58 protein-coding genes (1 of these 58 running past the window's edge) are annotated in these 56819 nt (G+C 67.3%); 25 read left to right on the top strand and 33 right to left on the bottom strand.

The features are described 5' to 3' along the window. Nucleotides 1-718, top strand: the 3' end of a protein-coding gene (locus AB0B25_RS13395) for a GNAT family N-acetyltransferase (RefSeq protein WP_357177961.1). It extends 1952 nt beyond the left edge of the window; 718 of the gene's 2670 nt are visible here — the last part of the coding sequence; the start codon falls outside the window, past its left edge; the stop codon is at nucleotides 716-718. A 434-nt stretch (nucleotides 719-1152) separates the two neighbouring features. Here the strand turns inward: AB0B25_RS13395 and AB0B25_RS13390 are convergent, their stop codons facing one another. The 3 genes from AB0B25_RS13390 to AB0B25_RS13380 form a co-directional block, all read right to left on the bottom strand. Further along, the gene (locus AB0B25_RS13390) at nucleotides 1153-2121 is read right to left on the bottom strand and encodes a sigma-70 family RNA polymerase sigma factor (RefSeq protein ID WP_357177958.1); all 969 of its coding nucleotides are present in this window, start codon (nucleotides 2119-2121) and stop codon (nucleotides 1153-1155) included. Between the two features lie 196 nt (nucleotides 2122-2317). Continuing rightward, nucleotides 2318-3838 carry a methyltransferase gene (locus AB0B25_RS13385; protein WP_357177955.1) on the bottom strand — a complete coding sequence of 507 codons (1521 nt, stop codon included), beginning with the start codon at nucleotides 3836-3838 and terminating at the stop codon, nucleotides 2318-2320. Nucleotides 3839-3980: 142 nt separating this feature from the next. Beyond that, a complete protein-coding gene (locus tag AB0B25_RS13380; RefSeq protein ID WP_357177952.1) occupies nucleotides 3981-4721 on the bottom strand; it encodes a VOC family protein in 741 nt (246 codons plus the stop codon). Between the two features lie 153 nt (nucleotides 4722-4874). Between AB0B25_RS13380 and AB0B25_RS13375 the strand changes: the two genes are divergently transcribed. Then, a complete protein-coding gene (locus tag AB0B25_RS13375; protein WP_357177949.1) occupies nucleotides 4875-6170 on the top strand; it encodes an MFS transporter in 1296 nt (431 codons plus the stop codon). Between the two features lie 32 nt (nucleotides 6171-6202). Here AB0B25_RS13375 and AB0B25_RS13370 read toward each other — a convergent pair whose 3' ends face one another. Next, nucleotides 6203-6556, bottom strand: coding sequence for a DUF3099 domain-containing protein (locus AB0B25_RS13370; RefSeq protein ID WP_357178190.1), 354 nt, complete (start codon nucleotides 6554-6556; stop codon nucleotides 6203-6205). 148 nt (nucleotides 6557-6704) lie between these two features. Here AB0B25_RS13370 and AB0B25_RS13365 point away from each other — a divergent pair, with 148 nt between their 5' ends. Continuing rightward, complete coding sequence (locus AB0B25_RS13365) at nucleotides 6705-6941, top strand: DUF3039 domain-containing protein (RefSeq protein WP_357177946.1); 237 nt, start codon at nucleotides 6705-6707, stop codon at nucleotides 6939-6941. Nucleotides 6942-7051: 110 nt separating this feature from the next. Here the strand turns inward: AB0B25_RS13365 and AB0B25_RS13360 are convergent, their stop codons facing one another. Then, nucleotides 7052-8074: a YihY/virulence factor BrkB family protein gene (locus tag AB0B25_RS13360; protein WP_357178188.1), complete on the bottom strand. Its 1023-nt coding sequence runs from the start codon at nucleotides 8072-8074 to the stop codon at nucleotides 7052-7054. Nucleotides 8075-8423: 349 nt separating this feature from the next. On the opposite strand from AB0B25_RS13360, the gene AB0B25_RS13355 reads away from it, so the two are divergent. Continuing rightward, nucleotides 8424-10133: a DEAD/DEAH box helicase gene (locus AB0B25_RS13355; protein ID WP_357178184.1), complete on the top strand. Its 1710-nt coding sequence runs from the start codon at nucleotides 8424-8426 to the stop codon at nucleotides 10131-10133. A 52-nt stretch (nucleotides 10134-10185) separates the two neighbouring features. Here AB0B25_RS13355 and AB0B25_RS13350 read toward each other — a convergent pair whose 3' ends face one another. Then, the gene (locus tag AB0B25_RS13350; RefSeq protein WP_357177943.1) at nucleotides 10186-10788 is read right to left on the bottom strand and encodes a TetR/AcrR family transcriptional regulator; all 603 of its coding nucleotides are present in this window, start codon (nucleotides 10786-10788) and stop codon (nucleotides 10186-10188) included. A gap of 106 nt (nucleotides 10789-10894) precedes the next feature. On the opposite strand from AB0B25_RS13350, the gene AB0B25_RS13345 reads away from it, so the two are divergent. Then, a complete protein-coding gene (locus AB0B25_RS13345; protein WP_357177941.1) occupies nucleotides 10895-11635 on the top strand; it encodes an SDR family oxidoreductase in 741 nt (246 codons plus the stop codon). A gap of 27 nt (nucleotides 11636-11662) precedes the next feature. Here AB0B25_RS13345 and AB0B25_RS13340 read toward each other — a convergent pair whose 3' ends face one another. Next, a complete protein-coding gene (locus tag AB0B25_RS13340) occupies nucleotides 11663-12253 on the bottom strand; it encodes a hypothetical protein (RefSeq protein WP_357177938.1) in 591 nt (196 codons plus the stop codon). 1 nt (nucleotide 12254) lies between these two features. Continuing rightward, entirely contained in the window at nucleotides 12255-14030 is a 1776-nt protein-coding gene (locus AB0B25_RS13335) for a DEAD/DEAH box helicase (RefSeq protein ID WP_357177935.1), read from the bottom strand. A 158-nt stretch (nucleotides 14031-14188) separates the two neighbouring features. Between AB0B25_RS13335 and AB0B25_RS13330 the strand changes: the two genes are divergently transcribed. Then, the gene (locus AB0B25_RS13330) at nucleotides 14189-14902 is read left to right on the top strand and encodes a TetR/AcrR family transcriptional regulator (RefSeq protein ID WP_357178181.1); all 714 of its coding nucleotides are present in this window, start codon (nucleotides 14189-14191) and stop codon (nucleotides 14900-14902) included. A 105-nt stretch (nucleotides 14903-15007) separates the two neighbouring features. Here the strand turns inward: AB0B25_RS13330 and AB0B25_RS13325 are convergent, their stop codons facing one another. Continuing rightward, on the bottom strand, nucleotides 15008-15202 hold the full coding sequence (locus AB0B25_RS13325) for a hypothetical protein (protein WP_029903635.1): 195 nt from the start codon (nucleotides 15200-15202) through the stop codon (nucleotides 15008-15010). A gap of 277 nt (nucleotides 15203-15479) precedes the next feature. Between AB0B25_RS13325 and AB0B25_RS13320 the strand changes: the two genes are divergently transcribed. Continuing rightward, on the top strand, nucleotides 15480-15839 hold the full coding sequence (locus tag AB0B25_RS13320; protein ID WP_357177932.1) for a DUF952 domain-containing protein: 360 nt from the start codon (nucleotides 15480-15482) through the stop codon (nucleotides 15837-15839). A gap of 1 nt (nucleotide 15840) precedes the next feature. Here AB0B25_RS13320 and AB0B25_RS13315 read toward each other — a convergent pair whose 3' ends face one another. Continuing rightward, nucleotides 15841-16488, bottom strand: coding sequence for a response regulator transcription factor (locus AB0B25_RS13315; RefSeq protein ID WP_357177929.1), 648 nt, complete (start codon nucleotides 16486-16488; stop codon nucleotides 15841-15843). Further along, nucleotides 16485-17666 carry a histidine kinase gene (locus AB0B25_RS13310; protein WP_357177926.1) on the bottom strand — a complete coding sequence of 394 codons (1182 nt, stop codon included), beginning with the start codon at nucleotides 17664-17666 and terminating at the stop codon, nucleotides 16485-16487. The genes AB0B25_RS13315 and AB0B25_RS13310 overlap by 4 nt, the downstream gene beginning before the upstream one ends. Nucleotides 17667-17760: 94 nt before the next feature. Here AB0B25_RS13310 and AB0B25_RS13305 point away from each other — a divergent pair, with 94 nt between their 5' ends. Further along, nucleotides 17761-18243, top strand: a complete 483-nt coding sequence (locus AB0B25_RS13305; protein ID WP_357178178.1) for a cation:proton antiporter regulatory subunit — start codon at nucleotides 17761-17763, stop codon at nucleotides 18241-18243. 3 nt (nucleotides 18244-18246) lie between these two features. After that, nucleotides 18247-19431, top strand: a complete 1185-nt coding sequence (locus AB0B25_RS13300) for a cation:proton antiporter (protein ID WP_357177923.1) — start codon at nucleotides 18247-18249, stop codon at nucleotides 19429-19431. Here AB0B25_RS13300 and AB0B25_RS13295 read toward each other — a convergent pair whose 3' ends face one another. Together AB0B25_RS13295 and AB0B25_RS13290 are read right to left on the bottom strand one after the other, a co-directional pair. Then, entirely contained in the window at nucleotides 19432-20199 is a 768-nt protein-coding gene (locus tag AB0B25_RS13295; protein WP_357177920.1) for a rhomboid-like protein, read from the bottom strand. A gap of 154 nt (nucleotides 20200-20353) precedes the next feature. Next, on the bottom strand, nucleotides 20354-21109 hold the full coding sequence (locus AB0B25_RS13290; RefSeq protein WP_357177917.1) for an SDR family NAD(P)-dependent oxidoreductase: 756 nt from the start codon (nucleotides 21107-21109) through the stop codon (nucleotides 20354-20356). 104 nt (nucleotides 21110-21213) lie between these two features. On the opposite strand from AB0B25_RS13290, the gene AB0B25_RS13285 reads away from it, so the two are divergent. From AB0B25_RS13285 to AB0B25_RS13275, 3 genes are all read left to right on the top strand, one after another. Next, entirely contained in the window at nucleotides 21214-21795 is a 582-nt protein-coding gene (locus AB0B25_RS13285) for a TetR family transcriptional regulator (protein WP_357177914.1), read from the top strand. A gap of 556 nt (nucleotides 21796-22351) precedes the next feature. Next, nucleotides 22352-23218: an alpha/beta hydrolase gene (locus tag AB0B25_RS13280; RefSeq protein ID WP_357178175.1), complete on the top strand. Its 867-nt coding sequence runs from the start codon at nucleotides 22352-22354 to the stop codon at nucleotides 23216-23218. Nucleotides 23219-23276: 58 nt separating this feature from the next. Next, a complete protein-coding gene (locus AB0B25_RS13275) occupies nucleotides 23277-25049 on the top strand; it encodes an MOSC and FAD-binding oxidoreductase domain-containing protein (RefSeq protein WP_357178173.1) in 1773 nt (590 codons plus the stop codon). 339 nt (nucleotides 25050-25388) lie between these two features. On the opposite strand, the gene AB0B25_RS13270 is transcribed toward AB0B25_RS13275, so the two are convergent. From AB0B25_RS13270 to ppgK, 6 genes are all read right to left on the bottom strand, one after another. Next, complete coding sequence (locus AB0B25_RS13270; protein WP_357177912.1) at nucleotides 25389-26639, bottom strand: RNA polymerase sigma factor; 1251 nt, start codon at nucleotides 26637-26639, stop codon at nucleotides 25389-25391. Between the two features lie 13 nt (nucleotides 26640-26652). Beyond that, complete coding sequence (locus AB0B25_RS13265) at nucleotides 26653-27069, bottom strand: YciI family protein (protein ID WP_357177909.1); 417 nt, start codon at nucleotides 27067-27069, stop codon at nucleotides 26653-26655. A 25-nt stretch (nucleotides 27070-27094) separates the two neighbouring features. Continuing rightward, nucleotides 27095-27439, bottom strand: coding sequence for a DUF1801 domain-containing protein (locus AB0B25_RS13260; RefSeq protein WP_357177906.1), 345 nt, complete (start codon nucleotides 27437-27439; stop codon nucleotides 27095-27097). A gap of 10 nt (nucleotides 27440-27449) precedes the next feature. After that, nucleotides 27450-27998 (bottom strand): dihydrofolate reductase family protein, encoded by a 549-nt coding sequence (locus tag AB0B25_RS13255; protein WP_357177903.1) that lies wholly within the window; start codon nucleotides 27996-27998, stop codon nucleotides 27450-27452. Between the two features lie 342 nt (nucleotides 27999-28340). Next, nucleotides 28341-29714, bottom strand: a complete 1374-nt coding sequence (locus AB0B25_RS13250) for an RNA polymerase sigma factor (protein ID WP_357177900.1) — start codon at nucleotides 29712-29714, stop codon at nucleotides 28341-28343. Between the two features lie 194 nt (nucleotides 29715-29908). Beyond that, nucleotides 29909-30667, bottom strand: coding sequence for a polyphosphate--glucose phosphotransferase (gene ppgK, locus AB0B25_RS13245; RefSeq protein ID WP_357178171.1), 759 nt, complete (start codon nucleotides 30665-30667; stop codon nucleotides 29909-29911). A 200-nt stretch (nucleotides 30668-30867) separates the two neighbouring features. On the opposite strand from ppgK, the gene AB0B25_RS13240 reads away from it, so the two are divergent. Next, a complete protein-coding gene (locus AB0B25_RS13240; RefSeq protein WP_357177897.1) occupies nucleotides 30868-31770 on the top strand; it encodes an inositol monophosphatase family protein in 903 nt (300 codons plus the stop codon). On the opposite strand, the gene cei is transcribed toward AB0B25_RS13240, so the two are convergent. Continuing rightward, nucleotides 31771-32448: an envelope integrity protein Cei gene (gene cei, locus AB0B25_RS13235; RefSeq protein WP_357177895.1), complete on the bottom strand. Its 678-nt coding sequence runs from the start codon at nucleotides 32446-32448 to the stop codon at nucleotides 31771-31773. Between the two features lie 379 nt (nucleotides 32449-32827). Here cei and AB0B25_RS13230 point away from each other — a divergent pair, with 379 nt between their 5' ends. Then, on the top strand, nucleotides 32828-33130 hold the full coding sequence (locus tag AB0B25_RS13230) for a DUF4193 domain-containing protein (RefSeq protein WP_174186817.1): 303 nt from the start codon (nucleotides 32828-32830) through the stop codon (nucleotides 33128-33130). Between the two features lie 27 nt (nucleotides 33131-33157). Here the strand turns inward: AB0B25_RS13230 and AB0B25_RS13225 are convergent, their stop codons facing one another. Further along, nucleotides 33158-33643, bottom strand: coding sequence for a DUF3093 domain-containing protein (locus AB0B25_RS13225; protein ID WP_357178168.1), 486 nt, complete (start codon nucleotides 33641-33643; stop codon nucleotides 33158-33160). Nucleotides 33644-33722: 79 nt separating this feature from the next. Here AB0B25_RS13225 and dut point away from each other — a divergent pair, with 79 nt between their 5' ends. Together dut and AB0B25_RS13215 are read left to right on the top strand one after the other, a co-directional pair. Next, nucleotides 33723-34223: a dUTP diphosphatase gene (gene dut / locus AB0B25_RS13220; protein ID WP_357177892.1), complete on the top strand. Its 501-nt coding sequence runs from the start codon at nucleotides 33723-33725 to the stop codon at nucleotides 34221-34223. 5 nt (nucleotides 34224-34228) lie between these two features. Then, entirely contained in the window at nucleotides 34229-35152 is a 924-nt protein-coding gene (locus AB0B25_RS13215) for a DUF3710 domain-containing protein (RefSeq protein WP_357177889.1), read from the top strand. 33 nt (nucleotides 35153-35185) lie between these two features. Here AB0B25_RS13215 and AB0B25_RS13210 read toward each other — a convergent pair whose 3' ends face one another. Beyond that, complete coding sequence (locus AB0B25_RS13210; RefSeq protein WP_357177886.1) at nucleotides 35186-35881, bottom strand: alpha/beta hydrolase; 696 nt, start codon at nucleotides 35879-35881, stop codon at nucleotides 35186-35188. Nucleotides 35882-36011: 130 nt separating this feature from the next. Here AB0B25_RS13210 and AB0B25_RS13205 point away from each other — a divergent pair, with 130 nt between their 5' ends. The 3 genes from AB0B25_RS13205 (at nucleotide 36012) to AB0B25_RS13195 (ending at nucleotide 37885) form a co-directional block, all read left to right on the top strand. Next, nucleotides 36012-36386 (top strand): OB-fold nucleic acid binding domain-containing protein, encoded by a 375-nt coding sequence (locus tag AB0B25_RS13205; protein ID WP_357067478.1) that lies wholly within the window; start codon nucleotides 36012-36014, stop codon nucleotides 36384-36386. A gap of 3 nt (nucleotides 36387-36389) precedes the next feature. Beyond that, nucleotides 36390-37088 carry a DUF3159 domain-containing protein gene (locus AB0B25_RS13200; RefSeq protein WP_357177883.1) on the top strand — a complete coding sequence of 233 codons (699 nt, stop codon included), beginning with the start codon at nucleotides 36390-36392 and terminating at the stop codon, nucleotides 37086-37088. Nucleotides 37089-37258: 170 nt separating this feature from the next. Further along, the gene (locus tag AB0B25_RS13195) at nucleotides 37259-37885 is read left to right on the top strand and encodes a sigma-70 family RNA polymerase sigma factor (RefSeq protein ID WP_357177880.1); all 627 of its coding nucleotides are present in this window, start codon (nucleotides 37259-37261) and stop codon (nucleotides 37883-37885) included. Nucleotides 37886-37934: 49 nt separating this feature from the next. On the opposite strand, the gene AB0B25_RS13190 is transcribed toward AB0B25_RS13195, so the two are convergent. Beyond that, nucleotides 37935-38606: a TrkA family potassium uptake protein gene (locus tag AB0B25_RS13190; RefSeq protein WP_357177877.1), complete on the bottom strand. Its 672-nt coding sequence runs from the start codon at nucleotides 38604-38606 to the stop codon at nucleotides 37935-37937. Between the two features lie 2 nt (nucleotides 38607-38608). Beyond that, nucleotides 38609-39274 (bottom strand): TrkA family potassium uptake protein, encoded by a 666-nt coding sequence (locus AB0B25_RS13185; protein ID WP_357177875.1) that lies wholly within the window; start codon nucleotides 39272-39274, stop codon nucleotides 38609-38611. 161 nt (nucleotides 39275-39435) lie between these two features. Here AB0B25_RS13185 and AB0B25_RS13180 point away from each other — a divergent pair, with 161 nt between their 5' ends. Together AB0B25_RS13180 and AB0B25_RS13175 are read left to right on the top strand one after the other, a co-directional pair. After that, on the top strand, nucleotides 39436-41427 hold the full coding sequence (locus AB0B25_RS13180; protein ID WP_357177872.1) for an APC family permease: 1992 nt from the start codon (nucleotides 39436-39438) through the stop codon (nucleotides 41425-41427). Nucleotides 41428-41446: 19 nt separating this feature from the next. Continuing rightward, the gene (locus AB0B25_RS13175) at nucleotides 41447-42955 is read left to right on the top strand and encodes a TRAM domain-containing protein (protein WP_357177869.1); all 1509 of its coding nucleotides are present in this window, start codon (nucleotides 41447-41449) and stop codon (nucleotides 42953-42955) included. Nucleotides 42956-42959: 4 nt separating this feature from the next. On the opposite strand, the gene AB0B25_RS13170 is transcribed toward AB0B25_RS13175, so the two are convergent. Both AB0B25_RS13170 and AB0B25_RS13165 read right to left on the bottom strand, forming a co-directional pair. Beyond that, entirely contained in the window at nucleotides 42960-43763 is an 804-nt protein-coding gene (locus tag AB0B25_RS13170) for an enoyl-CoA hydratase (RefSeq protein WP_357177866.1), read from the bottom strand. A 264-nt stretch (nucleotides 43764-44027) separates the two neighbouring features. Continuing rightward, nucleotides 44028-44702: an SIMPL domain-containing protein gene (locus AB0B25_RS13165; RefSeq protein WP_357177863.1), complete on the bottom strand. Its 675-nt coding sequence runs from the start codon at nucleotides 44700-44702 to the stop codon at nucleotides 44028-44030. A gap of 410 nt (nucleotides 44703-45112) precedes the next feature. On the opposite strand from AB0B25_RS13165, the gene dxs reads away from it, so the two are divergent. After that, the gene (dxs, locus tag AB0B25_RS13160; protein ID WP_357177860.1) at nucleotides 45113-47011 is read left to right on the top strand and encodes a 1-deoxy-D-xylulose-5-phosphate synthase; all 1899 of its coding nucleotides are present in this window, start codon (nucleotides 45113-45115) and stop codon (nucleotides 47009-47011) included. Nucleotides 47012-47182: 171 nt separating this feature from the next. Here dxs and AB0B25_RS13155 read toward each other — a convergent pair whose 3' ends face one another. The 4 genes from AB0B25_RS13155 to AB0B25_RS13140 form a co-directional block, all read right to left on the bottom strand. After that, entirely contained in the window at nucleotides 47183-47608 is a 426-nt protein-coding gene (locus AB0B25_RS13155) for a hypothetical protein (protein ID WP_357177857.1), read from the bottom strand. A gap of 41 nt (nucleotides 47609-47649) precedes the next feature. Further along, nucleotides 47650-48489: a DUF6782 family putative metallopeptidase gene (locus AB0B25_RS13150; RefSeq protein WP_357177854.1), complete on the bottom strand. Its 840-nt coding sequence runs from the start codon at nucleotides 48487-48489 to the stop codon at nucleotides 47650-47652. A gap of 651 nt (nucleotides 48490-49140) precedes the next feature. Continuing rightward, complete coding sequence (locus AB0B25_RS13145) at nucleotides 49141-50397, bottom strand: ribonuclease D (RefSeq protein WP_357177852.1); 1257 nt, start codon at nucleotides 50395-50397, stop codon at nucleotides 49141-49143. 136 nt (nucleotides 50398-50533) lie between these two features. Beyond that, nucleotides 50534-51172, bottom strand: a complete 639-nt coding sequence (locus tag AB0B25_RS13140) for a DUF3000 domain-containing protein (RefSeq protein ID WP_357177849.1) — start codon at nucleotides 51170-51172, stop codon at nucleotides 50534-50536. Nucleotides 51173-51376: 204 nt separating this feature from the next. Here AB0B25_RS13140 and hemE point away from each other — a divergent pair, with 204 nt between their 5' ends. The 3 genes from hemE (at nucleotide 51377) to hemQ (ending at nucleotide 54631) form a co-directional block, all read left to right on the top strand. After that, nucleotides 51377-52441: a uroporphyrinogen decarboxylase gene (hemE, locus tag AB0B25_RS13135; RefSeq protein ID WP_357178165.1), complete on the top strand. Its 1065-nt coding sequence runs from the start codon at nucleotides 51377-51379 to the stop codon at nucleotides 52439-52441. An 84-nt stretch (nucleotides 52442-52525) separates the two neighbouring features. Next, nucleotides 52526-53887, top strand: a complete 1362-nt coding sequence (locus AB0B25_RS13130; RefSeq protein ID WP_357177846.1) for a protoporphyrinogen oxidase — start codon at nucleotides 52526-52528, stop codon at nucleotides 53885-53887. A gap of 48 nt (nucleotides 53888-53935) precedes the next feature. Next, nucleotides 53936-54631, top strand: a complete 696-nt coding sequence (hemQ, locus tag AB0B25_RS13125) for a hydrogen peroxide-dependent heme synthase (RefSeq protein ID WP_357177844.1) — start codon at nucleotides 53936-53938, stop codon at nucleotides 54629-54631. Nucleotides 54632-54744: 113 nt separating this feature from the next. Here the strand turns inward: hemQ and msrB are convergent, their stop codons facing one another. From msrB to AB0B25_RS13110, 3 genes are all read right to left on the bottom strand, one after another. Continuing rightward, nucleotides 54745-55191 (bottom strand): peptide-methionine (R)-S-oxide reductase MsrB, encoded by a 447-nt coding sequence (msrB, locus tag AB0B25_RS13120; RefSeq protein ID WP_357177841.1) that lies wholly within the window; start codon nucleotides 55189-55191, stop codon nucleotides 54745-54747. Next, nucleotides 55191-56534, bottom strand: a complete 1344-nt coding sequence (locus tag AB0B25_RS13115) for a glycosyltransferase family 87 protein (RefSeq protein ID WP_357177838.1) — start codon at nucleotides 56532-56534, stop codon at nucleotides 55191-55193. The genes msrB and AB0B25_RS13115 overlap by 1 nt, the downstream gene beginning before the upstream one ends. Before the next feature lie 84 nt (nucleotides 56535-56618). Next, nucleotides 56619-56819: alpha/beta hydrolase (locus AB0B25_RS13110; RefSeq protein WP_357177835.1), on the bottom strand; the 201-nt coding region annotated here is incomplete at its 5' end.

Genomic DNA, 56819 nt, shown 5'->3' with positions numbered 1-56819 from the left:
CGACCGGGCCCGCGCGCTGGTGACGGAATGGATGGCGGCGACGGGCGGCCGTCGGCTCACCGATCTGCAAATCGTGGAACTGCTTGCTTGCTATGGCATTTCGGTCGTGGACTTTCGCGAGGTGCGCACCGCCGACGAAGCGATCGCGGCCGCAGAAGAACTCGGCTACCCGGTGGCGGTCAAGGCGACCGGTGAATTGTGGCGGCGCAGGCCGGATCTCACCGGTGTCCGGCTCGACTTGTGGCGCCCGGAAGCGGTTCGGCAGGCGTACGCCGATCTGGCCGAGTTGTGCGGCGACCCGGTGCTCCATATCCAGAAGATGGCAACGAAGGGTGTCGGCTGCATCCTGCGTGTGCAGGACGATCCGTCCTTCGGTTCGGTGATCGAGTTCGGACTATCCGGTCTGATCATCGAGCTTCTCGGCGATCGCGCCTACCGGGCGCTTCCGCTGACCGCTGACGAGGCAGCAGCTCTGATCGACGCACCGCGCGCCGCCCCGCTGTTGTCCGGTACCTCGGTGAGCCCTCGGGTCGACAAGGCCGCACTCGCCGAGCTGGCCCAGCGCATCTCGGTCCTTGTCGACGACCTGCCGGAGATGCGCGAACTGTCGTTCGACCCGGTGCTGGCATCGCCGACCTCGGCCGCGATTCTCTATGCTCGCGGCCGGATCGGGCCGGAGCCAAGTCGTTTCGACATCGGTCCCCGCCGGCTCGGCTGACGTTCGTGCACGCTGAACACTGAGGGATCGCAGCTGAGGTGCGCGGGCGCGGTTGCTGTCGCTGCCCGGCCGTCGCGTACCCGCAGTGTGACTCGGTGGGGATAGACATCCCGAGGGGAGATGAGTCGATCTGGACGAGTTCGTCGAGATTCGCTCGCCAGAGGAAGCGGGAGGGAATCGCGAGCGAATGCCCAGCGCCGGCGCGGGCGTGATCGTGACGGTCGACTCCGGCCGGATAGTGGCACCGCGGACCACGTCATCGAGATGAGTCAGAACTGAGCAAAGTCGACCGCACCGAGATTCCGCCGACCGGCTACACGACACCCAGAGGGGACGGGTATCCGCAATCACCGGCCGGCGGCTGGACGGTGACCTCGGTGGAAAGCCGTCGAGCGTACGCCGAACTGTCTCGAAAGACTCGGCTACGGCGATGATCAGCTGGCGTAGGCTCGGAGCCGATCGGCCCGCTCGCCCTTGCGCAGTTTCGACATGACTTCACGCTCGATCTGGCGCACCCGCTCGCGGGAAAGGCCGAAGAGCTTGCCGATCTGATCCAGAGTGCGCGGCTGTCCGTCGTCAAGACCGAAGCGCAGCCTGATGACCTGCTGCTCCCGCTCGTCCAGCGTAGCGAGCACACTGCGTACGTCGTGATGCAGCAAACCGGCGATCACCGCGGACTCGGCCGAGGTGGCCTCGGAATCCTCGATGAAATCGCCCAGTGGAGCCTCTTCGTCGTTGCCGACCGGCATGTCCAGGCTGACCGGGTCTCGGCTGTGGTCCAGCAGATCCGAGATCTTGTCCACAGGGATGCCGGACTCCTTGGCGAGTTCCTGGTCGGTGGCCTCGCGGCCCAGTTGCTGATGCAGTTCACGCTTGATTCGTGCCAGCTTGTTCACCTGCTCCACCAGGTGAACCGGCAGCCGGATGGTGCGGCTCTGGTCGGCCATACCGCGGGTGATCGCCTGCCGGATCCACCACGTGGCGTAGGTGGAGAACTTGAAGCCCTTGGCGTAGTCGAACTTCTCCATGGCGCGGATCAGGCCCAGATTGCCCTCTTGGATGAGGTCGAGCAGTGGCATGCCGCGACCGGTATAGCGCTTGGCGAGTGAGACAACGAGGCGCAGGTTGGCTTCGAGCAGGTGCGAGCGGGCCGCCTGGCCTTCTCGCACGATAATGGCTAGATCGCGCTTGCGGGTTGCCGACAGTCGCTTGCCGGTTTCCAGAAGATGCTGCGCGTACAGGCCCGCCTCGATGCACTTGGCCAGCTCGACCTCGTCGGCAGCCGTGAGCAGCGCGGTACGGCCGATCCCATTCAGGTACACACGTACCAGATCGGCGGCGGGGCTCTGGGCGTCGAGGTCCGAATCGCTGGCGCGCACTCGAGTGGTGGCGGGGCTTGTCATGACTTGCCTCCTGTCGGTGGTGTCTCATTCCGATCAACGGACCCGACATAGAGAAAGTTCCCCGCGATGCCTTTCATAAACCGCTCTGAACTGCGGTTTTTCTCACTCTCGTCTGAGAAGTTCCTGAGAAGCACCCGGTGAGGGAACGGTCCCTGCGACGGGTTCCGCACCGACGTTGCGCGCGGTCGTCGTGGGGTTACACGGGCCGCACCAATCCGTGCCGCACCAATCCGGCAACCACGGACAACGCATCGGCGGCGAACTCGGCGGTCACCGCGTCGGATCCGTGGGCGAGCGCCAGCAGTTCGATCAGTTCGTACAACGGGAGCCCGTCGGCCCGCATTCCCGCCAGGAGCGAGACGGTGGTCTCGTCCACCTCGTGTTGCCAGCGGGGGCCGTCGCCGCGGTGCACGCGCACCACCGCGGGTGCCCAGCCTTCGGGCCCTGGCAGGGCGACGCGCTCCAGCGCGGTCGCCGGGTCGACGACGAAACGGGACGACCAGGCGAGATTCTCGTCGGCGGCGACAGCGCGCAGCCACGCCGAGCGCTCGAAGTAGCGGAGAGCCTCCTCGCCGAGCGGGTCGTCGAAGCCGTGGGTGAGATCCTCGGCGAGCAGTTCGGTCGGGCCGTCGGTGGCGCGCAGGTAGACGAAGCCGAAGCCGATGCCTTCCACGTCCGCCGCGGTGAAGGCGTCGAGCCACTCGTCGGCGCGTGCCTGGGCGCTCGCGTCGCGGGGATCGAGGCCTGCGTCGCGCAACCAGGTGCCGACGTAAAGGGCGGGGTCCGCGACGTCGCGTTGCACCACCCAGGCGTCGACGCCGTGCGCGGGCAGCCACGACGAGACCCGCCCGCGCCAGTCTTCACCGTCGACGTGCACCCACGCCGCCAACATTGCGGCGGTGCCTCCCGGTGCGAGCAGATCCGCTGCCTGCGAGATCACCAATTCGCTTGCGCCGTCCAGGGCGAGGCCGGAATCGCGGTAGGTGTGTTCGACACGGGCCGGGCCGACCACGAATGGAGGGTTGGCCACGATTTGGTCGAAGCGCCTGCCCTGGACCGGGTCGAACCACGAGCCCTCGACCAGTTCGATGTCGAGATCGTTGAGGGCGGCGGTGGCCTCGGCCAGCCACAGTGCGCGGGCGTTGACATCGGTGGCGGTGATGTGGTCGGCATAGGCCGCGGCGTGCACGGCCTGCACTCCGCAGCCGGTGCCGAGGTCGAGCACCGTCCCGACCGGGCGGGTGGGCGTAGCGCGCAGCAGCGAGAGGGAGGCATGGCCGACACCGAGCACGTGGTCCTCGGCCAGGGTGCGCCTCCGCATCGAGTCGTCGAGGTCGGACAGGATCCATCGGGTGCCCGCGCCCGCGTCCAGCGGACGCAGGTCCAGCGCCGCACGGACCGCGTCGCCGTCGCGGTCGAGCAGTCCCACGGCGACCGCACGGTCGATCTCCACCGGCGCGAGCGCGGCGGCCACCTCCCGCACCGGCAGGGCATCTCCGAGCAGCAGCAGACGGATGAGGGTGCCCAGCTCGCCGGCATCGCGTGCGGCGCGTCGCACCGGAACCGGCTCCGAGCGGCTCAGTGCCGCATGTGCGCCTGCGCCGAGCACGTCCAACAGGGTGTCGGCGTCGTAGCCGACCTTGGTCAGCGCGGTCCGCAGGTCCGGGCAGAGCGCAGCGAGGGGCGAGCCGGTGATGGTCGATCGGTTCGGGGGCACATCGGTACTCTGCCATCGCACCCGGTCCGGCAGATCAGGTGTCCACCGCGGCGCACCGCGCTCCGTGGCGACCGAGGGGCCTCGGGCAGCTCGGCCCACCGTGCCACCGTGGCGCAGCGCATGCTGCCGCTGGTGCCTGAAATCAGATGCCGTTCGGGTCGCGGGCGATGACGCAGTACCGCGCGTCACCCGGATCACTCAGCACGATCGAGTGTTCGTGACGCCGCACCAGGGTCGCGCCGAGCGATTGGTGCCAGGCGGCAGTGGCGTCGATGTCGCCCGCGGACACGTCGACGTGCGCGCTGGCCGGGCGGTCCTCGCCGAGGCGTCGCAGCGACAGGTGCACGGGTAACTGCTCCGCGGGACGCAGCCAGGCGAATTCTGGCGATCTCCCGTGTCGGAACTCCCAGCCGGTCAACGACTTCCAGAAGCCGGCCTCGGCGTCGTAGTCGGTGGGGCCGATGTCGAGGCACACCCGGTCCAGGCGTGACATCCTGCCATCAGGAGCTCGCACGGCGGGGGCAGGCGTGCCTTTGGGGCGGCCACTCGGGGTCAAGCAGAACATTTGGCCGCCGGGGGAGCGCAGCACCGCGTAGTCCGGGTGGTTCGCGACCAGCTCGGCGTCCAGATCGAGCGCGGCGCGCACAGCGGCCGGGATGTCGTCGACGTCCAAGTCGAGGTGCACACCGCCGAGTCCGGTCACCGCTTGCATCTTGACGCCCGCCTCGGCGAACAGTGCGGGCTCGGGCATGAGGGTGAGGAATTCATCGTTCGCGCCTCGCCGAGCGGAGAGCTGGGTGGCGGTGACCGTGGACCAGAACGTCGCGCAATCGTCGAAGCGCTGGGCCGGGCGATCCAGGAAGGCCCAGATCCACCGAATCATGTTCACTCCTGTCGTGTTTTTCCCCGCCACACCGTAGGGACGCTTTTCCGCCTTGTCGAGGAGAGCGGCGGTGCGCCGCGATTGGCATGAATTTGATGCGATATGGCATTTCGGCCACTCGCTGCCCCGGCGATGTTCCGGCAGGCTCAGCGGGTGACCGAACTGAAGACACTGTCTACCCCCGCTTCCGTCGACTCCGCTCCTCGGGCGCGTATCCACCCGGCGTGGCTGGTCGCGGGCGTCGGCTTCATCACCCTGCTGGGCGCCGCGGGCTTCCGATCGGTGCCTAGTGTGCTGATGGACCCGCTGCACGAGGAGTTCGGCTGGTCGCACGGCACCATCGGCGCGGCCGTCTCACTGAATCTGCTGCTGTACGGACTGATCTCGCCGTTCGCGGCGGCGTTGATGGACCGGTTCGGCATCCGCAGGGTAGTGGCCTGTGCTCTGATCGCGGTCGCCGCGGGCAGCGGGTTGACGGTGTACATGTCCCAGCCTTGGCATCTGATCCTGACCTGGGGTCTGTTGGTCGGCGTCGGGGTCGGGTCGATGTCGATGCCGTTCGTCGCGACCATCACCGGCCGCTGGTTCGTGCGGCAGCGCGGTCTGGTGACCGGCGTCCTCACCGCGGCAGGTGCGACCGGACAGCTGATCTTCCTTCCGCTGGTGTCGGCGGTGGCGCACGCGCACGGCTGGCGACTGCCGTCGTTGATCGTGGCCGGTGCGGCGCTGGCGGTCGTGCCGTTGGTGCTGTTGTTCATCCGGGATTACCCGAGCGATGTCGGTGCGACCGCCTACGGCGCCGAGCCCGACAGCCTTGTCGGTGTGCGCGTGCAGGCGCCCTTCGGTGCATTGCGTGCGCTGACGGTGCTCGGCACGATCGCGCGCAGGCCCGGATTCTGGCTGCTTGCCGGGGGGTTCGCGGTCTGTGGCGCGTCGACCAACGGCCTGGTCGGTACCCATTTCGTCAGCGCGGCCCACGATCACGGGATGCCGCCGACCGCCGCTGCGAGCCTGCTGGCGGTGATCGGGATCTTCGACGTCGCGGGAACCATCGCCTCGGGCTGGCTGACCGACCGAGTCGACCCGCGCTATCTGCTGATCGGCTACTACACCCTCCGCGGCCTGTCGCTGCTGATTCTGCCCGCGCTGCTCGGCCCGGATACGCGGCCGAGCTTGTGGATGTTCATCATCTTCTACGGCCTGGACTGGGTCGCTACGGTGCCGCCGACGGTCACGCTGTGTCGCGAACTGTTCGGCAACGATGGCCCGGTCGCATTCGGCTGGGTCTTCGCCTCACACCAGATCGGCTCGGCCGTCGCGGCCACCGGCGCGGGGGTCATCCGTGATCTGCACGGCAACTATGACCTGGCCTGGTATATCGCGGGTGCGCTCTGCGGCATCGCCGCGGTGATGTCGGCCGTCATCCGCCGAGCCCCGCGGCCAGCCTGACGCCACGTTCGGCCCGAGCGGCCGCATCCGCGTCAGCCGTCGATCGCCTTGTGTGGGCGGGACTCGAGGGCGGTTCGTGGCCGGTCCCATCGGCTCGGCTCGTCCTTGCGGCGGGGTGGGCGGTCGTTGGCGATCAGGACCGCGATCCATGGCAGTGGAATGGAAGCGGCGATGATCAGGATGGACAGCAGCGGGTTGCCGAACGTGCTGTAAGCGACCGCCGCCAGGATCAGACACGGGATGCGGAACGCCATGATGATCGTGTATCGGCGAACGCGGGCGCGGTGCTGGTCCTCCAGTGACGGCGCCGCCTCGGTGATCAGTACCGGGTGTTTGTCGTCGCTGCCTGGGAAATATCCGGAGGAACGGCGGGGCTGCGTCGGCATTGTCAGGTCGGGGTGCTCTTCGCGGTCGCGGCCGTCGGCGGAGGAGGAATCGCCGTTCTGCTGCATACTGCCGAGTCTTCCACTTGCGATGCCCGCGTGCACACACCGTGGTCAGTCGCCTCATCGATGGATGCGGCATCATGGATGCGTGAACACCGACACCATGGTTCGCCCGGATACGACGACCGACGAAACGACGGGCGACGACACCCCGAAGTTTTTTCATTACGTCAAGAAGGACAAGATCGCCGAAAGTGCCGTGATGGGTACTCACGTGGTCGCCCTGTGCGGGGAGGTCTTTCCGGTGACCCGCTCGCCCAAGCCCGGCTCTCCGGTGTGCCCGGAGTGCAAGAAGGTCTACGACGGCCTGCGCAAGGGCGACTGAGCGCTTAAGCGCTTATTCCGCACGCGGCATCGACGGATGTGGCGATGGCCCGCCGAAAAGACCGCGCCATAAAGACCGCGCCGTAAAGACGCCGCCACGATCCGGTCGGGTCACGGGCGGGATGACGGTGGTCCCGCCCGGCCGTTCGGCGGCAACTCGGTGTCCGGCGCGTCGGGCGTGGTCCTGGTACGGAACGACTCGTCTTCCTCGGTCGATGTTTCGACCGCTGGGCCGGTGTCGCCTCGCATCTGACTGGTGATCCACTCCTTCACCTGTTCCATGCGCGTCGCACGGGCCGGCCAGAACTCTTGCACCGCGGCGTTGAACTCGGCGCCGAGGATCACCGCGAAACCGAGGAAGAACGTGAACAGCAGGAACGCGATCGGTGTCGCCAAAGCGCCATAAGTGACACCGGTCCTGGTGACCCAGGCCAAGTAGCGGCGTAGCACCTCGCTGGCCGTCATGAAGAACACTCCGGCGACCAGTGCCCCGCCGAAGAGCCGGTGCCAGGGCAGCGACGTATGCAGTGCCAGTTTGTACAGGGTGGTGAGCCCGACGATCAGCAGCATGCCGACACCCGGGTAGTAGAAGAAGTCCAGCAGCTGTAGTCCGGTCTCCCGCCAGGTGGCGGGCAGCACCCGCCCGATCAGCGTCGGCCCCAGCGCCACCAGCGGCAGGATGAACACCGCCGCCACCAGGAACAGCACATAGAGCAGCAACGCGAAAATCCGCTGCCACACCGGGTGCCGCGCGTCCTGCTGGTCGTGGGCTTCGACGATCGCGTCGACGAACGTGGCCATCGCCGAGGAGCCCGCCCAGAGCGACAGCACGAACCCCACCGACACCACCGCGCCGCGACCCCGGCCGAGCACGTCCTGCACCGTCGGCTGGATCAGATCCGACACCACGGTCGCGCTGAACAGATCACGGCTGAAGGTGATGATCTTGGACTCGACGATCTCCACCGTGTCCGGGCCGAACCATCCGCCGACGTAACCGAGGCTGCCGAGCACGCCGAGCAAGAGCGGCGCGAGCGAGAGGGTCTGCCAGAACGCTGCCGCAGCCGACTTGGTGAAGATCGAATCGTCCCATGCCTTCTCCGCCACCCGTACGACCAGCGCGAGCGTCTGCATGCCCGCGTGCGCGGCCTTCGCGCCGGCGCGGTCGGTCCAAGTCCAAGTGCTCATCGCGACCCCACGGGCCGACGGGGCGTCGGTCCGTGGCAGCTGGCCGCTGAAGGCGGTGTCGTCGCTCATCGTGCTTACAGCATCGCGCACTTCGGGTGCTCACATCGGTTTGTCGGTGCGACGTGTCGGTGGGTCTCGGCGGAAGTCCAGAGATTCGCCCGGCGAGGTGTGATGCCCATCGCGCACGCCGCGTCGGTTTGGCGACACGCCATGCCGGGCGGATAGGGTCGTGTGCGTGACTGGGTCGGGTGGCGCCGCTGTGGCGGGAGATGCGGAGACGCCGAGCGATTCGGGAGTGGTACGGACCACTGGCGGTGGCTCGTTGCGCGCCTGGCAGCGACGTGCGCTGACAAAATATCTGGCCACCAGACCGCGCGACTTCCTCGCGGTGGCCACCCCGGGCGCGGGAAAGACCACGTTCGCGCTGCGAGTCGCCGCAGAGTTGCTGGCCGACCGCACCGTGGACCAGATCACGGTGGTCGCGCCGACCGAACACCTCAAGCACCAGTGGGCGCAGTCCGCGGCCCGAGCGGGAATAGCGCTGGACTCGCGGTTCTCCAACTCCACCGGCGGCACCTCGGGCGACTACCACGGCGTGGTGGTCACCTACGCGCAGGTCGCCGCGCATCCGTTCCGGCACCGGGCGCGCACCGAAAGCCGCAGGACCCTGGTCATTTTGGACGAGATTCACCACGCGGGCGATGCGAAGACCTGGGGTGATGCGACGGCCGAGGCTTTCGGCGACGCGACCCGCCGTCTTGCGCTCACCGGCACCCCGTTCCGCAGCGACGACAGCCAGATCCCGTTCGTCGTCTACGAGCCCGACGAGTCCGGCTTCCCGAAGTCGCGCGCCGACCACACCTATGGCTATGCCGAGGCCCTCGCCGACGGCGTCGTCCGTCCGGTGGTCTTCCTCGCCTACTCCGGCGAGGCGCACTGGCGCGACAGCGCGGGCGAAGAGTACTCCGCCCGTCTCGGCGAGCCGCTCAACGCCGAGCAGACCGCTCGCGCGTGGCGGACCGCACTGGATCCAGCCGGCGACTGGATCTCGGCCGTGCTGCGCGCCGCGGACATTCGGCTGCGCCAGAAACGCGTTTCCGGCATGCCCGATGCGGGTGGTCTGGTGATCGCCACCGATCAGGAACGTGCCCGCGACTACGCCGAACTGTTGGAACACATCTGCGGCGAGAAGCCCGCGCTGGTTTTGTCCGACGATCCGGCCTCCTCGAATCGGATCGCGGAGTTCGCCGGCAACACCCAGTCCTGGATGGTCGCGGTGCGCATGGTGTCCGAAGGCGTCGACGTGCCGCGCCTGGCAGTCGGCGTATACGCGACCAGCGCCGCCACACCGCTGTACTTCGCGCAGGCGATCGGCCGCTTCGTGCGTGCGCGCAAGGCGGGGGAGACCGCGAGTGTGTTCCTGCCTTCGGTGCCGGTGCTGCTGGATCTGGCCGCCCAGCTGGAGTTGCAGCGCGACCACGTGATCGGCAAGCCGCACCGCGAGAAGAACGGTCTCGACGACGAGTTGCTGATCGAGGCCAACAAGCAGAAGGACGAGCCGGGCGAGGAGGAGAAGCCGTTCGTCGCGCTGGCCGCCGACGCCGAACTCGACCAGGTCATCTACGACGGATCCTCATTCGGCACCGCGACTTTCGCCGGCAGTGACGAGGAGGCCGACTACTTGGGCATCCCGGGGCTGCTCGACGCCGAGCAGATGCGCGCTCTGCTGCGCGATCGGCAGGCGCGTCAGGTCGCCGAACGCGGTGCTGTCGTCCCCGATCCCGGCCCGCAGGTGGTCGGCGCCGCCGAACGTGTCGCCACCGCCGATCGGCTCGCCGAACTCCGCCGCGAACTCAACAGCCTGGTGGCCATGCACAACCACCGAACAGGCAAGCCGCACGGCGTCATCCATGGTGAACTGCGCCGCGAATGTGGCGGCCCGCCCACCGCGCTGGCCAGCGCCGACCAACTCGGTGAGCGGATCGCCGCACTGCGGAGGAAGTAGAGCGCCGCGGAGGAACCAGTCGGACTCGTCCGGGTGGTCGGCGGCTCGCAGGTCAGGCGGCCGTGCCCGGCCAAGCGGCCATGGCGCAGTCGATGGAAGCGGTGAGCTCGGCGAGCGAGGCTCCGTCTCGGGCCTGGATGGACAGGCCGTAGAGGACCGAAGTGAAGAAGCCGGCCAGCGCCGCGGTGTTCGTCTCGGCGGGCAAGTCGCGCTCGCGGACACCGCGGTCCAGGCGCTCGCGGATATCGTCGGTCGTCTCGCGACGCTTTTCGATCAGGAAGTCTCGGATGCTCGCGCTGCGCGTGGTGTAGGTGGATCCCGCGAGCACCACCATGCAGCCGTGTGGTTTGCTCTCGTCGGTATAGGCGATGGCGTTGTCCCGCAGCATCGCCTCGATGCTCGCCCGTGCGGTCGGCTCGTCCCGCAGCGCGCGGTCGGTGAATCCGCCGTCGGTGCGTCCGTACAGGTCGACGGCTTCCCGGAACAGCGCCTCCTTGCCGCCGAACGCGGCGTACAGGCTGGGCGAGTTGATCCCCATCGCGGCGGTCAGGTCACTCATCGCGGAACCTTCGTACCCGTGTTCCCAGAACACCTCCATGGCACGACGCAACGCCTCCGTGCGATCGAAGGCGCGCGGGCGTCCTCGTTCGGCCATGCCGGCGTCCTTTCTGTGTCGATCGTTAAATATACCTCTTGACAGCGCTGCGCCGAATACGCTTGGGTATTTATGTATTGATCAGCACAAAAATGGGAGGCGTCCGATGTCGGACCTCACGGGCAAAGTGGCACTGGTGACCGGCGGCAGCCGCGGGATCGGGGCGGCGATCGTCCGCAGTCTCGCCGCCGGAGGTGCGGATGTCGCGCTGACCTACCAGACCGCCGAGGCGAAGGCGAAATCCGTGGTCGATACGGTCGAAGCGCTCGGGCGCCGTGCGATCGCGATCCAGGCCGACAGCGCCGACGCCGACGCGGTACGCACCGCGGTGCGTCGGACCGCGTCCGAACTCGGCGGACTGGACATCCTGGTCAACAACGCGGGTATCTTCCCGGCCAAGCCGTTCGAGGAGTTCACCGTGGCCGAGATCGACAACGCGCTCAATGTGCACGCGCGCGCCGCGTTCGTCGGCGCGCAGGCGGCGGTCGCGCACATGTCCGCCGGCGGACGGATCATCAGCATCGGTAGCAACCTGTCCGAGCACGCGCCGTTCGGCGGTCTCGCGCTCTACAACCTGAGCAAGTCCGCGCTCAACGGTTTCACCAAGGCGCTGGCCCGTGAACTCGGCCCGCGCGCGATCACGGTGAACCTGGTGCAGCCCGGCTCCACCGACACCGACATGAACCCGAAGGATGGCGACCACGCGCCGGTGCAGCGCGACCTGACCGCCCTCGGCCGATTCGGCGCCGCTGCTGACGTCGCGGCCACCGTGGCCTTCTTGGCAGGCGAGTCCGGGCGCAGCGTCACCGGCGCGATTCTCACTGTCGACAGCGGCACCAACGCTTGATCACCCGACGAAGTATCGCCGCGGCGCTCATTCGCCGAGGATCAGCGATCGGACGGGCCGAGTAACTCGGTTCCCCACCGTCCCGAAGAAGTCCGCGGGATCGAGCGCACTGATCGGAGTCCAGCGTGTCGGAAGTGCGGGTAGCGTCGAATCTCCGTGCTCGGCATGAAAATAGCGCTGGACCTCCAGGGTGATCCGTGGGTTCTCGTCGACTCGCCGCGCCATCTCGTAGTACGCCGCGAGCACATGCAGGCAGCGCGCGGAACGTGCCGAGCACGAGCAGTCTGTGCTCGCGAGAATCGGGGCGAGCGCGATTCCGGCCGCCACAACCGCCCGGTGCAGGTCGTCGGTCAGCACGCTCGTGTCGACAACGATCTCCGCGACGGCGTTGATCGCAGTCCTGGACAGTGGCGCCACTTCCAGATGGGTCAGCGAGGCTTGGCCGCCGCGGTGGATGGTGGCGCGCACGACCCCATCCTCGATGGTGACGTGTACGCCGTGGTTGCGTGCGATGCTGCGGGCGCGGGGGAGCAGCGGATCCGGCCTGGTCTGGCGCAGCGGCTCGGCGAGGCGCACCCAGTCCATGCCCCATGCGGTGTAGCCGAATTCGTTGTCCACCTCAGTTCTCCCGCTTGCGGCGCAGAATCTCGATCAATTGGTTGTCGGGGAGCGCGGCCAGCGTCGCGATACCCGATGCGTCGCCGAGGTCGGTCAGCGCCGCCTTGCGGTCGTGCATGCCCGCGATGTGCTCCTCCACGGTGGTGGTCGAGGTGAGTGTGGTAATGGTGACCGGACGGGTCTGGCCGATCCGGTGTGCCCGGTCGGAGGCCTGCGCCTCTACCGCGGGATTCCACCAGCGGTCGAAATGGATGACGTCGGCAGCGCGGGTGAGGGTGAGACCTGTGCCCGCGGCGCGCAGGCTCAGCACCAGTACCAGCGGTCCGTCATCGGCTTGGAATCGGGACACGATCGCGGCGCGTTCGGTCTGGCTCAGTCCGCCGTGGAAAAACGGCGCCGCCACCCCGAATCGGTCGGCCAGGTGGCGCACGAGTACCTCGCCGGTCTGCCGGTACTGGGTGAAGAGCAAGGTGGGGCTGGCGGTCGCGAGATTGGTGGCCAGGATATCGGTGCACAGGTCGAGCTTTCCGGACCGGCCCGTCAACTCGGCGAGATCGCCGGTGACCAGTCCCGGGTGGTTGCAGACCTGTTTGAGCGAGGTCAGCGCCGCGAGCACGCGGCCGTGGCGCTCGATACCGGAACCGAATCCGTCCTCGATGGCCTGGGTCAGCAGCCGGTCGTAGAGTTCTTCCTGCTCGGCGGTGAGGTCGCAGAGCAGGTTGCTGTGGATCTTCGCCGGGAGGGCCGCGGCAACCTGGATCTTCTTGCGCGCCAGCAGCACCGGGTCGATGGCGTCGCGCAGCCGCGCCGCTGCGGCCGCGGACCCTTCGTGGATCGGACGCACGAACCGCCGCCGGAACTGCGTTCGGTGTCCGAACAGCCGGGGCGCGACCAGATGCAGTAGCGCCCATAGCTCGTCGAGATGATTCTCGATCGGCGTCCCGGTCAGCGCGACCGTCGCGGTGGCTTCGAGCGCTCGCGCGGCCTTGGCGACCTGGGTGCGCGGATTCTTGAGTGCCTGCGCCTCGTCGAAGACCGTTGTCGCCCAGCGTTGCCCGCCGAGTAGCGCCCCGTGGAGTCGAAGCGTCGGATATCCGGCGACAACAACCGTCCCGGGCTCGGCGGAGATCCTGCCACCGCGCCAAGCGACCACGCGCAGCCCCGGCGCGAACCGCTCGATCTCGTGCATCCAGTTCCCGACCAGCGAGGTCGGGCACACTACGAGTTGTGGCCCCATCGCGGCGCGGCCGAGCAGGAAACCGATGGTCTGCACGGTCTTACCGAGGCCCATCTCGTCGGCGAGCACCGCGCCGCCGTGCGCGTCGACGGTCTCGCGCAACCATCCGACTCCGCGTGCCTGATAGGGCCGCAGGTGCGCCTTCAGCGTCGAACGCAGTTCCGCCGCTACCGTTTCGGTGTCGCGTAGTACTCGGAGCGCGCGCTCGGCCGACACGATCGCGGTGCCGGAGGCATCCGGCACCGCGTGCGCGGCCACGGGCATCGTGGGTGCGCCGATGTTCGTCGCCGCAGGGGCAACCGCTACCGGGTCGGTGATGACGTCGCGCAGCATGCCCTGCCAGAACTGGACCGACCGACCGGGGTGCTCGATCGCCCCGGCGGCGAAGGTCTCGGGGTCCACGAGCGTGGTGGCGACGTCCACGACCTCGATCGCACCGCCTATACCGACCGGAACGGCCAGTGCCAGTGTTTCCGGGTCGCCAGGGCCGCGCGGGGCTGGTCCGGTATCGCGTCCGGACCATGTCCACAATGCGAACATATGCCGATCCGGCAGGTAAGTGGCGTGTGTGCTGGGCAGAACAAACCCCTTGAATTAACGTATGGCGTACGGAGTAGTGGAACATCGTACAGTGTACTGGATTAATTCCGAGGAGTCCTTTGACCGAGGAAATCACCGTCCATCAGGCGAAACATCTGATGAACCTCCTGTGGCGACATGAGCTTCCGCCGCGGCCCGCGGGCCGCGGGCCGAAGCAGACGGTCAGTCTCGATGCCGTGGTCGCCGCCGCTGTGGCGCTCGCGGACCGGGACGGCTACGCGAAGGTCTCCATCCGGACGGTCGCCGCCGAACTGGGGCTGCGGCCGATGAGTTTGTACACGTACGTGCCGAGCAAAGATGCTTTGACCGTCCTCATGGTCGACCAGGTCGCCGCCGAGGACGCCCCCATTCCGGCCGATCTCCCGGCACGCGCACGCATGGCCGCCATCGCCTGTCAGGTCCATGCCGAACTGCTCGCGCATCCGTGGCTCTTGGAGGTCTCACCCTGGCGACTCGTGCTCGGCCCGGGCCGGATGCGCCGCTACGAACGGCAGCTCGGTGCGATCGAGGGCATCGGCCTCTCGGACCTGTCGATGGACCGGGTGATCGCCGTGCTGTCGGAGTTCGCCACCGGAAACGCTCGAATGGCCCTCGCCGCGGTCCGCGATACGCAGCGAATGAGCGACGCTCGGTGGTGGGAGGTGCACGGCCCGGTGCTGGCCGAGGTCATGCCGTCGAATGTGTTCCCGCTGTCGTCGCGGGTCGGTGCGGCAGTGGGCGAGCTCTACCAGGCGCCGGCGGACCCGGACGGTGCGTTCGAGTACGGACTGGCCAGGCTGCTGGATGGCATCCTGCGCGAGGTGGCGGACTGATCGGTTCCCGAACACGCCAACAGCGGGCGACCTGTGGGTCGCCCGCTGCCGGTGGAAACAATCTTCTGTTGTTCGATGCTGTTGTGTCAGGACGCGAGAAGCAGGTCAGAGCGCGGGAGCGGACTCCGTGTCGATCACGGCTTCCAACTCACGCAGTCGATCCATGTGTTCGTTCGCGTGGTGCTGGCAGAAGAGCAACTCTCCACCGGCGGGCAGTACGGCACGCACTCGAGCAGCCGCCCCGCAACGGTCGCAACGATCGACCGCGGTCAGTGGGGTGCTTGTCAGGGTTCCTGGCATGACTCCTCCGTCCTGGCTCCCGGTCCCGACGACCGTTCACCTGGTGTGGGGCCCGTGGTCACTCACCACGAGCTCGCTACCGCTACTTCTCAGCAGGGGTATGACTACTCTGTCAGACGTTCGGGACGGGGGCTTTGTTCCCGCGAGTGATTCTGTGTGTTTTCGATTACACGACCAGGGATTTTCGCTACGGGCGAACATCACAGGTCATGCCGTCGACCACCGCTCGATCACCACCTCGAATCGGCCGATTCAGTTGTCTACCGGGAGATTACCCGTGACCCACGACACTCACACGCTTGTTCACCTATGCACGTTGGCCGAGTGGCTGTCCGCCCGGCAAACGGGCGAGTACCGCGCCGCGTCGCTCGACGAAGTGGGATTCATCCACCTCTCGGCGCCACGCCAGGCGCACCTGCCCGCCAACCGGCTCTATGCGGGACGGCGCGATCTGGTATTGCTGCGCATCGACTCGGCGCGGGTCGGGTCTCCGATCGTATGGGAGCCGGGCGTGCCGACCGACCCCGAGTCGATGCTGTTCCCGCATCTGTATGGTCCGCTGCCGGTAGCGGCGGTCACGGCCGTCGAAGAGTACCGCCCCGACGCGAACGGCGTATTCGCGCCGCTCGGCAGGTGAACTATCGGTCGCGGATCTCGCGGGCCACGATCGCGGCCTGTACCCGCGACCGCACACCGAGTTTCGTCAGTACTCGGGAGACGTGCGTCTTGACCGTCGTCTCGCCGATGAACAGTGTGCTGGCGATCTGGGCGTTGGACAGACCGTCGCCGAGGCAGTCGAGTACCTCTCGCTCGCGCTCGGTGAGATCATCCACGCCATGCGGAGCCGGTTGTGGCGCATCGTGATTCGACGACGCGAACGCCGAGATCACCGCCCGGGTCACTGCCGGGGCCAACACCCCATCGCCCGCCGCGACCGCGCGTACCGCCTCGACCAGTGACTGGCCCGACGCGGATTTCAACACAAATCCCGCGGCGCCTGCCCGCAATGTGCGAAAGACGTACTCGTCCAGGTCGAACGTGGTCAGGATGAGCACCCTGGCCAGTCCGTCGGTGGTGATCAGCTCGGTCGCGGTGATCCCGTCCACCCCGGGCATCCGCACATCCATCAGCACCACCTGCGGTCGCAGTGCCTTGGTCTGTGCGACCGCGACGTCACCGTCGGCCGCCTCGCCGACCACCTCGATATCGTCCTCGACTTCCAAGATCATTCGCAGGCCGGCGCGGATCGCCGCGTGGTCGTCGGCGATCACCACCCGAATCGTCATGGCTCGCCCTCAGCGCCGAGCGGGAGTTCGGCGAGCACGTGCCAGCAGCCGGAATCGGATCCGGCGCGCACACTTCCGCCGAGCGCGGTCGCGCGTTCGCGCATGTTCCTCAGCCCGCGGCGTCCGCCGTCCGCCGCCGCGCGCGTCGGTGCGGTCGGATTGCGGATCGCCAGGCTCAGCACCCCGTCGTCGGCGCGCACGTCGATGAAGACCTCTTGTCCCGGTGCGTGTTTCATGGCGTTGGTCAAGGCCTCCTGGACGATGCGGTACGCGGCCTGATCGACCGCGCTCGGCAGGGCGGCGCCGTCGAGCGTCGAGCGCACCCGGACCATGATCCCGGCCGCCCGCGCGGCGTCCACCAGGATCGACAGCTGTGCCAGCCGCCTCGGCGTCGCCACCTCATCCTCGGCATCGCTACGCAGCAGCCCGATCATCGTGCGCATCTCCTGCAGCGCGCTGACGCTGTTCGAACGGATGGACCGCGTGATCCCGGCGAGCACGCGATCGGCGTCACGGCGGGCGAGCACCCCTGACGCCGCCTCGGACTGGATCGCGATGGCCGACAGGTGCCCGGCGATCACATCGTGCAGGTCGCGCGCCATTGTGGTGCGCTCATCAGCGATCGCCGCGCGTCGGTCGAGTTCGGCGACCAGGGTCAATGCCTGCGCGCGGGTGCGTTCGACATCGGCGATCTCCTTGTGCGTGCGCACCGAATTCGCCCACCAGATCGGCGTGGCCACGAAACTGAACACCGCCACGAGCGCCAGCGCGACCGACCGCGGGTCCGCGGTCAGGGCCAGCGTCAGCGCCACGACGAAGCCGGAGAACGCCGACCAGCACACAGTGGTGATCCGCGCCGACCGCCGTCCGGAATACAGCACGGAGGCGTAGATCAGGTCGGCGTAGATGATCCACACCGGCACCGTCGCGCCGAGATAGGTGTCCACCGCCAGCGGGAGCAGACCCCCGAGCATCGCCGGCACCGGGTTTCGACGCCGGAAGAAGGTCGCCAGGCAGACCGTGAGCAGCACACTGAAGCGCAGCCACATCGCCGAATCCACACCGCGATCGGTCATCGTGGACAGACCGCTGACATAGAGGACCGCACCGCCGGCGAACGCGGTGAGCGCGCCGAGTAGATCCCGCGTTCGCTCCGGCAACTCCGACCACCGCGTCACGCCTCCATCACAGCACAGCGCGGGTCGGACGCCATCAGTCGAAGTGATGACCGGGACGGTTTACGAACTCGGACATCGGGCTAATCTGGACAGCGTGAATGTCGACGTCACCGCGCTACCCGGGATCGGTGTCCGCAAGGACTTCGAGGTGCGTTCCGGTCGCCGTATCGGCGTGGTCGCGCACCGTGACGGTGACATCGACCTCATCGTCTCCAAACTCGAGGATCCCGATGCCTGTGCCGCGCAGATCCCGCTGACCGCCGACGAGGCGGCGGTGCTGGCCAACTTGCTCGGCGCACCGCAGCTGGTGGCCAGCCTGAACGACGACCATCGCGATCTTCCTGGAATCACCACCCGACAGCTGCCGATCAGCGACGACTCCCCGTACGACGGCCGCACTCTCGGCGAGACCGCGATGCGCACCCGTACGAAGGTCTCCATTGTCGCGGTCATGCGGGCTGGGCACCTGCATCCCTCGCCCGGCCCCGATTTCACCTTCACCGCGGGCGATTTGCTCGTGGTGGTCGGGACTCCGGACGGCCTGGATGCCGCCGCGAGAATTCTGACGCACGGCTGACGCGTGACGGACACCGCGCTCGCCCTGATCGAGCTCGGAGCGGTTCTTTTCGCCCTCGGCATGTTGGGGCGCGTCGCAGGACGAGTCGGCATGTCACCGATTCCGCTGTATCTGCTCGGCGGTCTCGCCTTCGGTCAAGGCGGCTTCGCCGACCTCGGGGCGGCTGATGAATTCGGCGATATCGCAGGCGAGATCGGTGTCGTGCTGCTGTTGTTGCTACTCGGCTTGGAGTACACCGCGGCGGAGCTCGTCACCGGACTGCGTCGATCCTGGGCGGCTGGCGTGGTCGATATCGTGGCCAACGCGACTCCGGGCGCGGTGGTGGCGCTGCTGTTGGGTTGGGGCGCAAACGGCGCGATCGCGATGGCGGGCATCACGTATATCTCGTCCTCGGGCATCGTGGCGAAGGTCCTCGACGATCTAGGTCGGCTCGGTAACCGGGAGACGCCGGTAATTCTGTCCATCCTGGTGTTCGAAGATCTGGCGATGGCGGTGTACCTGCCGATCCTGACAACGGTTCTGGCCGGGCTGAGCTGGGTCAGCGGGCTGCGCGCCCTGGGGATCGCCTTGGTGACTATCGCGCTGGTGCTCGCTGTCGCGTTGCGCTATGGCCGCTACGTCTCGGCGATCGTGGACAGCGTCGACCGCGAGGTGTTTCTCCTCGAGCTACTCGGAGCCGCGCTGCTGGTGGCGGGCGTCGCCTCGGCGCTGAGCGTGTCGGCCGCGGTGGGGGCGTTCCTGCTCGGTATCGCGATTTCCGGCTCGACCGCGGCCGCGGCGGCGAAACTGCTCGAGCCGCTGCGCGACCTGTTCGCGGCCATCTTTTTCGTAGCCTTCGGCCTGAGTACCGATCCACGGTCGATTCCGCCCGTGCTCGGTTGGGCTGCCGCACTGGCGGTGCTCACCACGCTGACAAAGATCGCGACCGGGTGGTGGGCTGCGAGCCGACAGGGCCTGCGGCGGATGGGCCGGGCGCGGACGGGTGCGGCGTTGGTCGCACACGGCGAGTTCTCCATTGTCATCGCGGGATTGGCGGTGAGTATCGGCGCGGTCGAGGGGCAGCTGGCCGCCTTCGCCTCGGCCTATGTATTGCTGATGGCGGTGCTCGGCCCGATCGCGGCGCGGGTGGCCGAACCCGCGGTCGAACTCGTGCAGCGTCTGGTGCGTCCGCAGCCCGCCGTTTCTTGATCAGGGCCGCTGCGCTGTGTCGGTGGATGCCTTGCGCACGGTGGTGCGCTCCAGCTTGCGCCAGAACGTGGTTGCGGCCGTGCCGACCAGCAGACCTATCGCGGCCGCACACAGATGGCCGTAGTCGGTGAAGGTCGGACCGACCCACAGCGCCACGACGAGCACCAGCAGAATCGTGACCGCCCATGCCAGCCGGAGCATGCCACGGAACCGGAACGCCAGCGCCGCGAGCACGGCCGAGAAGCCGTAGCTGGTCCCGACATCCGCGGCGACGGCGACATGGAGTGGGATGAGTCCGCGATCGATGGCATGCGAGATGCCGGTGACGGTCAGCAGTGTTGCCCCGATGTGTCCGATGGCGAACAGCAGTATCCAGCGGGTGGTGCCCAACCATCGCTCGGCGTAGGCCATCACGATCAGGAATCCCGCGATGGTCACCCAGGGAAAGCCGCCGTCGGTCCAGAAGGCCGAGGCCACCAACACCTGTACCGGGCTGTGCCGCATGTTGTAGAGGTTGGTCGAGGCCGAGAAGATCAGTCTGCGTTCGACCGAATTACCGACCCCGCGCAGCGTCCACCAGGTGACGAACAGGGTGAAGGCGTACGCGGTGCTGGCGGGGGCGGCGCCCAGATATCCGCGGATCGCGGGCAGGATTCGCCGGGGTAGTCCGGGGCGGCGCAGCCACGCCCACGCGGCCGGCAGTTCGGCGCGGGGGTCGATTGTCCGTGTCCAGGGCGCCCGAAACGGGCTGGAGGTCGACGCAACCACCCCGCCAGTGTGCCGCGCGCGGTCACGGCCGCGCCGCGTGCCCCGCTCCTGGCCGGTTCGCTCGTCGGACCCCGCCCACCCCGACCGACGACGGTTCGGCCGGCATCGACGGCCCCGGGCGACTATCTCCGTCGTCTCGGCGAAGTCGGTCGTGTCACCTGACCTGATCGGTGGGACGCAAGAGGATTTCGTTGATCGCGACGTGTTCTGGCTGCGCGATCGCGAAATGCACGGCGGCGGCCACATCGTGCGGTTGTAGGACTCGCATCGACGAAGCCAGCTGCGCGGCCATCGCCCGCGTCTCGGGGTCGGCGATATGACTCGCCAGTTCCGTCTCCACGAAGCCGGGCTCGATGAGGACAACCCGGACGCCTCGGGTGGTTACTTCCTGGCGCAAGGATTCCGAGAACGCGTTGACGCCGTGCTTGGTGGCGGCGTACACACCGCCGCCCGCTGAAGCGACGCGACCAGAGGTCGACGAGGTCTGCACGATCGTCCCCTTGCTGTCGATGAGATAGGGCAGGGCGGCGTGGGTGGCAAGCATGGTTCCGAGCAGGTTGGTGCTGACCATGCGCGTCCACTCGGTGGTATCCGCCTCGAGGATCGGCCCACTGAGCATCACTCCGGCGTTGTTGATCAAGACATCGAGCCGACCGAATCGCTCGACTACCCAGCGGACTCCCGACCGGATGGATGCGTCGTCGGTGACGTCCAGTTCGAGTGGCACCACCTCACCGCTGAGACCCTTGGCTTGCTCGGCGAGGGTCGCGAGTCGATCGCGGCGGCGTGCTCCCGCGGCTACTCGTGCTCCCGCGCCGGCGAGTTCCAGGGTGATGGCGGCGCCGATTCCGGACGAGGCGCCGATCACCAGGATGGATTTGTTTTCGACGGAACCTGTAGGACGTGTCATGCGAGGGAACTTCCTTTCGGGCAAAATGACCGTGCGGTCACATTGACGATAGCGCAAGATGACCAGTCGGTCATCTTGTGCTACTCTCCCCTCGGAGGTGTTCGATGCGGGCTGACGCGATTCGTACGCGCGAAACTCTCGTTCGTGCCGCGGCGCAAGCGCTGGCTGAATCGGGAGTCGACGTCACCATCGCCGAAATAGCTGATCGCGCGGGGGTGGCAAAGGGGACGGTCTTCCGCCACTTCGCGTCGAAGGACGAGCTCGTCTCCGCGATCGTCGCGGACGTGATCGATGACCTCGCGGTGTTCGCCGAGGGATTGCTCGACTCCGGCTCGCCGCGGCAAGCGCTCCTCGACTTCCTCGCGGCCGGCATCGAATTACAGGCGCGGGACCGGGCGTTCTGCCAGCTCGCCGCCAGCACCGCGGGGAAGGACCCTACGCTCCGACACAAAACGGTGCGGCTGCGCGAGATTGCCGACATGTTGGCGCAGCGTGCACGTGCGAGTGGAGATGTGCGATCGGACATCACCGGCCTCGATGTCGTGTCTTTGATGACCGGCATCTACCAAGCGGCGCTGGCGGCCGGCGATCCCGATGGTTGGCGGCGTTATCTCGTCATGGTGTTCGAAGGTCTGAGCCCCTCCGCATCAGCTCTTGTCCGATCGCCTGGTGGCACGGTGAAGTGATGAGCGATCGGCGATACGGAGCCACTGAGCGGTTGCCGTCCCCGGACGCGCTATCTACAGCTGTCGCCGCCAGTGTGACAGACGAGCCAGGCGCTGCGCGCGGTCGACGACGACCAACGCCCATGCGTGGCCGTCTCGATCGCTTCCGATGAAGGTCGTCATGCCACCGTCCAGGCCGGGGCGGCCGGAGAGTGCGCCGCGGCGGAAGACTGCACCGAAGCGTTCGCAATAACCGGGCCAAGCCCTGGTTCGGTAGGCACCAGGTGATTCCGCCGGTTGTCGCGAGAGAGCTCGAGTGTTTCGGTACGAGCCGGACCTTGTGGGAACGGCAATATGCCGATCAGAGCTGGTTTTCGGCACTTTCTGCGTTGCCCCTGCTGTCGGTCGGGGTCTAGCGTGGTACTCGGCACCCCGGCGCCATCTGTCGCGAGGACCAAGCTGCCGAGGGAAACGTTCCCGAGTCTGCGCGGCGACCGCCGTGAGTTTCATCGCATCCACCGGGTTGTATGTGGGCGGATTTGGCGCACTTCTCGGCCGAACCCACCCGGAGGTGGATGTGCTCCCCACACGACACAACACGGCAATCATCAATGGTCAAGAGGTCTTCTACCGCGAGGCCGGCCCGAACGGCGCACCGGTCGTCCTGCTACTGCACGGATTCCCGAGCAGTTCGCACATGTTCCGCCATCTCATCCCTGCGCTGGCCGACGATTATCACGTGATCGCAACCGACCACATCGGATACGGTCACTCCGCCATGCCGAAGGTCGACACTTTCGACTACACCTTCGACAACCTCGCCCGCCTCACCGCCGGACTGCTCGATCATCTGGGCATCGATCGCTTCGCCATCTATGTGCACGACTACGGGGCGCCGATCGGCTGGCGCCTAGTCCTCGACCCTTCCTACGACATCAGCGCGATCATCTCGCAGAGCGGCAACGCCTACATGGAAGGTTTCGCCACACCTTTCTGGGACGACCTGTTCGCGTACGCCAACAATCCTGGCCGCGACACCGAACCTGGTGCGCGGGCCAAGCTCAGCCCCAGTACGACTCGTTGGCAGTACGAGAACGGCGCCACCGATGCCAGCCTGGTCAGCCCCGACACCTGGACACTCGATCAGCTCCTGCTGGAACGGCCGGGCAACGACGAGATACAGCTGGCGCTGTTCCGCGACTACCCAACGAATATCGACGGGTACCCGACGTTGCAGGAGTACTTCCGCACCAGCCAAGTGCCCTTGCTCGCGGTGTGGGGTGAACGGGACGAGATCTTCGGACCGGACGGCGCACGGGCATTCTCCCGCGACCTGAAGGACGCGGAAGTCCACCTCCTGCCTGCCGGGCACTTCGCCCTGGAGACGCACTTGGACGCCATCAGCGGGTACATCCACGGGTTCCTCGGACGGGTTCTGACATGACGCGCAACGTGCTTGCCTGCAGAACGCGCATGGGAGGCGCCGCAGGAGAGGTGGCGTGGTGGCGACGTTGACCACAGTGAATGTCGGGATGCCGAAAGATGTTCCCTGGCACGGCAAGACCGTGCACACGGGCGTCTACAAGCAGACCGTGACCGGGCCACGGATGGTGCGCCGGCTGAACATCGACGGAGACGGCCAAGGGGACTTGGGCGGGCACGGCGGTGAGCAACGGGCCGTACTCGTCTATCAGCTCGACTCGTACCGATACTGGGCCGAGGAACTCGGGCGCGACGACTTGGCCCCCGGCCAGTTCGGTGAGAATTTCACCGTCGACGGCCTGCCCGACGAAGAGGTCTGCATCGGGGACCGCTACCGCATCGGCGACGCCCTCTTCGAGGTCACGCAGCCTCGGGTGACGTGCTATCGGGTGGGCCTGCGGATGGGCGAGCCGCGGATGGCGGCACTGCTTGTGGCCCACCACCGCCCCGGCTTCTACCTTCGGGTGATCGAGGAAGGCGAGGTCGAGGCCGGGCAGGAGATCGTCAAGGTTTCCACCGGGCCCGAGGCGATGACCGTCGAGGAGATCGATCGGGTGCTTTATTTGCCCGGCCACACTCGCGAGCAGGTCGAGCGAGCCTTGCGGATTCCCGCGCTCAGTCCCGGCTGGCAGGGCTCGATGCGGACTCTGCTGAAGCAGTCTCGCGGCGAGGGCGGCACCTCCTCGGGCAGCGCAGGACTGAATACCGCCGCTACCGCTCCGCCGCCCGCTTGGCCGGGTTTCCGGCCGCTCACCATCACGGGCATCCAGTCCGAAAGCCGCAGCGTGTTCTCCCTGCACTTGGCGGCCGAAGACGGCTCCGCGCTGCCGGACGCGCTTCCGGGGCAGTTCCTCACGGTGAAGGTCCAGCCCGAGGGTGGGGTGCCGCCGCTGATCCGTAGCTATTCGCTGTCCGGTGAGCCGGGTACCGGCATCTACCGGATCAGCGTGAAGGTCGAACCACACGGTGCCGCCAGCAACGAGCTGCGCGCCCGCTCCCGCGTCGGCGACCGGCTACAGACCGCCGCACCCCGCGGTGCCTTCTGTCTGGCCGACGGCGACGATCCGGTCCTGCTGCTGTCGGCCGGAATCGGCGTCACTCCCGTGCTGGCCATGCTGCACACCCTCGCCATCGAGCATTCCAGCCGCGAGGTGTGGTGGCTGCACGGCGCGCGGGACGGCACCGAGCACCCCTTCGCCCAGGAGAGCCGCGAGCTGATCGCCGCCCTCCCCAACGCCCGATCTATCATCTACTACAGCAGGCCGACTGCCGATGACCGCTTGCACGTGGACTATTCGCGGGCTAGCCGCCTGTCGGCTGAGCGTATCCTCGGGCTCGGCTTGCCGACCGACGCCGACGCGTACCTGTGCGGACCGGCGGCCTTCATGGACAGCGTTACCGCCGCGCTCATCGATTCGGGACTGGATGGCTCCCGGGTCCATAGCGAGATCTTCGGCGCCGGTGGCTCGCTCACTCCTGGGATCAAGGGCTCGCCGCGCGCCGCCGCACCCCACCAGCCACCAGGCGCGCCCGGCACGGGACCGGAGGTCTCCTTCGCCCGCAGCGGCCTGAACGTCGCTTGGAACGATGTCCACGAGTCCCTGCTCGAACTCGCCGAGGCCTGTGACGTCCCCGTCCAGTGGTCCTGCCGCACCGGCGTCTGCCACACCTGCGAACTCGCCCTCATCTCCGGCGCCATCGCCTACGCACCCGACCCCGTCGAACCTCCCGCCGACGGCAACATCCTCATCTGCTGCGCCAGGCCGACCGAAGGAGTCGTTCTGGACCTGTAAACGCGACCGACTTTCCTGCTATCGCTCGCAGCGGATCCGGTTCGGACCCGCCCCCAAGATCCGCCCCGAGCGGCAGCGGATTGATGGAAGCGGTCGCATCCCTGCACGCCACCGTCTTCGGCAGCGGCCACACCTTCGGCGCGAAGACCCCGAACGGCCACGAATACCCCGAACGCCACAGCAAATCCTGGATCGGGGCTTCACGGTGCGACTGCGCGTTCGGACATCACCGGCCTCGATGCCGTGTCTCTGATGACCAGCACCTACGAAGCGGCGCTGCTATATCGACGACACTTCCGTTCCAAGCCGGCGATCGCAGAGGGAGCGTGGCCTCGTGCTCTAGCCACGGGCTGTGAGCGCGGCCGCCATGCGGTCCAGAAGGAGCTGCCGTTCGTGCCTGGTGGGGGCGAGTTCGGCGGCTCGCTCCCACTCGGCGGCGGCTTCGTGGTGCCGGCCGAGCCGGGTGAGGAAGTCTCCGCGGACTGCCCCGAGGAGGTGGTAACGAGCCATCCGTCGGTCCTCGAGCAGCGGCTCGGTCGTGGCCAGTGCGGCTTCGGGACCGTCGACGTAGAGAACGGCGACCGCCCGGTTCAGTTCGACCACGGGAGATGCGGTCACCTGAGCGAGGGCGTCGTAGAGGGCGAGGATCGCGACCCAATCGGTGTCAGCAAAGGCCGCGGCGCGGGTATGACACGCGGAGATCGCTGCTTGCAGCGAATAGGTCCCGAGCGGGCGAGCCAGATCGAAGGCACGGTCGAGCATGCGAAGACCGTGCTCGATCAGGGTGCGGTCCCATCGCTGACGGTCCTGATGCTCGAGTTGGACGGGAACCCCGTTCTCATCGACGCGCGTGCGAAACCTGGCTGCCTGCAGTTCCATGAGTGCCGTGAGGCCGAAAACTTCTGGCTCGGTTGACAATAGGCCGGCCAGTACTCGCCCCATCCGCATGGCTTCGATCGCGAGATCGGCGCGGACTACGGTCTCGCCGGAGGAGGCCGAGTAACCCTCGTTGAAGATCAGATACAGCACGTCGAGCACGGCGCGAAGACGGTCGGGCAGTTCCTCGGCCGACGGCGCCTCGACCGGGACTCGAGCCGCGGCCAGCGTGCGCTTGGCGCGCGAGATGCGTTGACCGATGGTGGCTGCGGGAACGAGGAACGCGCGGGCGATCTCCTCGGTGCTCAGGCCCCCGAACAACCGCAGGGTGAGGGCGACTCGGGACTCGGGGGAGAGCACCGGGTGGCAGGTGGTGAACACCATGGTGAGCAGATCGTCCGGGATGGGGGTGAGCGCCTCGGTGGTGACGTCCGGTAGCTCGCCGTCCTGCCCGGCGACGAGGAGCGGCGCCTTCTTGCGCGCCGTCTCCTCCCGCCGGGCACGGTCGATCGCCTTGTGCCACGCGGTGGTCATCAGCCACGCGCCGGGCCTGGTCGGCATTCCCTCGACGGGCCACTGCTCCAGGGCGGCCACGAAAGCTTCGGAGGCCAGATCCTCTGCAATGTCGAGGTCGCCGATGCGGCGGGCGAGCGTGGCAATCAACTGAGGCGCCTCGATCCGCCACAGCGCTTCGACCGAATCGCGCGGTTCCATCGGTCAGCCGGGTTCAGCCCGAGGACGGGTGCCGCAGCTGCTCGCTGCGGGTCAGGGTCTCGGGGTCGACAGTCGCGGCGAAGTCGTCCATGTCGTAGAGCGGACGGATCTCCAGGATCTGCGAGTCGCCGTACGACGGGTCGAACGGGCAACGCTTCGCCCATTCGATGGCCTCCGCCAGTGAGCTGACCTCCCAGATCCAGTAGCCGGCGATGACTTCCTTGGACTCGGTGAACGGACCGTCCATGACCGAGGTCCCGGACGTCGAGAAGGCGATCCTCGCTCCGGCGCTGCTCGGCTGGAGGCCTTCGCCGCCGAGAATGATGCCGGCCTTGACCAACTGCTCGTTGAAGGCCTGCATCTTCTCGAACATTTCCTGGGTCGGCTGCGCCTTGCCTTCGTCGGCGGCATCGCCCTTGGTCATCACCATCACGCGCATGATGCGGATTTCTCTCTCAGTCGTGGCCGGCCACGCGGCGCAGCAGGTCTGCAATGTATTCGGGATCGACGGACTCACCCTCACGGAAGTCGACGACCTTGCGATCGCCGGACCCCAAGGAACGGAGTAACCCCGGTACCGGCTCGATGCCCTCCGCGCCGAAGACCATGAACGACACCTTAGCCGCGGCCACGTGCAGCGCGGCGACGTTCTCCCCCTCGATCGTGAAGTGTGGCTTGCCGTACTGCAGCGCCTCCGCGACTCCCGGCAGCGTGCGATGAACGGTCTCGCGCAGGGAGAGGCAGATCCCCGTCTGCCAAGCCTTCGTGTTGTCGATGTAAGCCGTGACATCGGTGTCCATCTCGTCTCCTTCACGCAGCGCTGACGCGGTAGGACAGCACGACCACACCGGACTCGAAGGTCTTGGTGTCGATATGTTCGAGCCCAGTGCGGCTTTCGGCCCGGAACAACGGCTCGCCGCCGCCTCTGAGGATGGGGTAGACCCAGATCCGGTACTCGTCGAGCAAGCCTGCGGTGGCCACGGTGTCGGTCAACCGGCCGTTGCCCCAGATCAGGATGTCCTTGCCGTCGGTCTGCTTCAGCCGTTCGACCGAGCCGAGGACGTCATCGCCAGGGATGACGGTCGCCGGACCCCAGGCTCGCACGTCGACCGGCACCGAGGCGACGACATACTTCTCGATCGCGTTGACGTGGTCGGCGTACGGGTTGCCGCCCATGTGCGGCCACGCTTGGGCCATGCCCTCGTACGTTGTCCGGCCGAGCAGGAGGGCGCCCGCACCGAGAGTGAGGTCCAAGGCGTACTGCTGGGCGCCGGGGTCGTTGAATTGCATCGACCACTCGTGCGGGTTGTCGATGTAGCCGTCGAGCGTCGTGTAGGTCGAAGCGATGATGCGTCGCACGTGAGGTCCCTCTGTTGAGGGGCCGGCTGGTCCGGCCCTCAACTAGTCCTTCGTGCGACCCTTCGGGGTTTCGACATGAAGGAAGAAAACTTTCTGCGGGAGTCAGGAACTTGTGCTCGCACGCGTTTCGGTTGCTGCTGAAGCCCTTCGAGGTTCCCGCGGGGGATGACGGACGCGAAGGTAGCGATCGGCCGCCCGCGCTGTCTGTGTGCCACACGGGACTATGCGGCTTTTGTCGCCTTTGCCGCGCTGCGCGAAGACGAGACAGGGCGCTGTGCCTGGTCGAGTATTTCTGGAATGAGCCGCCGACCAACTGGTCAGCGGCTCATTCCAAGAGGTGTCTCAGTCCAGGTAGTCGCGCAGCACCTGTGAGCGACTGGGATGGCGCAGCTTGCTCATCGTCTTCGACTCGATCTGCCGGATGCGCTCACGGGTGACTCCGTACACCTGGCCGATCTCGTCGAGAGTGCGTGGCTGGCCATCGGTGAGGCCGAAGCGCAGCCGGACCACGCCCGCCTCCCGCTCCGACAGTGTCTCCAGCACCGATTGCAGCTGATCCTGCAGCAGCGTGAAGCTCACCGCGTCTACGGCGACCACTGCTTCGGAGTCTTCGATGAAGTCGCCGAGCTGGCTGTCACCCTCGTCGCCGATGGTTTGATCCAGTGAGATGGGCTCACGCGCATACTGCTGGATTTCCAGCACCTTTTCCGGCGTGATGTCCATTTCCTTCGCCAGTTCCTCCGGCGTCGGCTCGCGGCCGAGGTCCTGGAGCAGCTCGCGTTGGATGCGGCCGAGCTTGTTGATGACCTCGACCATATGCACCGGGATACGGATGGTGCGGGCCTGATCGGCCATGGCACGGGTGATCGCCTGCCGGATCCACCAGGTGGCGTACGTGGAGAACTTGTAGCCCTTGGTGTAGTCGAACTTCTCCACCGCGCGAATCAGACCCAGGTTGCCTTCCTGGATCAGGTCGAGAAACGCCATACCGCGACCGGTGTACCGCTTGGCCAACGAGACGACCAAGCGCAGGTTGGCCTCGAGCAGGTGGTTCTTGGCCCGATTGCCGTCGCGGACAATCCAGTTGTAGTCGCGGCGCATCGCGACCGGTAGCTTCTCGCCCTGCTCGGTGAACTCACGCACCTTCTCCGCCGCATAGAGGCCGGCTTCGATGCGCTTGGCGAGTTCGACCTCCTCCTCGGCATTGAGCAGCGCTACCTTGCCGATCTGCTTGAGGTAGGCGCGGACCGAGTCGGCCGAGGCGGTGAGTTCGGCGTCCTTGCGGGCTTGCCGTAGCGCCTCGGATTCCTCTTCGTCCCAGACGAAATCGCCGGAGGCCTTGTCTGCCGCGGTCGGCTCGTCGGCCTCGCCTCCGGCTTCTTCGCTCTCGGGTTCCTCGGCGACCTCGACCAGATCCTCGCTGTCGGCGAGGTCGTCCTCGGACACCTCCAGATCGCCGAGATCGTCGAGATCGAGCGACTCGTCCTCGAGCGTTTCATCGGCGCCGGGCTCGCCGTTCGGGCCTGCCTTTTTGGTGGCCTTCTTCGCTGGAGCCTTGGCTGCCTTGACAGCCCTCTTGGCAGGGGCCTTCTTGGCGGCGGCCTTTTTTGCCGGAGCCTTCTTGGCGGCAGCCTTACTGACCGGCCGTGCTGCGGTTACATCTGCGGAGTCGGCATCGGCCGAATCGGCGGTCTGACGGGTATTCGTGGCTACCACGTACGCCCTTTCGTGACGGTCTCGTGCGGCGTCACGCCAGAGTGGTTTTCCGGCGGAGCGGTCTGTCGGGTTGCACCGGCGGATGGCCGGTCGGGGTTTCTCCGGCTCAGCCGGGCACGTTCCATTGTAACGATCTAACCAGGGTACCTATGGCACGATGCCGGGAACGGTATCCACCGCCTCGCCCGCGCGCCTCATGGGGCGAGGCCGGCATCGATCGCCATGGCAGCACCGACAATGCCCGCGGCGTTTTTCAGGTGCGCGGGGATGACGGTAGTTCGATTGGTGAGCAACGGGATCCACTGCTCGGCATCCCTGCTGATGCCGCCCCCCGCGACGATCACGTTCGGCCAGAACAGGTTCTCCAGCGTGATCAGCACCGTGCTCACCTCGGCGGCCCACTGCTCATAGGACAGGCCCTCGCGTTCCTTCACGGAGGCCGCGGCGCGGTGTTCGGTCTTCCTGCCATCGATCTCGACGTGGCCGAGTTCGGTGTTGGGTACCAGCGTGCCGTGGTAGAGCAGCGCGGAACCGATACCGGTGCCGAAGGTCAACATCAGGACGAGACCGGCGAAAGCCTTTGCCGCGCCGTAGCGGTCTTCGGCCAGACCTGCCGCGTCCGCGTCGTTGAGCACCGTGACTTCGCGACCCCCGAGGGCGGCCGAGAACATCGCTCTGGCGTCGGTGCCGATCCACGACTTGTCGATATTGGCCGCCGTGCGCGCCAAGCCGCCCAGCACCACAGCCGGCAATGTGATCCCGACCGGGCCGTGCCACTTGGCGGCGGCGACCAGCTCGGCCACGGCTGCGGCCACGGCATTGGGTGTCGAGGGCTGCGGCGTCGCGATCTTGATCCGTTTATGGACCAGGTCGCCGGTAGCCAAATCCACGACGGCGCCCTTGACGCCGCTGCCACCGATATCGATACCGAATGCGTGCCCCCGAGCGGACATGACTTCAGCCCTCATTTCCTGTGCTTGGCCGGTGGGAAGACAGCGTCTCGCGCAGGACCCCACGACGCCGCTGGGTGGCGTTGCGTAGGGGTGGCCGACGACGGCGCTGTGTCGTGCACAACAAGCCTAATAGGAGATCGCGCTGTGCGGTTCGGAGGATGTGTGATGCGATGGACGGCGTGCCGGAAACCTCATCGCCAGTGTCCGACTCCACCTCCGACTCCCTCTTCTCGATCGTCGCGCGCGGCGACGAGGCGGATCTGCGCCGCGTCGCGGTCGATCTCGCCGAGACCGCCGCTGCTCATGTCCGTGCCCGCCGTCCCGACGTGTTCGGGCCCGCGGGCACGCACGCCGACGGCGCCGTACAGGCCAAGAGCCACGCGACCGACCCGGTGACCATCGTGGACACCGAGACCGAAGAGCTCGTTCGAAGATTGCTCGCCGAGCAGCGGCCCGGCGACCCGATCGTCGGCGAGGAGGGTGGTGGCAGCCTCGACGACACGGCCGCGGATACCGTCCACTGGGTGGTGGATCCGATCGACGGCACCGTCAACTTCCTCTATGGCATCCCCGGCTACGCCGTCTCGGTGGCCGCGCTACGTGGCGGGCGTCCGGTGGCCGGCGCTGTGGTGGACGTCGAGCGGGCGGCGACCTACAGCGCCGGGCTCGGGCTCGGCGCGTTGCGCGTCGGCGCCGACGGCGTAGTAGAGCATTTGCGATGCACGCCGGTCGATACGGTCTCGATGTCGTTGGTGGCTACCGGATTCGCCTACGGCAGGCAGCGCAGAACCAGGCAGGCCGAGTTGGTCGCGCAGGTGCTGCCGCACGTGCGCGACATCCGCCGCTTCGGCGCGGGCGCGTTGGACCTCTGTCACGTCGCGGCGGGCCGGGTGGACGCGTATTACGAGCACGGCCTCAACGCCTGGGACTGGGGTGCGGGCGCGCTGATCGCCGCGGAGGCGGGCGCGCAGCTGATTCTCCCGCCCGCGACGGCGCCGGGCATCGACGGCGACCTGGTGGTTGCCGCCGCGCCCGGAATCGCCGACGAATTCATGACACTGCTGCGCCGGGTGGGCGCTACCGAGCCGATTCCCGATCGGTGATCAGCAGCGGGCTTGCCGCGCAGCGTTGAGCAGCTCGATATCGATCGAGGTCGAGTCGCCCGGCGCCGGGTTCTTGAGTGACCGCAGCACCTCTTCGGCGTCGTTGCTCGGCCGGATGTCCCGGAACAGTGATCCGAGCACCAGATCGACCGTGTCGTCGCCGCGCTGATCCTCGATCAGCTCGGCGCACGGCGCGACCAACTGAACCGCGGAGGCGGCCGGTCGGCCGCTCGCGCCGAAGCGAATCTGGCCGGTGCATTCCAGGTCTCCGTTGACGTATACCGAATCGTTGCCGTATTGCATTCCCGGTGCACTGCCGAAACCGAGGTCGCCGAGCTGGGCAGCGACGTGGGTGGCCTGGCCGCGCTGGTTGTTCGCGTTGAGCACCCGTACTTTGCTGGCCGCGAGCGGCGCTGGTTCCACGTCCTGCAGTCGGCCCGCGCCGACTCGCTGACCGAGTGGAACCGGTGGCGGCGCACCGGGATCAATGGCCGGGCTCGGGGCATTGCAGGCCATTGCGGTGGTGTTTGTATCTTGGGTGGTCAGGGCCTTGATCCAGACGATCCCGCAGACCAACGCGAGAACGCCGAGCAGAATGAGCCAGGGCTGGGGGCGGCGCCGAAGGAAGGGGCGACCTCGGGAATCTGTCGCGCTGCCTTCGGTGATCAGTGAAACCACGAGCACACTCTACGAAAATGTGTCCGGGCCGCGTGCACGCCAGGTCTCGGCGAGTTCCGCGGTTGGTGTCGATTGCCCCTCAGTTTCGACTCGGCTGTGTTTTCATTGCGACTTTTCCTTCATAGTCCGCTATTGTCTGGCGGCCCAGATCGAATCATCAGCGGCGGAATCGGTGGTCGGTCGCGGGAACAAGAAGGGCATGTCCTGCGTTTACCGAGCGCTATCCGGAGTGGATCCGCCCGATCCGCCCTGATAGGTGACCGGTGTGCGTGTGACGTGCACCACCGGCGGGGCGGTACCGGTCGCGTCGATTCCGCCAGGAATCGGGTGTGAGCGGACCGGCTCGGGATATACGGAGTTAGGACGAGGGGAAGACGACATGGCAACCGACTATGACGCACCGAGGCGCACCGAAACCGACGATGTGTCGGAAGATTCGCTGGAGGAGCTGAAGGCTCGTCGTAACGAGGCACAGTCCGCCGTCGTGGACATCGACGAATCCGATACCGCGGAGTCGTTCGAGCTTCCCGGCGCAGACTTGTCCGAGGAAGTGCTGACGGTTCGGGTGATCCCGAAGCAGGCCGACGAGTTCACGTGTTCCAGCTGTTTTCTGGTGCACCACCGGAGCAGGCTGGCCAGCGACAAGGGCGGTCAGATGATTTGCATGGATTGCGCCGCCTGATCTCTGGCGAGATCGACAACCAATGTGTCAGCCCGCGCTCGGTAGACCGAGCGCGGCAAGGACCTGTTCGGGCCGTCGCGTACTGATCAGCCAGTACGGCGTCGGATCGTCCGGGTCGTCGAGTACGAGCAGAACCATCGGCCCGACCCAGGGGCGATGTTGTACATAGGCAGCGGGGTCGAGTTGGCGACCGAGCGCCGCGCTCTTTGCCGTAGCGGCCACGGTGGCCGCGCGGGCCACGAAATTCGCCGGCAGGTGCGCGCGGTCGGCCCGTAGCTCTGGTGTGCCGGCAGCGTCCGGCACCACCTCGACTCGGTGGCGGCTCAGCCACACGAGTACCCAGACCGGAACAGGGAACAGCACCACATAAGGCAGCCACGCACGCAACCCCGGGGCGCCCATATGGATCTCGGCGGCGAGCAATCCGGTGATGGCAAACGCCACCGGCCACCACCACAGCGGCACCCATAGGCGCTCCTGGTAGGGACGCGTGGGCTGGTGTTTCTCGTCCATCGTCGAGGGGTTGGGCCGGTCCGACACGAGTCAACACTAAGTCACGAGGGCAAACAGCCTGCGCGTAGGCTCGTCCAACGTGAGCGCACCTTCACCCATACCCTTGCTGCGGCTGGATCCCGGCATTCCCATACCCACGCGCGCCCATGACGGCGACGCGGGTGTAGACCTGTGCACCACAGAAGACGTCATCCTTGAGCCGGGGGAACGGGTGCTGGTCGGCACCGGTATCGCTGTCGCGCTGCCCGTCGGCACGGTCGGCCTGATCCATCCCCGCTCGGGGCTCGCCGCCAAGACCGGGCTGTCGGTGGTGAACACCCCCGGCACCGTCGACGCCGGGTATCGAGGGGAGATCAAGGTGTGCCTGATCAACCATGACCCGCGCACACCGATCGAGCTACGCCGCGGCGACCGGATCGCGCAACTCCTGGTGCAGCGCGTGGAACTGGTGGATTTCGTGGCGGTCGACTCGCTCGACGAAACGACACGGGGTGCGGGTGGTCACGGCTCCAGCGGTGGTCACGCGAGTCTGACCGTGCGGACAGGTGGGCCGGGCCGGGCGGCCGGCGAGGAGGCATGACGGGAATGTTCGGAAAGAGAAAGAAGTCGTCGGACCGCTACGCCGACGAGCGGTACGACGAGGTGGACGACTACGAGGACACCGAATACGACGCCGACTACGAGGACGTCGACTACCAGTCCGAGTACGCCGACGAATCCGAGTATGCCGACGAATACCCCTACGACGACGATGCCCCGACCGACGAACGCTCGTACGCGGGAGTGGACTTCGACGCCGACAGGCCGTCCGGGCAGCCCGGCCCCTACGACTACGACGACGTCGCGGAGCTGCTGGAGGCGGTCTCGGAGCAGCGGCTCGACCTGGGATCGGTGCTGCTTCCGGTTCCGCCCGGTGGTCAACTGCAGGTCGAGATGACGCCGGAAGGTCAGCCGCAGGCGGTGCACCTGGCCACCGAGCATGGTCGGATCACGGTCGCGGCCTATGCCGCGCCCAAAACATCGGGCCAATGGCGACTGGTGGCAGCGGATCTTGCCGACTCGCTGCGCAAGGACGGCGCCAAGGTCGCGGTGGAGAACGGGCCGTGGGGCCGCGAGTTGCTGGCCATCACCGAGGGGGCCGACCTGCGTTTCATCGGCGTCGACGGCTATCGCTGGATGGTGCGGTTGGTCGCCGCGGGCCCGTCCGGTGCGGCGAACGACGGCAGCCCGCTGGTCAGGGCGGCGCGAGCGATCATGAGCGAGACCGTGGTCCGGCGTGGCGAAGATCCGCTGCCGGTGCGCGAGCCGCTGCCGGTGGTGCTGCCGCAGCAGTTGTCCGACCAGTTGGCCGCGGCCCATCAGCAGCAGGTCGAGGCTCAGCAGCAGGCGATGGCCGTGCAGGCGGCCGCCACCCGCACCGGGCCACCGGCCGTGCTGCCTCCGCGCATCCCGGAAGGGCCGCGGCGCGGCGCGGACGGCTCCGCGATGCAGCAGCTCGGGCTGAACTGACCGGTGCCGAACTCAACGCACGGCACATGGCACTCAACGCATGGCGCCGATTCCCCGGTGCCCCAGGATCGCGGGGTCGGCGCCGAGTTCGTCCAGGGTGATCCGGTACAGCTGCGCGTGCGGCGCGAGTGCGGCCCACTCTTCGGCGACTGCCACCGGATGTACCGGGTCGTCGACGGCGGCGATCACCGCGATCGGCCGTGGGAAGGTGACCAGCCGTTGCGCGTCCGGCCACTTGTAGTCGGCAGCCTCCTCCAGTGCCTCGGGCAGGTGTGGCCACTGTGCCCGCCACGACTGGGCGAGCGCCTCGGCCAGCCAACGTGGGCTATCTGCCCGCATCCGCTCGGTCACCGCGGCAAGACCGTCGGCCCGCAGTTGCTCCGCGGTGGCCGTCGCGCTGAGTGCTGCGGGACAGCCGACCGTGTCTGACCCGGTCCACGCCGGAAGGGCCGCCACGACCCCGACGACGCGGTCCGGATGTTCGGCCGCCCACTCCAGCGCGACCGCGGCACCGAGTGAGATTCCGGCCGCCAGCACCGGCCCCGAGCGCGCTGCCGCAGCCAGGGCGGCCCGGTAGCTCGCGACCACCGCGCGCGGATCAGGTTCCACCGCAACCAGGTCTAGACCGTGCGCGGCGCTGGCCGGACCGAAAGCGCGGGTGGCGAAGTCGGCGTCGGACCCGCTACCGGGCAGCGCTACGACGCTGGTGGGTTGTGCCGAGGCGAACATCGGACCGAGCGTAGCGGGGGTGGCGCGGCCCATCTACAGTGGCGGTGTACGGCCGCAGCCGGTCGTGAAGTTGGAAACCCACGATGGTGTGCGACCCACGCCATGTGCTCTATGCAGGAGAGCGTGCACAATGTCCGCAGCCTCAGGTTACTTTCGACGTCTGGGCCGCAAACTGACCGAAGACATCGATCAGTTGGATGCCGAAGAGCTGGCCGAGACCTCGGAGGCGTCAGGAGCTTGTCGGGCGTCGGAGTGTCGGCGCGGTGAAGAGGCCACCATGCTCGGTAGGCTCCGCAGTGTCGAAGCATGTCCGAAGTCCGCAGGCGCCAGCGTGCAGGCCGAGTTCTTCGACGGCACCGACGCCATCACCCTGGTGTGGATCGGGCGCAGACGTATTCCCGGTATCGAGCCGGGGCGGCGCATCCTGGTCCGCGGTCGGGTCGGCGACCGCGATGGTCGCAAAGTGATCTACAACCCCTACTACGAATTGCGCGGGAACAGCTGACGTATGCCATCGAGCAACGACAACACAGGCTCCACCGATCGCACCGGCCTCGACGAACACGTCGGCCGTGACGAGGAACATGCCGAGCAGACCCTCCTCGAACAACTAGGCGGCTTCAGCGGCCTGATCTACTCGACTCTCCCCGTTGTCGTCTTCGTCCCCGTGAACAGTTTCGCCGGGCTGACCGCGGCGATCTGGGCGGCGCTGGGCGTGGCCGCGGCTGTTCTGGTCTGGCGCTTGGTGCGGCGCAATCCCGTCCAGCCCGCCATCTCCGGGTTCCTCGGAGTAGGTGTCTGCGCGCTCATCGCCTACCGAATGGGTGAGGCCAAGGGCTTCTTCCTGTTCGGCATCTACACCAGTCTCGTCTATGCCGGCGTGTTCCTCGTCTCGATCCTGGTGCGCCGGCCCTTGGTCGGCGTGATCTGGGGGGTGTTGAACGGCCACGGCAGCGACTGGCGTTTCGACCGGCGATTGGTGCGGCTCTACGACCTGGCCACCGCCACCTGGATCGTCGTGTTCGGTGCCCGCTACCTTGTGCAGTCGCAGCTCTACGACACCGACCGGACCGGCTGGCTGGCGTTCGCGCGGATCGCCATGGGCTGGCCGCTGACCGCGGTGGCGCTCGCCGTCACCATCTGGGCGGTCCGCCGCGCGGGCCATCTGCCCGCCAGAACGGTGACCGCGACCGGATCGTCGGCCTGAGGGCGTCGACCTCCGTCGTCGACCCGTGAATTTCACCGGGGTGGGGTGAGTCCCACCGCCGAGGTGGTTGGTTACCCACCCTGGGGTATCTGGTTGCTGCCCCGAGTTCGTCAGACGATCAATGCGTACCGAAGGAAAACACGCACTGATCGGCAAGGGAGGACTCGGACGTGGCTACCGAGCACAACACCGCGACACTGCCCGAGAACCACAGCCCGGCTTTGTCGGAGAGCCGCCGGGTGTCGGCCGAGCTGGACAAGCTGATCGGCGCCGCTGTCGCGGGTGACCGCCACGCGGTCGCCGAGATCGTCCGGCTCGTGCACCCGGTGGTCCGCCGCTACTGCACCGCGCGTCTGGGCAATACCGCGCACCTGCAGGTCACTGCCGACGATGTCGTCCAGGAAGTCCTGCTGGCCACCGTCAACGCGATCCCGCGCTACCGCGACCAGGGCAAGTCGTTTCTGGCCTTCGTTTACGGCATCGCGGCCAACAAGGTTGCCGACGCGTTCCGCCGCTCCCAGCAGCACCCCAGCTATCCGATGGCCGACATTCCGGACGTCGCGTGCTCCGCCGCAGGACCAGAGGAGTGGGCGCTGGCCTCCGAACGGCGAACGGCCACACGGGAACTCATGAAGGTGCTGGCGCCCGCACACCGTGATGTGCTCGTCATGCGGATCGTGCTCGGCTGGTCGGCGGCGCAGACCGCGGAGGCGATCGGCACCAGCCCGGGCGTGGTTCGGGTCATGCAGCACCGCGCGCTGAACAAGCTGCGCGCCGAGCTGAAGGTGGCCGCGTAGTCCTCGACTGTCCCGCCGACGACCGAGCGGCACCGGCCGCACCCTAGAATTACGGCCGGAAGCCGTGGTTGGCGAGTTCCACCCGGAGGTCTTCCTCCGCCTCCACCGAGGTCACGAACAGCAGTTCGTCGTCGCCCTCGAACGGATCGTCCGGCTGCGGCACGATCACCCGCCCGCCGCGCAGGATCGTCACCAGGGCGGCATCGCGCGGCAGGGTGAGTGCGCGCACCGGTTTGCCGGCCAGAGCGGTATCCGCGGGCAACGTCATCTCCACCAGGTTCGCCTGGCCTTGACGTAGCGTCATCAGGCGCACCAGATCTCCGACGGAGACCGCCTCCTCGACCAGCGAAGCGAGCAGCCGCGGCGTGGACACCGCGACGTCGACGCCCCAGGACGAGTCGAAAAGCCATTCGTTACGTGGATCGTTCACTCGCGCGACCACCCGGCGCACGCCGAACTCGGTTTTGGCGAGCAGGCTGTGTACCACGTTCGCTTTGTCGTCGCCGGTGGCGGCGATGACCACCTCGTAGGTCTCCAGACCGGCGTCTTCGAGTAGTGCGAGTTCGCACGCGTCCGCGTGCACCCAGACGGCATCCGGGATCGCGGCGGGGTCGATATGCTCCAGCTCGCGCTCCAACAGCATGACCCGGTGCCCGCCGCGCAACAGCTCCTTGGCGATCGATCGGCCGACGGCGCCTGCTCCGGCGATAGCCACTTTCATGTTCAGTCCTCGCTTGCTGGGGGCTTCGCCGCCAAGGCGACGGCCTCGCTGACGGTGCCGGACGTGGCGGCGACGTAGACGATGTCGTCGGCCTGGACGATGGTCTTGCTGTCGGGCAGCAGTCCCTGGCCGAATCGGATGATGAACGCCACTCTTGCCGCGACCGTCTGCTCCAGGTCGCGCACGGTGCGTCCGTACCATTCCTCGTGCAGCGTCAACTGCGTCACAGCAACTGTTCCGGTCGGGTCGCGCCAGGTGGTGGTGCTGGGTTCGCCGATGAGCGCCCGCAGGAAACGGTCGGTGGTCCAGGGCACCGTAGCGATGGTGGGGATGCCGAGGCGCTCGTAGACGGCGGCGCGCTTGGCGTCGTAGATCCGGGCGACCACGCGCTGCACGCCGAACATCTCCCTGGCCACCCGCGCGGAGATGATGTTGGAGTTGTCACCGGAGGAAACCGCCGCGAACGCGTCTGCCCGCTCGATTCCCGCGCTGATCAGCACATCTCGATCGAAACCGACACCGGTCACCCGCTCACCGGGGAAGTCGGATCCCAAGCGGAGGAAGGAGCTGGGGTCCCTGTCGATCACGGTGACTTCGTGACCTACCCGGACCAGGGCGTGCGCCAGCGATGAGCCGACGCGCCCGCAACCCATGATCACTACGTACACCGTGCAACCTCGTTCCTGGAACCATGGTGTTCGGTCTGCTTTTCTGTTCGGTCGAACGGTACCCGTCGAATGATTCCACCGGCCACGTTCCCCTTCCCGTCACCGGGCAAACCTGCGAGCCAGCTGCGCGAGGCATCGTCCGGGGGCCTATGCTCGCTCCAGTGTCCAAATTGACGACGGCAGCGAAACGAGTGCTGCTGGGTAGGCCTTTCCGCAGTGACTCGCTGGGCCACACCCTGCTGCCGAAGCGAATCGCGCTTCCGGTATTCGCCTCCGACGCCATGTCCTCGGTCGCGTACGCACCCGAAGAGATCTTCCTGGTGCTGTCTGCGGCGGGCATCTCGGCCTATCTGTACGCCCCCTGGGTCGGACTCGCGGTCTGCTTCGTCATGGCGGTGGTGGTGGCCAGCTACCGGCAGAATGTGCACGCCTACCCGTCCGGCGGCGGCGACTACGAGGTCGCCACGACAAATCTCGGTCCGAACGCGGGCTTGACCGTCGGTAGCGCGCTCCTGGTCGACTATGTGCTCACCGTCGCGGTGTCGATCTCCTCGGCCGCTTCCAACATCGGCTCCGCCATTCCGTTCGTCGCGACGCACAAGGTGCTGTTCGCGGTCGTGGCGATCGCCGCGCTCACCGCGATGAACCTGCGCGGTGTCCGCGAATCGGGCAAGGCGTTCGCTGTCCCCACCTACGCGTTCATCATCGGCATGGTCGTCATGCTCGTCTGGGGGCTGCTGCGGGTCTACGTGCTCGGTGACGAATTGCACGCCGAGTCGGCCGGTTTCGGGTTGAAGGCCGAGGACGAACACCTGTACGGCTTGGCGTTCGCTTTCCTCATCGCGCGGTCGTTCTCCTCCGGTTGTGCCGCGCTGACCGGTGTGGAGGCGATCAGCAACGGCGTGCCCGCGTTCCGCAAGCCCAAGTCGCGTAACGCCGCCACCACGCTGCTGATGCTGGGGACCATCGCGATCGCCTTGCTGATGGGCATCATCATCCTGGCTCAGAAGATCGGAATCGTCTACGCGCACAACGCCTCCGATCTGATCGGCGCACCCCCGGATTACCATCAGAAGACGCTGGTCGCGCAGCTCGCCGAAACCGTTTTCGGCGGGTTCCCGATCGGGTTCTTCTTCATCACCATCGTGACCGCGCTCATCCTGGTACTCGCCGCCAATACCGCGTTCAACGGGTTTCCGGTGCTCGGCTCGATCCTGGCCCAGGACCGCTATCTGCCGCGCCAGCTGCACACCAGGGGCGATCGGCTGGCATTCAGCAACGGCATCCTGTTCCTCGCCGGCGCGGCCATCGCCTTCGTGGTGCTCTTCGGCGCCGAGGTGAGCAAGCTGATCCAGCTGTACATCGTCGGGGTGTTCGTGTCGTTCGTCCTCAGCCAGACCGGTATGTTGCGGCACTGGACCCGTCTGCTGCGCAACGAGACCGATCCGGCGCAGCGGGCGCGGATGAAGCGGTCGCGGGTGATCAACGCGGTGGGGCTCAGTGCGACCGGCGCGGTACTGATCATCGTGTTGATCACCAAATTCTTCGCGGGTGCCTACATCGCCATCTGCACCATGGTCGCGATATTCGTCGTGATGAAACTTATTCGCAGGCACTACGATTCGGTGGCCCGTGAACTGGACGAGCACGATTGGGACGGGGTGCTGCCCAGCCGCTCGCACTCCATCGTGCTGGTGTCGCGGCTACATCTGCCCACCCGCCGCGCACTGGGATACGCCCGTGCCAGCCGCCCCGACACGCTCGAGGCGGTGACGGTGAACGTCGACGAGGCCGACACCAGGGCGCTGGTGCGCGAATGGGAGCAGAGCGATATCACGGTGCCGCTCAAAGTGATCGAGTCGCCGTATCGGGAGATCACCAAGCCGGTGCTCGACTATGTGAAGCGGGTGCGCAAGGACGCCCCGCGCGACGTGGTGACCGTGTTCATCCCCGAGTATGTGGTCGGGCACTGGTGGGAGCAGGTGCTGCACAATCAGAGCGCCTTGCGGCTGAAAGGCCGGTTGCTGTTCGAACCCGGCGTCATGGTGACCAGCGTGCCGTGGCAGCTGAGTTCGTCCACGCACGCGAAGGCGCCCGGCGTGGTGAACGCCCCGGGTGCGGTGCGGCGCGGATACGGCGGGGAGCGGCCATGATGTCCTCGGGTCGTTCGGAATGAGTGACTGGCGGGGAAACACGTTCGAGGCGCGACTCGGACCGCCGGGACACGGCGGCTTCTGCGTCGCACGACACGAGGGACGTGTGGTGTTCGTCCGGCACGGGCTGCCGGGTGAGTTGGTGCGCGCGCGGGTCACCGAGGATCGTGGCGGCTCGTTCTGCCGTGCCGACGCGGTCGAGGTGCTCGAGGCGTCGCCCGATCGCGTGCCAGCCACCTGCCCGGTATCCGGCCCGGGCGGCGCGGGGTGCTGCGATTTCTCCTTCGCCACACCGATGGCGCAGCGCGCGCTGAAGGCCGCGGTGGTCGCCGAGCAGTTGCGGCGGCTGGCCGGGATCGACCGCGAGGTGCTGGTGGAGCCGATCGCCGGAACCGATGACGCCATCGGTGGGTGGCGCACGCGCGTGCGGCTTGCGGTCGACGCTCAGGGGCGGGCCGGTGTGCACCGGTACCGCAGTAGCGAGGTGATCGCGGATCTGCGCTGTCCGCAACCGGTTCTCGGGGCGCTGGACGGTGTCGCGGATCGGCTGTGGACCCCGGACGCCGACCTGGTGATCGCGGTGGACGGCGACGGGATCCGGCACATCGTCGAGCTGGCGCCCGCCGCCGCGGCCGAGTACGGCAGGCGCGGCGGCGATCGGCGGGGCGCGGGCAGGCGTCGATCGGACTTCGGCGACGGGGGAGTCCGAGGGCACAACCCGCGCGGGGGTCACGACCGTCATGGTGGCAGCCGCGGTGGGCCTGGTGACGGACGAGCCGGCGACGGCCCGCCACGCGACGAGCGCGAGAGTGGGCGTCGTGGATCCGGCGGGCGCGGTGGCGCTCGGCATAAGGATGACCCGGCCGCGGCGGGTTCCCCGCGGCACGACGAGCGTCGGGCCGCGGCAGCGCGGCGTGCCGCCACCCTGGCCGAGCGCGACGAGTGGGTGTTCGAGGGCAGCGGTCGAGCGGTGGAGTACGTGGCCGGCCGTCGGTGGGAGATCGCCGTGACTGGTTTCTGGCAGGCGCATCGCGATGCGGCGCAATGCTATTCGGATCTGGTCTCCGAGTGGTCCGGGCTGACGCCGGGTGGAAGCGCTTGGGATCTCTATAGCGGCGCAGGCGTTTTCGCCGCACGGATGGCCGAACAGGTCGGTCGGAGCGGGGTGGTGGTCGCGGTGGAAACCACCCGGTCCGCCGTCGCGGACGGTGTTGCCGCGCTGCGCGATCTGCCGTGGGTGGAACTTCGCGCACAGCGGGTGGAGCGCTGGGCGGTCGAGCACGTCGACGCGGCGGCGCCGGATGTCGCGGTGCTCGACCCGCCGCGGGCCGGTGCGGGCAAGGAGGTGGTGGGCGCGGTCACCGCGAGTGGGCCGACGCGGATCATCCACGTCGGTTGCGACCCGGCGGCCTTCGCTCGTGATCTCGGTCTGTACCAGGCGGGGGGCTACCAGCTCGCGGATTTGCGTGCGTTCGACGCGTTCCCGGCGACGCATCACGTCGAATGCCTCGCGCTGCTGGAGCGCTGAGCGGTCAGTCCTCGTAGACAGGTCGACGGCGATCGCGGCGGGCCCGGACGGCCTCATCGAAATTGCCGGTGGTGAGGCGGACGTAGAGCTGGGCCATGCCCTCGTGTTGCATGTGGGATTCGAAGCTGCCCGCCTCCAGGCCGCTCCACAGCATGCGCTTGGTGAGTTCGGTGCCCACCCGGCTGAAGCCGATGATCCGCTCGGCCAGCTCGTAGCAGGCGTCCAAGAGCGTCGTCGCGGGGACGGTGCGGGAGACCAGGCCGATGCGTTCGGCTTCGGATGCGTCGATGTCGCGGCCGGACAGCATGATCTCGAACGCGCGCGACGCACCGATGGCCCGCGGCAGCAGGTAGCTGATACCGAGTTCGGCGGAGGTGAGACCGTTGTTGATGCCCGCGGCGCGGAAGTACGCGTCCTCGGCGGCGATCCGGATGTCGGCACCCACGGCCAGGCAGAAGCCGCCGCCGATGGCCGCGCCATTGATCGCGCCGATGACCGGCTGGTGCATCCGCCGCAGCGTGATCATCACGTCGTTGAGCAGATCCATCGAGCGCCGCGCGACGCTGGTGACCGTCAGGCCGTCCGCGTTCGGCACTGTCCCGGCGCTGTGCAGGTCCGCTCCCGAGCAGAACCCGTGCCCCGCGCCGGTCAACACGACGACGCGCACACTGTTGTCGGCGCCGACCTCCTCCAGCGCCTCGCGCAGCGGAATCATCACATCGAACGCCATCGCGTTCATCCGTTCGGGCCGATTGAGCGTCACCAGGGCGACATGCGGCCGGGGTGTGTCGATGAGTACGAACGACATACGACCTCCCGATCGGTGACGACCTCAATATAGGCACGACCTGCTCGGCACTGTGGCTGATTCCGGCACCGGGGGTGGCGACCGCCGGATATCGCGGGCACGATGATTCGGATGCCCGACACGGGCGATGTGTTACCCCGCAGGCGCGGCGGATCGGTGGTGTGGAAACTGAACCAGCGTTGCTCGGTCGCCCGAATCGCCGAAGTCGTCGCTGCGCCGGACGGAACGGTTTGTCCGCTCCGGATTCCCAGCCGCGCGGACAGGTCAATCGAGTTGCCAGGTAACGCAGATGCTCGCGGAGATCTCGCTGTCGCCCACTTCGACCGGTACAGCGGCAGCGCGATAGGCCTCCATCGGTGCGGACGTGGGTCGCGCACGGGGGACAGGGGGTGCGGAGGCGGTGTTCTCGGTGATCACGAGGACCTTGCCGAGTATCCGTCGCGCCCGGTCCGCGTACTGCTCGGCCTTGGCGAAGGCGTTGTCCCATGCGGCGTCGCGGGCTCGGATCAGCAGGGATTCCTGATCGGCGAAAGTGAGTGTGAGGCCGCCGAGACGAACGTCGTCGCCGCCTGCGTCGACGCAGTTCGCGATGATGGTCGCCGGGCCGGGGTCGGCGTCCTCGCCGATGTCATGCAGGGCGATGGTCAATGCGGTGCCGGCCAGGTATCCGGTGATGCGGTTGCCCTGTCCTTCGGTCCACACCGTTTCGGTGTGGACCGACAGTCCGCTGGTGGCGATATCTGCGCCCGCGACACCATCGGAACGCAGCGACCGCGCCACCGCGGCCACGCGCTCACCGGCCTCGCGATAGGCGAGCGCGACCTTGCTCGCCCGCGATTCGATGGAGATCGTCACCCGCATCAGATCCGGGGTGGCGTTGACGGTGCCATGCCCGTAGGTGGTGACCGTGCCTGCGCGCGAGTCGGATTTCTTGCTCACAACGTTCTCCTAGAGGATCGGTGCCATTCGGACTGCTCAACGTGCGGTGTCACACCATCGTCTCCGCCGCGTGTCTCGGCAAATCAGCTCTCCGCCGATCGGACGCCCGCGCGAATCACTCGACGTGCCGCGGTTGCCGCACCGCGGGGGTCCGTCCGGGCGTCGATTTCCGGTGGTGCTCGGTTCGAGTAGCGGCAACGCCCGCCACCGGGTTACTACGCCGGGTTCGATTGTCGGCGCCACCACTTGCTAGGGCTCAGCCGCCCTGGCACGCTATGCCGAGTACCGTATGTCGAGGCTCACCTTTCGGCGCGATGTCGGCTGGTGTGATCGTTCTCGTGCGGGAGCATCGGCTGCCGCTCCGTAGACTGATCTCGATCAGATGAGCTATCCGGAGGGAGCGAGTTCAGGTGGGAGTGCTTTCCCGGGTCGACACACCCGAGGATCTACGTCGGCTGACCCTGCCGCAGTTGCGCGAGTTGGCGGAGGAGATCCGTGAGTTCCTGGTGCACAAAGTCGCCGCCACCGGTGGACACCTCGGCCCCAATCTCGGTGTCGTCGAACTGACCATCGCCCTGCATCGGATCTTCGAATCGCCCGGCGACCCGTTGATCTTCGACACCGGACATCAGGCCTACGTACACAAGATCCTGACCGGTCGCAAAGACCAGTTCGATTCCCTGCGCAAGCAAGGTGGCCTGTCCGGTTACCCGAGCCGAAACGAGAGCGCCCACGACTGGGTGGAGTCTTCGCACGCGTCGGCGGCGCTGTCCTACGCGGACGGCCTGGCCAAGGCGTTCGCGCTGCAGGGGCAGGATCGGCATGTGGTCGCCGTCGTCGGCGACGGCGCACTGACCGGCGGCATGTGCTGGGAGGCACTGAACAATATCGCGGGTGCCCCGGACCGTTCCGTGGTCATCGTGGTCAACGACAACGGTCGCTCGTACGCGCCCACCATCGGCGGTTTGGCCGATCGGCTGACCGCGCTGCGCACCCAGCCGGCCTACGAGCACGCGCTGGATACGGGCAAGCGCATCCTGAAGAGCATTCCCGGGGTGGGTGAGTCGGCGTACTCGATGATGCACGCGGTGAAGGCCGGGATCAAGGACGCGGTCAGCCCGCAGGAGCTGTTCAGTGACCTGGGGCTCAAGTACGTCGGACCCGTGGACGGCCACGACATCGTCGCCCTGGAGGCGGCGCTGCGCCGCGCCAAGGACTTCGGCGGGCCGGTCGTGGTGCACGCGGTGACGCAGAAGGGCCGCGGCTACGCCCCCGCCGAGAACCACGTCGCCGATCAGATGCACGCGTGTGACCCGATCGACCCGCTGACCGGCGTTCCGGTGGGCGGTCCGAAAGCGCTTGGTTGGACCGCGGTGTTCTCCACGGAGCTGATCGCGCACGCCGAGCGTCGCGCGGACATTGTCGCCATCACCGCCGCGATGCCGGGGCCTACCGGGCTCGCGGCATTCGGGGAACGATTCCCGGACCGGATGTTCGACGTCGGCATCGCCGAACAGCACGCCATGGCGTCCGCGGCGGGTCTCGCGTTGGGCGGGATGCACCCGGTGGTCGCGATCTACTCGACGTTCCTCAATCGCGCCTTCGACCAGTTGTTGATGGACGTGGCGCTGTTGAAGCAGCCGGTAACCGTGGTGCTGGATCGCGCGGGGGTCACCGGCACCGACGGAGCCAGCCACAACGGGATGTGGGATCTGTCGGTGCTCGGAATCGTCCCAGGCATTCGGGTGGCCGCGCCGCGCGATGCTGCGACGCTGCGTGAGGAGTTGGCCGAGGCGCTGGCTGTGCAGGACGGACCGACCGCGCTGCGGTTCCCGAAGGGCAGCGTCACCGAGGACATCTCGGCCGTCGAGCGCCTCGACGGGGTGGACGTGCTCCGGGTGGCCGACTCGGAGGGCGGTTCGGTCCAGACGGTGCACGGCGACGTACTGCTCGTCGCGGTGGGCTCGTTCGCGCCGGTGGCGTTGGCGGCGGCGAATCTGCTGGAGGACGAAGGGGTTTCGGTCACCGTTGTCGACCCGCGCTGGGTACTGCCGGTGTCGGACACCGTGGTGAAACTTGCCGAGAACTACCGTCTCGTGGTCACGGTGGAGGATGGCGGCCTGCACGGCGGAATCGGCTCGACGGTATCCGCCCGCCTGCGCGACTCCGGACTGGATGTCCCGACCCGCGATCTCGGTGTGCCGCAGCAGTTCTTGGACCACGCGTCGCGTGGCGAAGTGCACGGGGAACTCGGGTTGACCGCGCCCGACATCGCCCGCCGGATCAGCGGGTGGTTGGCTGCCCGCTGAGGCAGCCCTACCAGTACCGGCGGGCCTGTGGCCATGCCGACGCCATACTGATGGCTGTTGGTGTGCGGCACACCAACAGCGAAGAACTCGCCGGTGCGGGTCGCTCGACGCTTGGTGGTGTTCGGTCGTGCACTCCGAGTGGCGTTCGATAGGTCGCGAGTTCAGGTCTCGTCACGGGGTGCCGGTATCGGCGTGTGGTTCCGCTGCTGCAGAGGATTCGTTGACTGCGATCCTGCGGAGGATGCGCGAGCGAGCAGTGAACTGGAGTACCAAGGTCCTGTTGCCCCGGGTTTCGCGAAACGAGATCGTTCCTTCAGGTGGGATGTGGGGGTTGATATCCGCACGATCGGGGGATAGGTCGAATCGGTCGGTCAGATCTGCCTGAGTGAGTCGGATAGCGGGGGTGAGTACGAGCAAGCTGTCGGGTCCGGCGGGTGGGTTGCGGGGCAGGCGCAGCGAAATCGCTGAGAACGGACTGTCCTGCGGATTCCCTTGGAATTCGCGGATATAGGGATTCCTGCTGTCGACTTCGCGCAACTCCGTTGAGCAGGCCGCACTGACGCCCTCGGCGGTGAAGTCGTGCGAAGTCGACAGCACCGTGTCGATTGTCCGGTGCAGGGTGTCGAGCTGCGATGACCTCACGATGACTTCGGTCCGTTCCCATATCTGTCGTCGAAGATGCCACGGTAGAATTCTCTGAAGTAGCGGCCGTAGGTTTCGCCTATGCCGCTCATGTGCTCGTCCTCATAGATTTTCCCTATCGCTGCTCTCGCCTCGCTTCGAGTCAGATCTCCCCCCGCGTACCTATCGTAGATATCTTCGTACTGCTGCCAGTGTGCGCCGCTGACTTGGAGGCGTGGGCCGCCGTTGTCGGCGATTTCGCGCAGCACCTGGGCCTCGACCAGGGAAGCCTCGCCTTCGTCAGCGAAATGTTGGCGCGCGTTCTTCTCGACCCACTCCGCACGTGGCTCGCCGTGGTACGGAATCTCCGCTGGAAGCTTGTACTGCGCGTGGCCGACTTCGTGTGCGAGCAACCGTACCGCCGCCAGCGGGTCCCCCTGAGTGTTCTCGTCGATGACGATCGTCTTGATATCTCGATCAGCGTATGTGCCCAGATCCTTCTCGCCGTAGCACGCCAACCACCCCTTCTGTTCGAGCACACGGAACTTCGCGGAGAGTGTCGGCGATTTCGCGAGCAACCCCGCGACCTCCCGGCCGAATTCTGCGACGATTTGCGGGTTATGCGGGACTCTCGGGCGACCGGTGAACTCGCGGGTCCGGCCGGGACGGCTCGATACAGCGTCCGATATGTCGATCGAGCGCTCGCCCTTTCGATCGACCTCGGACAGCGTTTCCGCAGCTGACGCCGCGTTTCGTGAGGTTCTGCGGTACTCACGGGAAAGCGTGTCGGCGGCCCGTGTGACGTCGGCTTTGACGGTCGCGACCAGGCGACGGAGCGATGCGGCGACCCAGCTCAATCCGGCCGGTCTCCCTGCTCGAAGCCCCCTGGCCGTGGGTGTCGATTCTGTTTGTGCTCGTTTGTCACACCGACGCTCCCCACCGCAATGGCAGAGCGTGAACGGGTCACGCTCAGTGCGTGCCGAAAGAGTTGTTTTATGGCGCGGCAACTAGATAGCTAAACGATAGCGGATATACGTATTTGTCGGTAGGTGTCGAATTGTTACGCATGTATTGTGCGGTAACTAAAATTTAGTGTGAATTACCTTTATATGCTCTGGATGTATAGCATCGGAAATGCTTCGACGAGAATTGAACGGACGCAGCGGATTTCATACACGGGGCCGAGCTGCACCGCAGTCGGTCGCGCGGCGCGCGCGAACTGCTGTCCCAGCGGTGGGCTCGAACCCGAACACGCGCATTGTGGAGTTCTCGCGCCGGCTGGCACACCACGCCGTTCAGCCGCCTCGACGCTCGAGGCGGCGGCTGCCGGTGGCGCCGATCGCATGAGCCGGCGGCGCAGCCTGCCCGCTCTACGGCGCGGCGCGCACCAGATTCACCTGGTCAACGGCATGAAGTCGCACGAGCCAGTGGCCGCCCTCGGTGTCGGCACGGCTCGAGGTCGAGAAGATGTGTCGACGTTCGAGCTGCCGGAAACGCCGTGTCCCGAGTCAGTCGGCAGGCAGCAACGCTTCGGTCAGCACGGGCACCGTGAGCGCCCGCTGCCAGGGCCTGGCGCCGCCTGCCTTCAGGAAGTCGTCTATCGCCGCCGACGGTTCGGCGGGCGGTTCGGGCGCCCGGCTGTAGTCGGGGAGTCCGTCCCAGCACAGGCGGCGGACCAGATCCGGCGAGAGCAGGTTCTCCACCGGAATCGCGTGCTCGCTCGACAGTTCACCCATTGCGGCCCGTGCCTTGGTCAGACGGGCCGCTGCGGCAGGATCGCGCCGTTCCCAGCGATTGACCGGAGGCGGACCGTCGAACGGCTGGGTCAGCGGGGGGAGGTCGCTGTCGGGCAGGGTGCGGCCACGTTCGACCGCACCCAGCCATTCCCGGGAGTATCGGCGCTGGCGCGGCCCGCCGAACACCGGCAGTGCGCGCAGCTGCGCGATCGACTTCGGTTCCGCGGTCGCCGCGGCGATGATCGCGGCATCCGGGAGGATCCGCGCGGGCGCCACATCGCGTGCCCGGGCCAGTGCATCGCGAGTGGTCCACAGCTCGCGCACTACCGCGAGCTGCCTGGTCCGGCGCAGCGTGTGGATACCGGAAGTGCGTCGCCAGCGCTCGGCTTTCGGAGCAGGCGGCTCCAACATCCGAATGTGCTCGAACTCCTGTGCCGCCCATTCGGATTTGCGCTGCGCCGCCAAGTCGGCCGCGACCATATCGCGCAGTTCGAGCAGCAGTTCGACATCGAGTGCGGCGTAGTTCAGCCATTCGTCCGGCAGCGGTCGGGTGGACCAGTCGGCCGCACCGTGGCCCTTGCGCAGCGCCCGACCGAGCAGGCGCTCCACCATCGCGGCGAGTCCGACGCGTTCGAAACCGGCCAGCCGCCCGCCCAATTCGGTATCGAACAGACGCGCCGGGTGCAAGCCGAGTTCGGCCAATCCGGGCAGGTCCTGGTCGGCCGAGTGCAGCACCCACTCCAGCTCGTTGATCACACCGGCCAGCGGGGCAAGGTCATCGCCGACCGGGATCGGATCGATGAGGAACGTACCCGCGCCGGCTCGGCGCAATTGGATGAGGTACGCACGCGCCGAATAACGGAATCCAGACGCGCGTTCGGCGTCAACAGCCAGCGGGCCGGCGCCGGCGGCGAGACGGGTGGCGGCGGCAGCGATGTCAGCGGCGGTGTCCAGTACCGGGGGCACGCCCTCCGCAGGCGCGAGCAGAGGTGTCGCGGCCGAGGGTTCGGATTCGTCTGGTACGGACATGGTGTTGAACTTTACGTGCCGTCGCGTGGACGCCGCCGTCCTACCGTCATCAGTGTGTCGAGCCATCGGCGTCGATGTCTCGGGCCGACGGTGCGCCGCCAGCCCGGCGCAGGTCATACCGCGCGGGAAGCCGCGCTCATCCTTGGTCGCCGGACAGGCCGTGTCGCATCTGCAGCTGGGTGATCCCGGCGGGTGGGAGTCCGGCGGCATAGGCCAGCACCTCGCAGAAGGCCTCCACGTGCGGGCGCATGTCGGTGGTCATCGCGGTCCAGGAGGCGCGCAGCTCCAGTTGGTGCGCACGCGGCGGACCGGCGATATCACCGTAACGCACCGAGCTGGTCGAGGTCACGGTACCGCCGAGCGCGGTGAACGGTTCGGTTCGCGTCTCCAGCGCATCCACCAGCCAGCTCCACGCCACCTCGGGCAGGAGCGGATCGGTGGCCAGCGCGGCATCGATGTCGGCCTGGATGTAGGCGACCAGTCGTAAGGTGCCGTGCCAGGTATCGTCACCGTCAGGGTCGTGTAAAAGGATCAGTCTGCCGAACGCGTCGCCCTCGGAATCCACCGGTACCACACCGGTTTCCGGATGTTTGACCTCGGCGCCGATGGCGTAGGAATAAGGCGCGAGCCTTTGCGGCGGCCGGATGGGCGCGAGCTCGATCCGGGGGTGCACGGTAGCGGTGCCCATCGCATCGACCGCGGCGCGAAACTGAGCTGGCTCGCCATGGGGTCCCTCGGTCGGTGCGGCGCCGTCGCGGAAGTCGAGCGGTGTCACGGAAGGTGACGGTAGACCTTGTGCACCCAGTCCAGTCGGAGGCGCGCCGCTGTACTCGATCCGGCGTCCATGGGCCCGTTTGTGGTTACGCATGCTGCCGTCCCTGGGTTTGTCGCTCCCGCTGTGCTCGGTGGCGTTCGCGCGCCTTTTCGCGGTTGCGCATTGCCGCCTCCGGGTCCGTCGCTCCCGCCGAGCCCGCATACGATAGCCGTGATGAGCACTCATACCCGCCGCCGGTTGACCGATGCCCCGTTCCTGGCCGCCGCCACCGGCGCGACGCCGAGCAGACGGCCGGTGTGGTTCATGCGCCAGGCCGGACGTTCGCTGCCCGAGTACCGCGAAGTCCGCGCGGGCATCGGGATGCTCGAATCCTGCTTCGATCCCGAGTTGGTCTGCGAGATCACCATGCAGCCGGTCCGCAGGCACCAGGTCGACGCCGCGATCCTGTTCTCCGACATCGTCGTTCCGCTCAAGGCGGCGGGCATCGACCTGGATATCGTGCCCGGCGTCGGGCCGGTGGTCGCGTCGCCGGTGCGGGTCGTCGAGGACGTGCGTGCGCTGCCTCGGCTGCGGCCCGAAGAGGTCGGCGCGGTCACCGAGGGCGTGCGTCTGCTGGTCGACGAGCTGGGGGAGACGCCGCTGATCGGGTTCGCCGGCGCGCCGTTCACGCTGGCCTCCTACCTGGTAGAAGGCGGGCCGAGTAAGAATCACGAACGCACCAAGGCGATGATGCACGCCGACCCGCGGACCTGGCACGCGCTACTCGGCGTGCTCACCGATGTCACCATCGCATTTCTGCAGGCCCAGCTGTCCGCGGGCGTCGACGCGGTACAGCTGTTCGACTCGTGGGCGGGCGCGCTCTCGCTGGCCGACTACCGCACTTTCGTGCTGCCCCACTCCGAGCGGGTGTTCGCCGAGATCGCTGACGCGGGCGTGCCGCGCATCCACTTCGGCGTCGGAACCGGCGAGCTGCTCGGCGTCATGGGCGAGGCGGGCGCCGACGTGGTCGGTGTCGACTGGCGGGTGCCGCTGACCGATGCCGTCCGTCGTATCGGGCCGGGAAAAGCGTTGCAAGGCAACCTCGATCCCGCGGTGCTGTTCGCCGGCGCGACGGCGATCGAGGCGGAGACCCGCCGTATCGCGCGCGAGGCGGACGAGGCGATCACGCTAGGCGCCGCCGGACACATTTTCAATTTGGGTCACGGGGTCCTGCCGGATACCGACCCCGGTGTGCTGACCGCGCTGGTGGAACTCGTCCACGAACTGTGAAATCCGCGCGGTGTGTCGTGGTCGCGTCGGCCAGGGGGCGCCGGTGCTGTGTGCGACAGGCGCTGCGCACGATACGGTCGAGGTATGCGTATCGCGGTGATCGGCGGTGGGATCAGTGGGCTGGTGGCCGCGTTTCGGCTGCGAATGCTCCTCGGGCCGGACGCCGACCTGCTTGTGCTCGACCGGGCTGACCGGGTCGGAGGAATCCTCTACACCGGCGAATTGGCGGGCCAACCGTTGGATCTCGGGGCGGAGGCGTTCGTCGGACGGCGCCCCGAGATGCCGGCGCTGCTGCGTGCGCTCGATCTCGAATCGCAACTGGTGACGCCCGCGGGCCTGCGCCCGCTGCTGTGGTCGACCGGTGTCGGGCATCCGCTGCCCGAGGGCACGCTGATGGGCATTCCGGCGAACGCCGAGTCGATGCGCGGACTCGTCGACGCCGCGACGGTGCAGCAGATCGCCGCCGAGCCCGATCGGCCGCTGGCCTGGGAACCCGGCTCGGACATCGATGTCTACAGCCTGGTCACCGAGCGATTCGGCGCGCAGGTTGCCGCGCGCAGCGTGGATCCGTTGCTCGGTGGCGTATACGCGGGCAGCTCGCGCTCCATCGGTGTCCGCGCTGCGCTCCCTACGCTGGCCACTGCCCTGGACAACGGTGCGCCCAGCCTCACCGCCGCCGTCGGTGCCGCGCTGCCGCCGCCGTCGACCGCACCGGTCTTCGGCGGAATCCGCGACGGTTACCGGGCGTTGCTCGACAAGCTCGTCGCGCGCGCGGCCGCACGATTCGTGACCGCGACACCGGGCACCCGGCTGGCCAGGGGCCCGCGCGGCTGGGTGGTCGACCCGATCGGCGCGGTGGACGCCGTGGTGCTCGCCACTCCCGCGCCGGTGACCGCGCGGTTGCTCGGTGCCGTCGCGCCGGTCGCTGCGGCAGCACTGGCGGGCGTCGAACTGTCCTCGTCGGTGGTGGTCGCTCTCGCCCTGCCGCGTGACACCGCATTGCCACAGAACTCGGGAATCTTGGTCGCCACCGGAGAACCCTTGCGCGCCAAAGCTTTCACTCTCTCCAGTCGTAAGTGGACCCATCTGGCGCAACGCGAAACCGCGCTCGTCCGAGTCTCTTTCGGCAAGTTCGGCGACGACACGACGCTGTCGTGGCCCGACGCCGACCTCATTACCGCCGCCGCCGAAGATCTGGCCACCGTCACGGGCGCCGCGATCGAACCCACCTCGGCGGTGGTCCAGCGCTGGCCCGGCGGCCTCGCCCAGTACGCACCCGGACACACCGTCCGCATCGCGGCGATCGAAGCCGAGATCGTCTCGCTGGACGGCCTCGCCGTCGCAGGGGCGTATCTGCACGGCGTCGGCGTGCCCGCGTGTATCGCCTCCGGTACCGCCGCCGCGCAGCGGATTGCGGCGAGCGTCGGGGCGGAAGTTCCCGGATAATCCACGCCCGCGGCCCCAGCTGGCACGGCCGAGTGGCACGATAGGGCAATGGCACGACTCGACTATGAAAGTCTCAATTCCACGATTCGGTACCTGATGTTCTCGGTCTTCCAGGTGCAGCCCGGCGTGCTGGGTGAGGATCGGGAGGCCACGATCAAGGAGGCTCGCGAGTTCTTCGACGGCCTCGCCTACCGTGACGTCGTGGTGCGCGGCATCTATGACGTGGCGGGTATGCGCGCCGACTCCGACTTCATGATCTGGTCGCACGCCGAACGCATCGAAGACCTGCAGGCCGCCTACGCGGACTTTCGTCGCACCACCGAACTGGGCCGGGCCAGCGCGCCGGTGTGGAGCAATGTGGCGCTGCACCGGCCCGCCGAGTTCAACAAAAGCCACATCCCGGCGTTTCTAGCCGGTGAGGATCCGGGGAATTACATCTGTGTCTACCCGTTCGTCCGGTCCTACGAGTGGTACCTGCTGCCCGACGACGAGCGCCGCAAGATGCTGGCCGACCATGGCAAGGCCGCGCGCGGCTATCCGGACGTGCGGGCCAACACGGTCAGCTCGTTCGCGCTCGGCGACTACGAGTGGATCCTCGCCTTCGAGGCGCCGGAACTGCACCGGATCGTCGATCTGATGCGTGATCTGCGGGCGACCGAGGCGCGGCTGCATGTGCGTGAGGAGGTCCCGTTCTTCACCGGCCCGCGGGTCGAGATCGAGAAATTGATCGCGACGTTGCCCTGACCCGATCAGGCCGGTGCGGTACAGCCCGTAGACCGCCGAACACCACCCGATCCCCGATTTTTCGGGGCATTCGCGTGGTGCGACGGATCCGTACTCTTCGACGGAGCGCCAGGCTAAGACTCCGCTGCGCTGTCCGAGGGGTGCAGCCGCAGGGCGATGGAGTTGATGCAGTAGCGCTTGTCGGTGGGCGTGTTGTACCCCTCGCCCTCGAACACGTGGCCGAGGTGGCTGTGGCAGTTCGCGCACAGCACTTCGACCCGATGCATGCCGAGGGCGTCGTCCGACCGCAGAATCACCGCGTCCGAGGCCGCCGGATCGAAGAATGACGGCCAGCCGCAGTGCGAGTCGAACTTCTCGGTGCTGCGGAACAACTCGGTGCCGCAGGCCCGGCAGGTATAGACGCCTTCGGTCTTGGTGTCGGTGTACTCACCGGTGAAAGGGCGCTCGGTGGCAGCGTCGCGTAACACCGCGTACTCGTCGGCGTTCAGCTTCGACCGCCATTCCTGCGGCGTGAGCTGGATCCGCGGTACAGGCAGAGACGTGTCGGCTTCGAAACTCATTACTCCACGCTAATACGCTTCTGCTCTTCTGGCGCCGATCCATTGGGTGACCGGACCGAATCCGCCGCCACCGCCTCGTTCGATTTTACCGACGGCGCGGGCGCCGGCGCCGGGTCGCGTGAATCCGGCGCGGATCGCATCCACGCGGGATCGATCCCGAACGGCAACCGGCCTTCGCGCCGCGCGGCCAGGTAGCGGTCACCCAGCACGCAGAACACGACGACCAACAGCAGGCCCCAGCCGAAGGTGATCCGCAGGTATTCCAGGTTCCGGCCGACGTGCTGCCAGCGGTCCGACAGCCACTTGTCGTAGCTCATGAACCCGAAGATCGCCAGCCAGGCGGGCCAGTTGCGGAGCACCGAATTGCGCAGCACCACCGTCATCAGGAAGGGGAACAGCATCATCGAGTAGTACATCTGCCCGAGTGAGCTGAGCAGGAACGAGGCGGTGAGCAGCACGCCCGAGGCGGTGCAGACGAAGAACACCTCGTCGTCGCGGTAGTAGCGGTACAGCAGCCACAGCGTGAGCATGACCAGCACGCCCATCACCAGCCGCATGCCCCAGGTCAGCCATGGCGGCAGACCGTAGTACTCGCCGTTGCCGACGATCGCGCTGTTGAAATAGTCGCGGGACTCGAAGATGTACGGGGCGGTGCGGGTGAGGAACTTCTCCGGGTCCTTCGACAGCGGCCAGGCGATGGCGGTCAGCGCGATCGGCACCCCGACAGCGGTGATGAACACTTTCCATTGCCCGCGGACGAGCGCGATCAACAGTAGGGGCGCCAAGGTCGGTTTCACCGCGATACTCAATCCGAGCGCGGCGCCCGCCCAGAGGTCCCGCCGTTTCAGCAGCAGGTGGATGAAGATCAACTCCGCGAGCAGCACGCAACCGTTGACGTTGGTGAAGACCAGCGTGTTGATCACCGTCTCGGACATGAACATCGCCAGCAGCAGCGCCGGCGCGGCGACCGAGTTCAGCGTGTACCGGAACAGCCGCAGCAGCAGATACCACGCGATCAGGATGGCGATCGCGTTCAGTGCGATGAACAGCCAGCGTGACTTCTCGTAGTCGATGGCCGCGATCGGTGCGATGAGCAGGGTGCCGCTCGGCGGATACAGGTAGTGCGGGTCGACCGAATCGAAGTTCGCGGTATAGACCGGACGTCCGTTCAGGAAATCGAGGGACGCTTGATAGACCGGCCGGTAGTCGTCGGTGATGAAACCATTGACAGCCTTGATGAACACCCGGTTCAGCACGGTCATGACCGCGAGGGGCCACAGTGCGAACTTGATCACCTCAGCGGTGGTGCGAGCGGTCCGGGGCTCGAGCTGTCGAAGGAACACTGGGGCACGGTACACCGGATCCGATCCGGGTGGTTGCCGGGACCCTGTCCGACGCGTCGCCGTCGCGGCCGCGCTACCGGTGATTCAGGCGGGACAGGCGGTCCCGTCGGCGGGGAGCTTGGCATCTTTCAGATAGTTCGACAACGCCTGCTGCGCGCAGCCGGAGTGGGTCGAGACCGGATGACCCCACCCTTGCCAGGTGAGCGTCGCATGCCGGGCGCCTGCCGCGCCGAGCGCGCCGGTCACCGATGCCTGGCCGCCGTCGCCGACCACCGGGTCGGCGAC

The sequence above is a fragment of the Nocardia sp. NPDC049190 genome (assembly GCF_040648115.1).
Classification (GTDB): Bacteria; Actinomycetota; Actinomycetes; order Mycobacteriales; family Mycobacteriaceae; genus Nocardia.
This window is presented reverse-complemented; position numbering and strand designations above follow the sequence as displayed.

Coding starts and splice junctions, on each gene's coding strand:
- hemQ (WP_357177844.1), top strand. CDS start 53,936: ATGGCACGACTCGACTATGAAAGTCTCAATTCCACGATTCGGTACCTG.
- AB0B25_RS13200 (WP_357177883.1), top strand. CDS start 36,390: ATGCCATCGAGCAACGACAACACAGGCTCCACCGATCGCACCGGCCTC.
- AB0B25_RS13205 (WP_357067478.1), top strand. CDS start 36,012: ATGTCCGCAGCCTCAGGTTACTTTCGACGTCTGGGCCGCAAACTGACC.
- AB0B25_RS13175 (WP_357177869.1), top strand. CDS start 41,447: ATGAGTGACTGGCGGGGAAACACGTTCGAGGCGCGACTCGGACCGCCG.
- AB0B25_RS13210 (WP_357177886.1), bottom strand. CDS start 35,881: ATGTTCGCCTCGGCACAACCCACCAGCGTCGTAGCGCTGCCCGGTAGC.
- AB0B25_RS13215 (WP_357177889.1), top strand. CDS start 34,229: ATGTTCGGAAAGAGAAAGAAGTCGTCGGACCGCTACGCCGACGAGCGG.
- AB0B25_RS13290 (WP_357177917.1), bottom strand. CDS start 21,109: ATGACACGTCCTACAGGTTCCGTCGAAAACAAATCCATCCTGGTGATC.
- AB0B25_RS13390 (WP_357177958.1), bottom strand. CDS start 2,121: ATGACAAGCCCCGCCACCACTCGAGTGCGCGCCAGCGATTCGGACCTC.
- AB0B25_RS13270 (WP_357177912.1), bottom strand. CDS start 26,639: ATGGAACCGCGCGATTCGGTCGAAGCGCTGTGGCGGATCGAGGCGCCT.
- AB0B25_RS13265 (WP_357177909.1), bottom strand. CDS start 27,069: ATGGTGATGACCAAGGGCGATGCCGCCGACGAAGGCAAGGCGCAGCCG.
- AB0B25_RS13325 (WP_029903635.1), bottom strand. CDS start 15,202: ATGCCAGGAACCCTGACAAGCACCCCACTGACCGCGGTCGATCGTTGC.
- AB0B25_RS13130 (WP_357177846.1), top strand. CDS start 52,526: ATGCGTATCGCGGTGATCGGCGGTGGGATCAGTGGGCTGGTGGCCGCG.
- AB0B25_RS13330 (WP_357178181.1), top strand. CDS start 14,189: ATGAACCTCCTGTGGCGACATGAGCTTCCGCCGCGGCCCGCGGGCCGC.
- AB0B25_RS13260 (WP_357177906.1), bottom strand. CDS start 27,439: ATGGACACCGATGTCACGGCTTACATCGACAACACGAAGGCTTGGCAG.
- AB0B25_RS13350 (WP_357177943.1), bottom strand. CDS start 10,788: ATGGCCGAACGAGGACGCCCGCGCGCCTTCGATCGCACGGAGGCGTTG.
- AB0B25_RS13190 (WP_357177877.1), bottom strand. CDS start 38,606: ATGAAAGTGGCTATCGCCGGAGCAGGCGCCGTCGGCCGATCGATCGCC.
- AB0B25_RS13370 (WP_357178190.1), bottom strand. CDS start 6,556: ATGCCGACGCAGCCCCGCCGTTCCTCCGGATATTTCCCAGGCAGCGAC.
- AB0B25_RS13225 (WP_357178168.1), bottom strand. CDS start 33,643: ATGGACGAGAAACACCAGCCCACGCGTCCCTACCAGGAGCGCCTATGG.
- AB0B25_RS13315 (WP_357177929.1), bottom strand. CDS start 16,488: ATGACGATTCGGGTGGTGATCGCCGACGACCACGCGGCGATCCGCGCC.
- msrB (WP_357177841.1), bottom strand. CDS start 55,191: ATGAGTTTCGAAGCCGACACGTCTCTGCCTGTACCGCGGATCCAGCTC.
- AB0B25_RS13335 (WP_357177935.1), bottom strand. CDS start 14,030: ATGTTCGCATTGTGGACATGGTCCGGACGCGATACCGGACCAGCCCCG.
- AB0B25_RS13345 (WP_357177941.1), top strand. CDS start 10,895: ATGTCGGACCTCACGGGCAAAGTGGCACTGGTGACCGGCGGCAGCCGC.
- AB0B25_RS13145 (WP_357177852.1), bottom strand. CDS start 50,397: ATGTCCGTACCAGACGAATCCGAACCCTCGGCCGCGACACCTCTGCTC.
- ppgK (WP_357178171.1), bottom strand. CDS start 30,667: ATGTCCGCTCGGGGGCACGCATTCGGTATCGATATCGGTGGCAGCGGC.
- AB0B25_RS13230 (WP_174186817.1), top strand. CDS start 32,828: ATGGCAACCGACTATGACGCACCGAGGCGCACCGAAACCGACGATGTG.
- AB0B25_RS13170 (WP_357177866.1), bottom strand. CDS start 43,763: ATGTCGTTCGTACTCATCGACACACCCCGGCCGCATGTCGCCCTGGTG.
- AB0B25_RS13285 (WP_357177914.1), top strand. CDS start 21,214: ATGCGGGCTGACGCGATTCGTACGCGCGAAACTCTCGTTCGTGCCGCG.
- AB0B25_RS13380 (WP_357177952.1), bottom strand. CDS start 4,721: ATGATTCGGTGGATCTGGGCCTTCCTGGATCGCCCGGCCCAGCGCTTC.
- AB0B25_RS13360 (WP_357178188.1), bottom strand. CDS start 8,074: ATGCAGACGCTCGCGCTGGTCGTACGGGTGGCGGAGAAGGCATGGGAC.